Source organism: Jeongeupia sp. USM3, assembly GCF_001808185.1.
GTDB lineage: Bacteria > Pseudomonadota > Gammaproteobacteria > Burkholderiales > Chitinibacteraceae > Jeongeupia.
Genome location: NZ_CP017668.1, coordinates 337,640 through 395,018, shown reverse-complemented (window position 1 = coordinate 395,018; position 57,379 = coordinate 337,640). Strand labels below are relative to the sequence as shown.

Here is a 57,379-nt window from a genome sequence, read left to right as displayed (position 1 = left end):
GACCGCGAACGGCTCGTCGCCGACCACCGGCTCGGCGCACAGCACCGCGTGCCCCAGCCCCAGCGCTTCGGGCTGGCGGATATAGATGCACGTCACCGACTTCGGAATGATCGACTGGACGATGTCGAGCAGCTTCTGCTTGCCCTTGGCCTCGAGCTCGCTCTCGAGCTCGTACGCCTTGTCGAAATGGTCTTCGATATTGCGCTTGTTGCGGCCGGTGATGAACACCATTTCGGTAATCCCGGCATCGAGCGCCTCCTCGACCGCGTACTGGATCAGCGGCTTGTCGACGACCGGCATCATCTCCTTCGGGCTGGCCTTGGTGGCCGGCAGGAAGCGGGTGCCCATGCCGGCAACGGGGAATACGGCCTTGCGGATTTTCTGCATCGAAGTTGCTCCTTTGTAGTCTTGTGCTAGCAAACCCAGCCGCAGTGCTGCACCCATCGCCTGGTCGGACTGGCGCTGCGTCAGCACGTCGGGCCATTGCGAGACCGCAGACCGCCCCAGGCCGAGTGCATCGGCAAGGCGGGCCTGGTTGCCAAACAGGCTCAGGATGTCGGATTTGCGCATCGCGTCATTGTTCAACAATTTGAACCGCAAAGGCAAGCCTAGCGCACCTTCGTTACACGTTCATAAAAATAAACATTTAGCCAGCCAGCAACGCACGCAACCCCGCCTCATCCAGCACGGCAACGCCAAGCGACGCCGCCTTGGCAAGTTTCGATCCCGCCGCGTCGCCGGCGACGACGTAATCGGTCTTCTTCGACACACTGCCCGACACCTTGCCACCGGCAGCCTCGATCAGCGCCTGCGCCTGATCGCGACTCAAGGTCTGCAACGTTCCGGTCAGCACCAGCGTCTTGCCGGCGAGCACGCCGGCCGCTTCCGCCTGCGCCGGCAGACTCGCCAACAACACCTCGCGCTGCGCGTCGAGCTCGTTCAGCATGGCACGGCGGCCGTCGACCGCCAGCCAGGCCTGCAACGAGGCAAGCACATCCGCAGGCAGCCCACCCAAGCTTGCCACACCGGCCGCAGCCAGCACCGCGGGCGTCGGCGCCACTTCGGCCAGCTGGCGCGCGCGCAGCGGCGTCAGCTTCGGCACGCCCAGCACGGCATAGAGCTCGGCCACAGCCAGCCTGTCGCGCCATTCCGCACTCGGCGGATGGGTATCGGCCGCGGCAACACCGGCACCGAGCAAAGCGTCGAGCGCCTGCTGGTTTTTCGGTTCGGCAAAGAAATCGGCAATCGAATCGGCAACGGTCGCACCGACATCGGGCAGCACGCGCAACAGCGGCGCCGGCGCTTTGCGGATCAGCGCGAGATCGCCAAACCAGTCGGCCAGCGTCTTGGCGGTCGACTCGCCGACATGACGGATGCCGAGCGCGAACAGCAGCCGCGCAAGCGGCGGGCGCTTGCTCGCAGCGATACCGGCGATGAGGTTCTCGGCCCACTTGCTCGCAATCTGGCCGGCCTTGACCGTTTCCGGCACTACGCTGTCACGTTCGTCGGCGCGACGCTTCATCTCGAGCATGTCAGCCAGCGTCAGCCGGTACAAATCGGCAACGCCGTGCACGTAATCGAGATCGACCAGATTGTCGATATAGCGCTCGCCCAGACCGTCGATATCCATCATCCGCCGACCGGCGAAGTGACGGATCGCCTCCTTGCGCTGCGCCGAGCAGAACAGCCCGCCCGAGCAGCGCGCGATTGCCTCGCCCTCCTCGCGGACCACGTGCGAGCCGCAGACCGGGCAGGCTTTCGGCAGCTCGAACGGCGCATACTTCGGCTCTCGCACCGTATCGAACATATCGGCTCCGGGGCGCTCGACCATCGGCCGTTCGGCCTGCACCACACCAACCACTTCGGGAATCACGTCGCCGGCACGGCGGACGATGACCGTGTCGCCGACGCGCACGTCCTTGCGGCGCACCTCGTCCTCGTTGTGCAGCGTCGCATTGGTCACGGTCACGCCGCCGACGAAGACCGGCACCAGCCGCGCTACCGGCGTGATCGCACCGGTCCGGCCAACCTGGACGTCGATAGCCTCGACCGTCGTCAGCGCCTCCTGCGCCGGAAACTTGTGCGCGACCGCCCAGCGCGGTTCGCGCGAACGGAAGCCGAGCTCCTGCTGGAGCGCAAGCGAATCGACCTTGTAAACGACGCCGTCGATATCGAACGGCAAGTCGGCGCGCAGCGCGGCAACGCGGTCGTGAAACGCCACCAGCCCGGCCCCGCCCCGCGTCCGGACGCGCTCGGCACACACCGGCAGACCAAAGCCCTGCAGCGCATCGAGCAGATCCGAATGCGCCGCCGGCTGCCAGCCGTCGACCTCGCCAACACCGTAGGCGAAGAACGACAGCGGCCGCATCGCGGCAATCGCCGGATCGAGCTGGCGCACCGCGCCGGCGGCTGCGTTGCGCGGGTTGACGAAGGTCTTGGCGCCCGCGGCTTCCTGTTTTTCGTTCATCGCATCGAAATCGTCGCGACGCATGTAGACCTCACCGCGCACTTCGAGCAGCGGTGGTGCATCGCCGTGCAGCCGCAGCGGAATCTGGCCGATCGTGCGGATGTTCTGCGTGACGTCCTCGCCGGTCATGCCGTCGCCGCGTGTCGCCGCCCGGACGAGCACGCCCGCTTCGTATCGCAAACTGATCGCCAGACCGTCGAACTTCAGTTCGGCAACGTAATCGACCGGCGCATCACCATCACCGAGCGCCAGCTCCTTGCGTACGCTGGCATCGAAAGCCAGCGCACCGGCCGCACTCACGTCGGTCTCGGTCCGGATCGACAGCATCGGCACTGCATGGCGCACCGGCTCGAACTGCGGCAAGGGTTGTCCGCCGACACGCTGCGTCGGCGAATCGGCGGCTTTCAGCTCCGGATGCGCCAGCTCGATCGCCTCGAGCTCGCGGAACAACCGGTCGTACTCGGCATCGGGCACCGTTGGTGCATCAAGCACGTAGTACTCGTGGCCATAGCGGTGCAACAGTGCACGGAGTTCGGCCGCACGGGCGAGCACGGAATCGGAAATCGTCATGTCTTCGGTCCAAATGAAAACGCCGCTGACTGGCAGCGGCGCATTCAGAGCATTCGTTCGATCAGGCAAACAGCCGCAGCGCCGCCATCGAGCCCGGTGCAATGCCGCGGTCGTCCATCTGTGCGTAGATGCTCGACAACTGCGTGCGGATATTGGCAATGCTGCCCGGCGCCAGCGGACGCCCCGAGTCGTCGACCAGCTCGCCCGCGAGCAGGCCTGCCAGCTGTTGCGCAATCTCGCTCAGGTGATCGAACACCGGCAGGCCGCCGGCAACGCGCGGCACGTCGAACAGGAAGGTCAGCCCCTCGCTGGTATTGCCGAACGGGCTCTGGTCCTGATTGACCAGCGAGAACAGCGCCTTGCCCGACTCGCTACGGTAGTGGTAGAGGCCGTCGGCGCCGCGCACCAGGCCGGACTGCTCGGCGAACTGACGTACGCGCTCCATCGGGAAGGGCCGCCCCTGCGTGACGATGTTCATGCCGATCAGCACGTCGACCGAGGCGCAGAACTCGTCGAGCTCCTTGGCGGCCGTCAGCTTGCCCGAGCGCTGCGGGAAGGTCACCACCGCCTCGTGCGCATCGGCAAACTGCTGCACCGCCATGCAGAAGGCGTTGAGCTGCTCCTGGGTCAGCGACCCCTGGCGGTCGGCCAGCTGCAGACCGGCACGCAGTTCGGTGTAGTAGGCGGTGCTGCGCGCGCTGACGACCTCCCACTGGCCGGACTCGCTCAGCCCCAGCAGCATCACCCGCTTCGGCGCCGGCAACTGCGGCACCGACACGGCGGCAATCGGCTCGCCGGCGTGGACTTCGGCAATGAAATCGAGCGACGAATCGAGCTGGCTCGTTGCCAGCACTTCGACGTCCTGAAGTTCGACCTGCTTGGCGACCGGTTCCGGCGCGGGTGCAGGTGCCGGCGAGGCATCGACGTCGAACGCCGGCTGGTCGTCTTCGATGTCGACTTCGGGCACGTCGAGCTGCGGCTCGCGGCGAAGCACCGTCGCGGGAGCCGGTTCGATCATCGGCTCCAGTCGCTGGCCGCTGGCCGCTGGCCGTACCATGTTCTTCTGCGTATCGAGCAGCACGTCGGGCTGGTTCTGCGCGAACGCGCGCTGCGCCTGCTTGCGGTAGCGGTGTTCCTGCCACCAGTTGAAGGCATAGACCGCGGCGACAATGACGCCGCCGGCAATCAGCGATCCGAGTTGTAAGTCTGTCATGGTTTCTGCACGTCTTTCCCGTTGCACCTGCAACGGTAGGATTATTCCGGATTCGTTCGGTTCAACTCAAGGCTACGGTTCACCTTGCACTTCGCTCACGTCGCAAGTGCCGCATCGCGCATCGTCAGCGCTTGCTGGATATCGACCGCCACCACGCGCGACACGCCCTGCTCCTGCATCGTCACGCCGACGAGCTGCTCCGCCATTTCCATCGTCAGCCTGTTGTGACTGATATAGAGGAATTGCGTGCGCTCGGCCATGGTTTTGACCAGATTGCAGAAACGCAGCGTATTGGCATCGTCGAGCGGCGCATCGACCTCGTCGAGCAGGCAAAACGGCGCCGGATTGAGCCGGAACAGCGAGAATACCAGACTCAGCGCTGTCAGTGCCTTCTCGCCACCCGAAAGCAAATGGATGGTGCTGTTCTTTTTGCCGGGTGGCTGGGCCATGATCTGCAGGCCGGCATCGAGGATTTCATCACCAGTCAGGTGCAGCTCGGCGTGGCCACCGCCGAACAGCGCCGGAAACAGCGCCTGCAGGTTAGCGTTGACCGTGCCGTAGGTTTCCTGCAGCAACGAGCGCGTCTCGCGGTCGATCCGCCGGATCGCTGCCTCGAGCATTTCGACCGCCGACGCCAGGTCCTGGGCCTGTGCACCCAGATAGCCGGCACGCTCCTGCGCGCTTTCCAGTTCGGCCAGCGCGGCCAGGTTGACCGCACCGAGCGCCTCGAGCGCCTGCGTCATCCGCGTGATTTCGGCGGCGAGACGCTGCACTCTGGCGCCATTGCCCAGCTTCGCCAGCAAGGCCGCCTCGTCGGCGCCGGCTTCGACCAGTGCCTCGGCGTGGCGCTCGTACGCCAGTCTTGCTTCCTGCTCCTGCAACTTCAGGGCGGCGAGCGCCTCGCGCGCCGGGTCCAGTGCCGTGGCAATCGCCCGCCGGTCGGCGTCGCGCTCGTCCAGCGACTGCGTGACGCCATTCAGCGCGTCACGGGCCGCCGCCAGTCCAAGCTCATGTTCACGCCGCACATCGAGGGCGAGCTGCACCTCGCCGTCCAGTGTCGCACCGCCAGTCTCGTCGAGTTCGATCAGTTGCTGCTCGAGCTGATCGCCCACTTGCGCGACCTGTTCGGCCAGCGCCTCGCGGCGATGTGCGAGCTCTGTCAGGCGATCCCGCGCGCTTTGGGCCGCAAACCGCAGCGACTGCGCATGGTGCTCCGCCTTGCGCAGAAGCTCGCGCTGCGTCGCGGCAGCCGCCTCGAATGCCTTGCGCGCCTGCGCTGCGGCTTCGGCCTGCTGCTGCAGCGGCGGCAGCGTCGCCTCGGCCGCCTGCAGCTCGTCGGCCGCCGCTTGCCTTGCCTGCACGGCGTGCTCGTGCTGCCCGGTCACGTCAGCCCATGCCTGTGACGCCGCCTCGCGCCGCGTCCGCCGCTCGGTGGCCGCGGATTCGTGCTTCGCCAGCTCGCGCATCTGCGCCTGCAAGCGTTGCTGGGCCGCCGCTTGCTGTTGGCGTTGCGACTTCAGCGCAGCCTCGTGCCCGGCCGCGTCGTACTCCGCCTTTTCGCCGGCCAGCTCGGCCGCAGCCAGCGCCGGCGCCAAGGTCGCCAGCGCTAGCTCGGCATCCGACCGCGCCTGCCGACGTTGCACCATGCCCGCCGCATCGCCGCTGGCGGCGTGGTAGCGAACCCGCAGCGCATCGACCAGATGCCCCTCCGGCGTCACGAAGCACGCTCCTTCGGGTAGCTCGACGCGGCGCGCCAGGGCGACGGCAAGCTCGTCAACACAATACGCCGAACCGAGCAGCGCATCGGCCAGCCCCTTCAGGGCCGGGTCACGCAGGGCGACCCGCGCCGCGAGCGGCTGCAGCCCATCGAGCGACGGCCGCGACGCGCCCTGCGCCTGCCGTTGCAGCACGGTGGCCGCCACCGGTGCAGCCAGATCGGGTACGGACTCGGTCAGATGCCCCTTGAGCGCATCCCCCAGCACCGCCTCGAGCGCGGTTGCCCATTCGGCGTCGACGTCGAGCGAATCCAGCAAGAGCGGCGCCGCAGCCAGCCCTGTCTGTTCCAGCCAGTCGGCCACGTCGGCGCCCTCGTGCTCGATGCCGAGCGCTGCGAGCCGCGCCGCAGCATCTGCGCGGGCCAGCGCCAGCGCCTCGCGCTCGGCACGCCGCTGGGCCAGATCGGCGCGCGTCAGCGCCAGAGCCTCTTCGCGCTGCGAAATCGCCATACCGAGGTCGTCGTGAGTGCGACGCAGGTTTTCGGCTTCGTCCCTTTGCGCGACAAGCCCGGCCTCGTCATCATCGCCACCGGCCGCATCGGCGCTCAATCTGGCCAGGCGGATCGCCAGTGCCGTCTCTGCCTGCTCGTGGTGTTGCAGTTGCTGGCGAGCCAGGGCAACCCTGGCGTGTGCCGACGACAGCTGCTCGCGTGCAACCTGCTGCGCCTGCTCGCCGCCGGCAGCGTCATCGTCGACCTGCGGTTGCAGCAGCCGCACCTCCTCGAGCTCCAGCATCGCATCGTCGAGTTCGGCATCGGCGTCGTCGCGTCTCATCTGCCAGCCGGCGAGATCGTCCGTCAGCGTCGCGCCCTGCTGCTCGAGCCGGGCCAGTTGCTCACGGCTGGCGCCTGCCAGCTGCTGCAGCCGTTCGCGCGTCTGCCGCTGGTGCATCTGCCGCTGTTCGAGCTGCGCGACGACCGTATTGGCCTCATAGAGCGCGGTCTGCGCCAGCTGCACCTGATCGCCGGCAGCGTGGTGCTGCTCGCGCAGGGCGACAATGCTCGCCTCGTGCGCGCGCAGCGCCGCCAGTTGTGCTTCGAGCGCGTTCTGTGCCGCGCCGATGCTGCCGCGCACCTGCTCGAGCGACTGGCCGGCATCAAGCTTGCGCTGCAGCGCCAGCAGGTTCTGCTGCTCGACGATGCCCTGCTGCAGTCGCTGGTACTCGGCGGCGACTTCGGCCTGCGCCTGCAGCCGCTCGACCTGCGCACCGAGTTCTTGGCGAATGTCGTCGATTCGCGCGAGATTGTCGCGGGTATCGGCAAGGCGCGATTCGGTTTCGCGCCGTCGCTCCTTGTACTTGGAGACGCCCGCGGCCTCTTCGAGGAAATGGCGCAGCTCGTCGGGCTTGGCCTCGATGATGCGGCTGATCATCCCCTGCTCGATGATCGCGTAGCCGCCCTTGCCGACGCCGGTGCCGAGAAAGAGATCGGTGATGTCGCGGCGCCGCACCGCGAGGTTGTTGATGTAGTAGTCCGAGTCGCCCTGGCGGGTCAGCACGCGCTTGATCGAAATCTCGGCGTACTGCGACCACTGGCCTGCGGCCAGCCCTTCGCGGTTGTCGAACACCAGCTCGACCGACGCGCGGCTGACCGGCTTGCGGCTGGTCGAGCCGTTGAAGATCACGTCCTGCATCGACTCGCCGCGCAACTGCTTGGCCGATGACTCGCCGAGCACCCAGCGCACCGCGTCGATCACGTTCGACTTGCCGCACCCGTTCGGCCCGCAGACGGCGACGAGCTGCCCGGCGACGTGGATCGTCGTCGGGTCGACGAAGGATTTGAATCCGGCAAGCTTGATATGGCTGAGACGCACGCGGGGCTCCAGACGGAGCCCCGATTGTAGCGGCCTGCGCAAGGCAGGCACAGACCGCTGCCGCGATCAGATCCGCGGATTCGGGCTGACGCGGCCGATCGTCATGCCGGCCTCGGACAGCCAGCGCCGCGCGCCGTCACGCAGCGCCGCGGCGTCGGTCGCCTGCACCGCCTTGTACACGGCGTCGACCTGCGATACCGGCAGGCCGCCGGCATCGTTGGTCAGCAGGCGCTGACACAGCATCTCCGGCACATCGAGCTCGGCGCGCGCCTCGCGCAGCACGATGCGCCTGGCGGCGTCGAGCTCGGACCGGCCCACCGGCGTATCGCGCAGCGACGCGAACACGCTGCGCACCTGCCTGGCCGCCTCATCCTCATGTTTTGGGTCGATATCGAAACCGACGACGAGCTGGGCAAACTGCGCCGAGCTCGGCAGCAACTGGTAGTTGACGGTCGGCGAATAGCTCATGCCGCCGTCGTCGCGCAGCCGCAAGCGCAGCCTTTCCTCGAGCACCGTTTTCAGCAACCAGCCCTGCGCGATCGTTTCGGGCGACCACGGTTGGCGGGTGTTGAACTCGATCCGTACATAGCCACTGCGCCGGGTGGTGTCGGTTTCCTGAACATCGCCGCCGGCGACGGCTTTGACCGGCGCGATCACCGTCGGCACGACGTCATCGCGCCGCGGCAGGTTGGCCAACCACTTCTCGAGCAGCGGCTTGACCGCTGCCGGGTCGAAATCGCCGACGAGGCCGAGCGTGAATCGTGACGGGTCACCATAGAGCTGGCGCACGACCTGCTCGAGACTGCCGTTCTGGTACTCGTCGTACCAGCGCGGATTGGCGATCTGCAAACGGTAATCATCGGGGAATGCCGCGTCGCGCATGTCCTGGTAGATCAGCCGGGCAAAGCTGTTGATCTGCGCGTCCGGTTTGACCAACTCGTCCCGTCCCCAGCCGCCGAGGCGATCGTTTCGCGGGTCACGGTAAAAGCGGTGGTGCAACTCGGCGAACACCGTCGGCAAGCCCGACGGCTGGGCACTGCCGTAGAAGCCGAACCACTCCTGCTCGACCGACGTCGCGAGGCTGACGCCGTCGGCGAGACGGATACGTGCGACCTCCAGCTGCGGCAACAGCGCCACCGTCATGCCGGCAATCGCCGACGGGGCGATCAGCGCCGCCGGGTACTGCGACTCGCCGAACTGGAACAGGCCGCCCATCGCACCAAAGCGGAACTGCACCAGCCCGTCGCCGCCGGCCATCGGGCGCAGCAACACTTTCACGCCGTTGGACAACACCAGCGTCTCGATATCGCCGTCGCGCCGTGCGCTGGTGATCTTGCCCGGAGCGGCCTTCGGCCCGGGAAAGGCGAGCGTTGCGTAATCGCCGAAGGCGGCTGGTTGCGGCCCGGGCTTGAAACCCTTGTACCAGCCGAGCACCGTGTCACGGTCGGGCAGTTGCTTGATGTGTTTGGGCTGATAGGCGAACTGCAGGTAGCGCGGCCGGGCCAGCGCATCGGCCAGCAGCGCCGACAGCGTCTTGGCGTCGACCCCGTCGACCGCCTTGCGCAGCTCGGGTAGCTCGGCCCGGCTGTCGCTCCACGGGTGCTGGCCGAGCGCCGCCATCGCCAGCAGGTCGGCCTCGGCCTTGGCACGGCCGCGACCATTGGCTTGCCACTGCACGACCGTACCGATGAATTCGCGCTTGAGCTGCGCCAGCGTCTGGTCATCAAGCGGCTGCACGACGAAGGCAGTCAGTTGGCCTTCGAGATTCAGCAACTGCTGCCGCGTGTCCAGCTGGCCGCTGTGCTTGTTGAGCTCCGGCACCAGCCGGTAGCCGAAATTCAGAATCGGCTGCCCGTCGTCGCGCCAGCGCCAGTCGATCTGCGGCCTGATCGCGCGCTGCGCCAGCCTTTGCGTCAACGCATACTTCAGCAGCGCCACCACATAGGCCTTGCGGACACCTTCGGCACTCGCAAAGTCCGGGCGCGGGAACGAGAGCCCCAAATTCGCCCAGTCATTCATGCCGTCGTCGACAAGGCTGACGGTATACGCCAGCGTCGTCGACGGCGGCATCGGCGCACGCAGCTGCGCCGGCTTGCCGCCAGCCTCGGGCCACAGGCCGGCAAACTGCTTGCGCAGTTGCGATTCGACCTGGTCCGGGTCGACATCGCCGGCGACGACAAGCGTCATTCGGCCCGGCACATACAGTCGCCGATACAAACCGCTCAGCGCATCGGCCGGGATCTTGCCGATCGAGTCGGGCGTACCGTAGGACCAGGCACCGGCGCCGGTGCCCTGCTGGTACAGCGCATGTTGCTGCAGCCAGGCACGGAATGACGCGTCGTTCTGCCGCCCGCGCAACTCCTCGGCGACAACCTTGCTTTCAGCCGCCAGGGTCGCCGGATCGAAACGGATACCCGACGCGAAGCCAGCCAGCACCTTGAGCCCGGCGGCAACCCCGGCAGTATCGCCATGCGGCAGGGCCAGCTGGTAGACCGTTGCCGACGACGATGTCCAGCCGTTCAGGTGCTCGCCGAAGCGGAAGCCCTGGGTACGCAGATACGGCACCAGCGTGCCGTTCGGGTACGCATCGGTATCGCGGAACGCCATGTGCTCGATCAGGTGCATGCCGCCGTCGAGCGTGGCGTCGCCAACATCGACCTCGCCGGCGTTGACGACCAGGCGGAACTCGACCTCGCCGACCGGCCGGTCGGTATGCCGGATCGCGTACCCGAGGCCGTTATCGAGTACGCCGATCCGATCGGCGGCCTGCGCCAGACCGGCGCAGCACACGAGTATCCAGAACAACTTTCGCATCAGATGAATTCCCGCCATGAAACGGACAATCATACCAATCACGAAAGCAGCGAACCAAAACAACAGAAAGAATTGAATTGATTTAAAGCAAGAAATTGAATGTCATTTCTGGATGACGATTTTCGGAAATTTTGCAGAGAAGTCCTGCGCCCGCTCGGCGACCTTGACCGCGACCTTGCGGGCGATCTCCTTGTACAGTGCCGCGACCGTGCCGTCCGGGTCGGCGGCGACACTGGGCTTGCCGGCATCGACGCTGGTGCGGATGCCCAGATCCAGCGGCAGCTTGCCGAGCAGCGACACGCCGTAGTCCTCGCCCATCCTCTCGCCGCCGCCTTCGCCGAAAATCGGCTCGACATGGCCGCAGTTCGAGCACACGTGCGTACTCATGTTCTCGACGATGCCGAGAATCGGCACGCCGACCTTCTCGAACATCTTCAGCCCCTTGCGCGCGTCGAGCAGCGCGATGTCCTGCGGCGTGGTGACGATCACCGCACCGGTCAGCGGCACCTTCTGGCTCAGCGTCAGCTGGATATCGCCGGTGCCCGGCGGCAGGTCGATGACCAGGTAATCGAGGTCGTCCCACAGGGTATCGTTCAGCAGCTGCTGCAGGGCCTGCGTGACCATCGGGCCGCGCCAGACCATGGGCTGCTCGGGGTCGATCAGGAAACCGATCGACATCGTCTGCACGCCGTAAGCAACGATCGGCTCGATGTGCTTGTTGTCCGGCGACTGCGGCTTCTGGTCGGCAACCCCCATCATCAGCGGTTGCGACGGGCCATAGATATCGGCGTCGAGCAGCCCGACACGGGCCCCTTCGGCGGCCAGCGCCAGCGCCAGGTTCACCGACGTCGTCGATTTGCCGACGCCACCCTTGCCGCTGGCGACGGCGATGACGTTCTTGACGTTCTTGAGCAGCGGCACGCCGCGCTGCGCCGCGTGCGACACGATCTGGCTGCTCACCGTCACCTCGACCGCGCTGACGCCGCCGACCGATGCCAGCGCGGCCGTGAATTGCGCGCGGATCGCATCGAACTGGCTGTTCGCCGGGTAACCGAGCACGATCTCGGCACGGGCCCGGCCATCGATCAGATCGAGCCTTTTGATGCATTTGCCGGCGACATAGGTCTTGCCGGTGTTCGGATCGATAAGCGAGGCGATAGCGGCCTGCAGCAGGTCGGGCTGGGACATCGTGGGAGTTCCTTCACGCGCGGCGCCAAAGAGGCGGGAGATAAACGACATGGCGAAGCGATCAGCATGGTTGACTGGATTAGTCGGCTATTTTCGCGGATCGGCGGTCGAAAAACAAACGCCCCGCATTGCGGGGCGCCTGACACCGGCCCGGATGCTCAGTACGGGTTGCCGAGCATCACGTAAAAACGCGCCTTTTTGTTGTCGCCGTACGCGCCGGCGACGTAGAACGGCCCAAGGAAGGTATCCATGCCGACGAAAGCCGTCACCGAGGTGTGCAGACTGTCCTGGGACTCCTCGACCGCATCGAACAACTGCCCCACTTCGAGCGCACCGCCGACGTACACCTTGCTGTCCGGAACCAGGAACGACAGCGGGTGATACAGCGCGACACGGCCGTAGGCCATCGAATCGCCGATGATTTCCTGATAGCCGTAACTCGACAGGTTCATGAAGCCGCCCAGCCACTGGACGTCGTTGACGTCGTTGTCGCCCCCGCCGCGCTGCACGACGCCGTGCAGCTTCACGTGTCCGCCGAAATCGCCGAGTTTGAACCCCTTGACCAGCGTTGCACTGGCCTGGCTGTAGGTGTCGAAATCGCCCTGATCGGATTGCCCGCCAAACGACTGGTACATCTGCGCGTTGAACAGCACCCCCTCGGTCGGAAAAGCCAGGCTGTCGAGCTGGTCATAATAGATTCTCAGCCGGACGCCCCAGTCCTTCTGGCCGAAGTTCTCCAGTCCATTGCGAATGCCTGTATCTCCATCGGCAGGATCGCCACTGGAATCCTCCGGCACGAAGCCGATATCCCGCGCACCGCGGTAGTCGTTGAATGCGAAACCCAGGCGGACCTCGCCATATTTGCCGTAGCCGGAACCGACGTCAAGGCCGGCCCTTTCCTTGCGGTACCTGTACTGGGCAACCTTGCTGCCTTCGAGCCAGATGTCGACCGGCTGGTTCTCGATGCTGAAGTACGGCGCCACGAAGGCATAGCCGTCGAGCTGCAGCGGCTGGTAGAACTCGGTCGAAAACTGCGTGTGATCGCCCAGCCGCAACAGCGACGACCACTCGCCGCCCAGATCGTTGATCCAGGTGCGCCGGTAGCGTGCCGCCAGGCTGTAGCGGTTGTCGGTATCGAAGTCCGTACTCAGCGCCAGCCCGAGATTCAGGTAGTTCGGCCCCCAGCTTTTCTCGACCGGGGTCAGCCGGAACAGCTGGCCGTTGCTGGTATCGAGCAGTTCATAATCGAGCTGCGAGAAATCGCCGCGCGCGTAGGTCTTGGTCAGCCGGTCATTGAAGGCGGCATTGTCCAGCGGCTTGCCCGGCGCGATGTCCAGCGCGCCCTTGAGCACGTCGGGGTTCACGTAATCGAGCTGGGCCACCTGGATCTCGTTGATCGGCTTGGGCACGAGCTGTTTTGCCTGCCTGGCCAGTGACCATTTGCGGTATGCCGGCGCCGGCAGCGCATAGCGCTCGAGCTCGGGCAACTGCAGCTGCGCTGCGGCCTCGCCGCGCTCGATCAGTTGTTTGACCTTGGCAAAGTCCGAGCTCGACAGCTTGTCGAGGTCCGGCGTGATCAGAACGTCGCGCCCCGGCCTCAGGCTGGCGATCTGCGGCCGCTGGTTCTGCAGGATCATCAGCCGCGTGTACTGATCGGCCACCGAGAACAGGTTGTCGATCTCGGAACTCTTGAGCGGCGGCGATGCGACATCAACGGCGATGACGACGTCGGCGCACAGCTTGCGCGCCACGTCGACGCCCATATTGCGCGACAGCCCGCCGTCGACCAGCGTCTGGCCCTCGAGCGGCACCGGCGGAAACACGCCGGGCACCGCCATGCTGGCACGCATCGCGCTGACGATGTCGCCATCGTGCAGCACGACCATCTCCCCGGTCTCGAGGTCGGTCGCGATCGCGCGATACGGCGTCGCCAGCTGGTTGAAGTTGTTGACGGTGCCGCCATAGGTCAGCTCGCGCAGAAAATACTCGACCTTCTGCGTACCGATCGCCGCACGCGGGAAAGCGATGGTGCCGTCATCGCGCAAGCCAAGCTCGATGGGCACGTTCCCGACGCGATCGAGCTCCTTCTGGCGGAACGACAGGCTCTGCCTCGGCAGGTTGCTGCTCAGCAGATCATCCCAGTTGGCCTTCTCGCTCTCGGCGATCAGCTCTTCCGGCGTGCGCCCCGCGGCATAACCGCCCGCCACCAGCGCACCGATACTGGTCCCGACGATGCAGTCGATCGGCACCCGCGCGTCTTCCAGCGCCTTGAGCACGCCGATGTGCGCAAGCCCGCGCGCGCCGCCGCCGCCGAGCACCAGGCCAATTCTCGGGCGCGACGATTCGGCGGCCGGGAGCACTGCCGCCGCCAGGCCCATGACCACGCACACCACGAATCTGCACGAAGAACGCCGCATTCAATCCCTGCTAAATTGCTTGTATCGTCAATATTTTAGATGACCTGGCCATGCAACTCATTGCGCATCGCGGGCTGGCCCGCACGGTTCCGGAAAACACCCTGGCCGCCTTTGCCGCTGCATTATCCAGCGGGTTCGACGGCTTGGAAACCGACATCCGCCTCTGCGCCGATGGCGAGGCGGTATTGTTTCACGACCGCATCACCCCCGACGGCACGCCGGTTGCGGCGCTGAGCCGCAAGGCGCTGTCGCAGCAGGCCGGTTATCTGGTGCCGACGCTGGCCGAGGCGCTCGACACCTTTCCCGACGCCTTCTGGAACCTCGAAATCAAGTCCGGCGACGCGGCGCAGACCGCGTTCGAGATCATCGCGGCGTCGCGGCGACGGCACCGGCTGCTGCTGTCGTCATTCCGCCACGACATCGTGCTGGCGGCCGCCGAATCGCTGAAGATCGAATGTGCGCTGCTGCTTGCGCACCGGCCGCCGGCGCTCGCCCCGCTGCTCCACAGCGCGATGGCGCACGCGCAGTTGCGCGGCCTCGTCTGGGATTTCGAGATCCTCGACCTGTCCCTGCTCGAGCAGGCGGCCGATCTGGGCTTTCGCAGCTACGTCTACGGCGCACAGACCCAGTACGAGCACGCGCTGTGCCGCGACTACGACGTCCACGGCATCATCACCGACCACCCGGAGTTTGTCGGGCTGACACCAGCGCCGGCATTGCAATAATCACGTCGCACCGAGCGCCACCGGCCATTGCGTCCCGTTGCGGCATCGGTCAACATGCCGCCGCCTTCAATCGGGATTGCATATGTTATTGCTCGAATTCGCCGTCGTCATCGCGGCCATCCTCATCGGTGCCCGCATCGGCGGCATCGGCCTCGGCGTGATGGGCGGGCTCGGCCTGGCCGTACTGACCTTCGCCTTCGGACTCAAACCGGCCACCGCGCCGATCGACGTCATGCTGATGATCGTCGCCGTGATCACCGCCGCCGGCTGCCTGCAGGCGGCCGGCGGCATGGATTACCTGGTGCGCATCGCCGAAAACCTGCTGCGCCGCCATCCCAAGCGCATCACCTGGTTTGCGCCGCTGGTCACCTACACCTTCACGCTGTTCGCCGGCACCGGTCACGTCGCCTATTCGGTGCTGCCGGTCATCGCCGAAGTCGCCCGCGAATCGGGCGTCCGGCCCGAGCGGCCGCTGTCGATCAGCGTCATCTCGTCGCAGGCCGGCATCACCGCCAGTCCGATCTCGGCCGCCACCGTCGCGCTGCTGTCGCTGCTGTCGCCGGCCGGCGTACATCTGTCCGACATCCTGATGATCGCAATCCCGGCAACCCTGATCGGCACGATGGCCGGCGCCCTGGTCGCCAGCAGGCTGGGCGTCGAACTCGACCTCGACCCGGTCTACAAGGCCAGGCTGGCATCGGGCGAGCTGCAACCCATCGACAGCAGCGCCCGGCCGGCACTGCCGGCAGCGGCGAAGTGGTCGGTCTGGATATTCCTTGCCGCAGCGTTCTCGGTCGTGCTGCTCGGCTCGTTCCCGGCGCTGCGCCCGTCATGGGGAAGCGGCGACAGCCTGGTCAGGCTGGAGATGTCGCAGGCCATCGAAATCATCATGCTGTCGGCGGCGGCGCTGATCCTGCTGGTCAGCCGCGTTCACCCCGAGCAAGTGGTCCGCGACAGCGTGTTCCGCGCCGGCGCGGCGGCCGTCATCGGCATCTTCGGCGTTGCCTGGATGGGCGACACCTTCATCCAGGGCAATATGTCGTTCTTCTCGCACAACATCCAGTCCGCCGTGACCGCGGCGCCGTGGCTGTTTGCGCTCGCGCTGTTCGCCATGTCCATCCTGCTCTACTCGCAGGCGGCAACGATACGCGCGCTGATGCCGCTCGGCATCGCGCTCGGCATTCCGGCACCGGCGCTGATCGCGATGTTCCCGAGCGTAAACGGCTATTTCTTCATCCCGAACTACCCGACCGTGATCGCCGCGATCAACTTCGACCAGACCGGCACAACGCGCATCGGCCGCTGGCTGCTCAACCACAGCTTCATGCTGCCGGGCCTGACGTGCTCGGCGGCCAGCGTTTCCAGCGGCTTCGCTCTGGCCGGATGGTTGCTTTAACGAACATGACAACGGCTTGATATTACTGACAATTTCGTGAATTAATCACGAAAATCAGAGTAAATCGGGCATGGTCCGGTTTTGCGGCAAACCGGATCATCGGTGTATCAGCGGCACCCCGATCGCAGCGACTCACAAGCAATGGCCGCGACGGGCTGTCCGAATCACACCGCGAGGCCCGTCATGCTCCAGATCCCCGCACTCCAGTTTCGTGCCAGCCGGCAGTCCGCCACGCCATCCGTCCGGTACGCCCCGCGCCCGTCCGTGCCGGCTGACGACGCACCACACTTCGAAGACTGGCTGCAGCGGCGGCGCCAGCTCAGGCGGCGCCGGCTGATCGACACGCACCATGCAACTCCGTCTGAAAGCTGGTCGGACCGGCTGGTCTTTACATTGATGCACACCGAAACGCGCCAGCGCGGCGACGAAGCGCAACCGGCCTGCAAGCGCCAGCAGCTTCGTGACGCCTACACCGGCCAGACCGGCAAACCGCGCAGCCGGCTGGTACTGCTGGCCTAGATCTGGCGGCGATAACGCCGGACGGCCCCGGAAGCCGGTCCGTCGACCGGATCGCTGATCGCGATCCATTGCGGCTGCGGCGCGGCGGTTGCCAGCAGGTCGGCATGGCGCCAGCCGAGGGTGCTCGCTTCTTCGAGCAAGGCGTCGATCAGTCGTGGTGCCTGTGCCGCCGCCGCTGGAGCAAGTGCCAGCCGTAACGTCCCTCCGGGTTCCAGACAGCCCTGCCCCATGCAGCAACCGTCGGCCCGCCACAGGGCAAGACGCCGGCCGACCACGGCCAGACCCGATACAGGACTTTGCGGCCCGGCCACGCCGAATCCGACCAGACCGGCACCGATGTCGCGTTCGTACGGATAAACCACCCAGGCCGGATCACCGACGATATCGACCGTTACACCCACGTGCAGCAGCCCGAACAGCGCGACGACATCGCTGTTGCGCATGCGGATGCAGCCGTGCGATGCGGGCACCCCCATCGGCTCGCTGTCCGGCGTGCCGTGGATGTAGATGTAGCGGCGCATCGTGTCGACCGTGCCGAGCCGGTTGAACCCGGGCACGGTGCCGGACAGCCAGATGATCCGCGACAGGATCCAGTCCCGCCCCGGATGCGCGACAGCAAGCTCGGCCGAGTAGACCTCCCCGGTCGGGCGTCGCGCGCGGAACACCGCGTTGATCGGTTCGCTACCGCCGATCAAGGCCCTGACCACATGTCGCCCCCGCGGGGTCTGGAAGCTGCCGGCGCGTTCGCCCGCGCCCAGCGCAGCCGTTGATACCGGGTACTGGCGCAAGACCGAGCCGGATTCGTCGTGCAGCGTCAGCACTTGCGAGGGGATGTCGATTGAAATGCGCATAGGCTGTCGAGTGTACCCCCGCCTCCGGCGATGCGCGACCCGGCCCCCTTGCCGGACAAGCGCTGACCAAGGCCGCGCCGGCGTCCGGCGTTGCACTCCGTCCGGCCGGACCCGATATGCGACGCGGGCCCGACACCGCTACGGACATGCCGGACACGCTACCGGGCGTAGAACAGGTAATCCGCCTCATACGCCACCTGCTGTTTCTGGCCCAGACTGGCGCTGGTACACGGCGTGGCGGGGGCAACCCCGCCCTTGGTGTTCACGCGCTGGATGAAACTGATCCCGGCCATTTTGCCCGCACCGGACAGGGAATTGGCCTTGACCAGCTGCAACGGGATATTCCCCGCCGGCGCGGGGCTGACCGCGACCTGGCTTCCGGTCACTTTCGAGCCATCCACCGACTCCCAGGTCGGGCCGCCATAGTACTTGCCGACCACCTGGCGGCGCTGGTCGTAGAGCACTGCACTGGGGCCGGCAAACGCCCATTCGAACTGGCCCGCAGCGTCTTTCTTGGCACGGCACTCGTAAGTGATCTCGCCCACCCCGGTCGTGCTCATGACCAGTTTGTCCGGCGGATTCACCCGGATCGACTCGGGCAAGGTGGATTGCTGCATCGCCGGCGGCGATGCGCACGCGGCCAGCAGACACAGCGAAGGGGCAACGGCGTACAGGGCATTCATGACGACCTCCATCGGTTTTTCACGCGGCAGATTCCGGTCATTCATTCATATGCACGCGTCCTGCTGACGGATATGCACCATTCCGGACGCTCCGATGGGTGGTAGGCACCGTTCTGCCTGCTGTTTAGAATCGCGCTTTTGCGAACGGAGTCCGACATGAAGCTTTACGGCATCCCTAACTGCGACACCGTCAAGAAAGCACGCACCTGGCTTGCCGAGCATGGCCACGACTACGACTGGCACGATTTCAAAAAGCAGGGCGTCAGCGCCGAGCTGCTCGCCCACTGGGCCGACAAGGCAGGGTGGGAGACGCTGCTGAACCGGCAAGGCACGACCTGGCGCAAGCTCGACGACGCCAGCAAGGCCGCCGTAACCGACGCCGCCTCGGCCATCGCAGTCATGCTGGCGCAGCCGTCGGCGATCAAGCGGCCGGTACTTGACCACAATGGTACGATCACCGTTGGCTTCAAGCCCGATACCTACAACGCCCTTTTCAGCCGCTGAGACCATGAACGACGCCACGCTAGACCTGACCCTGCAACTGATCCGCCAAGCCTCGGTCACCCCCAACGACGCCGACTGCCAGCAACTGATGGCCAACCGGCTCGCAAAGCTCGGTTTCCATATCGAACCGATGCGCTTCGGCGACGTCGACAACCTGTGGGCGCGCTTCGGCAACGAAGGGCCGGTACTGGTGTTCGCCGGTCATACCGATGTGGTGCCGACCGGCCCGCTCGACCGCTGGCATTCGGACCCGTTCGCGCCGGATATCCGCGACGGCCACCTGTTCGGCCGTGGCGCCGCCGACATGAAGGCCTCGCTCGCGGCCTTCGTCACCGCCACCGAGACTTTCCTTGCCAGACACCCGAATCCCAAGGGCTCGATCGCTTTCCTGATCACCTCGGACGAGGAAGGCCCGGCGCACGACGGCACGGTCAAGGTCATTGAGGCTCTGAAGGCGCGTGGCGAGCGGATCGACTACTGCATCGTCGGCGAACCGACCAGCGCCGAAACCTTTGGCGACACGATCAAGAACGGCCGCCGCGGCTCGCTGTCGGGTCATCTGATCGTCCATGGCGTGCAGGGGCACATTGCCTACCCGCACCTGGCGAAAAACCCGATCCACCTGCTCGCACCAGCACTCGCCGAACTCGCCGCGACCGAGTGGGACCGGGGCAACGCCTACTTCCCGCCGACAACGTGGCAGGTCTCGAACATCCACAGCGGCACCGGCGCGACCAACGTCATTCCGGGAACGGCCGAAGTCCTGTTCAACTTCCGCTTCTCGACCGAGAACACCGCCGACACGCTGAAGCAGAAGGTCCATGCGATCCTCGACGCACACGGGCTCGAGTACGAATTGACGTGGAACCTGTCGGGCGAGCCGTTCCTGACCGACCATGGCGCGCTGATCGACGCGATCAAGGCCTCGGTTGCCGAGGTCACCGGCGTGGTGCCGCAACTCAACACCACCGGCGGCACGTCCGACGGGCGCTTCATCGCCAAGTATTGCCCCGAGGTCGTCGAATTCGGCCCGATCAACAAGACGATCCACAAGCTCAACGAGTGCGTCGCGGTCGAGGACGTCCCCAAGCTGTCGCAAGTCTACGCAGGCGTGCTCGAACGCCTGCTGGGCTAGGAAGCAGTCAGGCTGGTTGCCACAACGGCAGCCAGCCCTCCCCCTTGAATTCGATTGCAATACCGACCCCCGGCACTGCCGCCAGCGTCTCGTCGCAATAGAGCAGCGGCATTGCTTCACGCAACCACGGTGGCACTCCCGCCTCCTGATAGAGCTGCTTGAGCGGGCGAGTCGGCCCGTCGGCACGCAGGCGCAAGCGCTCGCCACCGGTGCGCGGCCGCAGCTGCCAGCGCCCCGCCGCCGATTCGGCAATGCCCTCACCCCTTACCCACGCCAGCCGCCCTAGCGGCGTTTCGACCGTCACGCCGGGCTCGACATCGATCACCAAGTCGAATCGCACCGCCGGTACCGGGTAGAGGCGCTGGCGGTAACGCCGCACCCGCCGGCTCCGCCAGCGCAGCTCGGGCTGCGCATCGGCTGCCGCGCCGAGCTGCAACACGAAGGCATCGAAAGCGCGGGCATCGGCGACAATGCCGACACCGGCCAGCCAGTGCCTGAGCGCATTGCGACGGCGGCGCTCGCTCAGACCGGCCGAGACGGCAAGATCGAACGCACCGTCGACCACGCAGGTGGCCAGATCGAGCTCGGCCAGATCGCACAACAGTGCATCGGCCTCGGCGGCCTGCCCGGCCAGCCGCGCGAGCGATGCAACCACGCCCGGATCGCGCTGCAAGAGCGGCGGCAGGATTTGGTGACGCAGGAAGTTGCGGGTAAACCGCGTATCGGCGTTGCTTTCGTCGTCGACCCACGTCAGCGCATGCAGATCGGCGTAGTCGCGCAGCACGCTGCGCGGCACATCGAGCAGCGGCCGAAGCAGTTGCAGCGCCGGAGTCAGGGCGCGGCACTCCGGCATCGCGGCCAGACCGCCCAGGCCGTTGCCGCGCAATGCGTTCATCAGCACCGTCTCGGCCTGATCGTCGCGATGATGCCCAAGGCAGAGCACCTCGGCGTCGAGCGACTCGAATGCCGCGTAACGCGCCGCGCGCGCCGCGGCCTCGATGCCCAGCACACGTGCATCGACCCGCACCCGCTCGACACGACAGGGCACGCCGAGTGCCGTGGCAAGGCCGCGCGCGGCCTCGCCCCAGGCATCGGCATTCGGCGACAGGCCGTGGTGGACATGAACGGCAGAGAGGAAGAAGCCGTGCGTGGCGCGCCATTGCGCCAGCAGGTGCAGCAGCACGACCGAATCGAGCCCGCCGGATAGGCCGACACAGACTCGCGTACCGCTGGAGACATGCAGGCGGGCGAGGCATTCGCCCACCCGCCCGGCAAGCTTACTGGAGGGGCACTTCCTTGAACTGGCCATAGCCCATCAGGCGCTCGAAGCGGGTATCGAGCAGTGCGTCGATCGACTTGTCGGTCACACCCTTGAGTGCGTCGGCAATCGCTTTCTTCATCGCCTGCATCATCTGCGCATGGTTCCGATGCGCACCGCCAACGGGTTCGGTCACGATCTTGTCGATCAGCCCCAGGGTTTTCAGCCGGCTGGCGGTAATGCCGAGCGCCTCGGCGGCATCCGGCGCCTTTTCTGCGGTTTTCCACAGAATGGACGCGCAGCCTTCGGGCGAAATCACCGAGTAGGTAGAGTACTGCAGCATCTGCACCACATCGCCGACGGCGATCGCCAGTGCGCCACCCGAGCCGCCCTCGCCGATGACCGTGCTGATGATCGGCACGCGCAGCTGCGCCATCTCGAACAGGTTGCGGCCGATCGCCTCGGACTGGCCGCGCTCCTCGGCGCCGATGCCCGGGTAGGCCCCCGGCGTATCGATGAAGGTGATCACCGGCAGGCCGAACTTCTCGGCCAGCTTCATCAGCCGCAGCGCCTTGCGGTAGCCCTCGGGACGCGGCATGCCGAAGTTGCGGAAAATCTTTTCCTTGGTGTCCCGGCCTTTCTGGTGGCCGATCACCATGACCGAATGGCCGTTGAACCGCGCCAGCCCGCCGACGATCGCGTGGTCGTCGGCAAAGGCACGGTCACCGTGCAGCTCTTCGAAATCGGTAAAGATCGCGCTCAGATAATCGAGCGTGTACGGCCGCTGCGGATGGCGTGCGACCTGGGAGATCTGCCAAGGCGTGAGCTTGGCGTAGATGCTTTTGGTCAGCTCCTGGCTTTTCTTTTCCAGATGGCCGATCTCGACCGAAATGTCGACGGCGGAATCGTCCTGGACGTAACGCAGCTCTTCGATCTTGTTTTCGAGCTCGGCAATGGGCTGCTCGAAATCGAGGAATGTGGTTTTCATGCTTGCTCGGTTCTCCCGCGGCGCGCACGCAGGCGCCGACCCTGGGCCGGGTCAAAATTGCGCAACTATACAGCAAGCCCCGGCCGCCATGAAGCGGTGGACGGTGCGCAACTGGACGGCCGTTTCATGTCCTCATGATATCGCCCCGGCATCGGGCATGTCGGCCGGCGCATCCGAAACGACCGTTCGGCAGCGACGACAGGCAGACGAATGCGCTAAAGTTTCCGACAACGATGCCGATACAAAGCATAATCGCCATCCAGGAATCGACCGCGGCGTGGCCCGCGAACGATAAGGAAACCAGCATGAAGATCGACTCGTCTACCCGGTCGCCGGCACCGCAAACGCCGCGCAACACCGAGCGAACCAGTCAGACCGGCAAGGCCGCACAGGCCGACGACCTCAGCGTCAGCATCAATCCGGCCGCAGCCGAGCTCGGCCAGGCCGACGCTGCCGGCGCGCCGTTCGATGCCGAGCGCGTCGCATCGCTGCGCCAGGCGATCGCCGAAGGCCGCTTCAGCGTTCGTGCCGACGCCATTGCCGACAAGCTGATCGACAGCGTCAAGGAACTGCTTGGCCGCTGATGCGGTCAAGTCACCATGAACGATACGCCAGACTGGGCCGCGCTGCTCGGCGCCGCCACCGACACCTACAGGCAGCTTGTCACGTTTTTGCACGACGAACAGCACTGCCTGACCCAGAACCAGCCGGATGCGCTGGCGACACTGCTGCAACAGAAGCAGCAGGCCGCCCTCTCCGCCGATGCCGCCGGCAACGCGCTCAATGGCGCGTTCGCATCGCTCGGCCTCGACAGCGGTGCGGCGATCGCCGACTGGCTGGGCGCCAATCGCCCGGGCCTGCTCGGCCCGTGGCAGCAACTGCTCGAGCAAGTCCGCCAGGCCGAACTGCTCAACCAGTGCAACGGCAGGCTGATCGAATCGCGCAAGCACGCGCTCGACACCCTTGTGTACACACTGGCCGCCGGTCAGGACGATGCGCTCGGCTACTCGGAGCAGGGCCAGTTGCAGGGCGGCATGGGCCGCCATATCGCCGACAAGGCCTAGCCCGGGCAGGCGCGGCCGGCCACATTCACTCGCCAGCCATGTCGCTCCCCGCGTTGACCGCTCGCCCTTCCTTCTGCACCGGCCGCGCCTGGCGGCTCAGTTGCCACGGGCAAACACCGTTCGCCCGCCTTCAAAGCGCGACGCAAAATACGGCAAGGCCATCGACTCGACCCTGATCTGACCCTTGCTCGACGGTGCGTGAACGAACTTGCCGTCGCCGAGATAGATGCCGACGTGCGAATACGGCCGGCCCTGGGTGTTGAAGAACACCAGATCTCCGGCCTGCAATTGCGACTCGGCCACCGGCCGGGTCCGCGCGGCGATATCGGCCGCAGTACGCGGCAGATCGACGTCGAGCGCGTTCTTGTAGATGAAGCGCACCATGCCGCTGCAGTCGAGCCCGGCTTCCGGATTGTTGCCGCCGAACTGGTAGCCGACGCCGAGCAGACCCAGCGAATACATCACCACCTCCCGTCCGTCGCCCTGCGCCTGGATGTGCGCGAGACTGCGATCGACCGGGTACGGCTTTACCGGTTTGCTTGGCGTGGTGCTGCATGCCGCGAGTACAAGCAGACTGGAGACCAGAACGAGACGGAGACTTTTGCGAAGCGGCATGGCGGCAACCAGACAGCGGGAGACCCGGCGATCATGCGATCGGCACGGCCATTTCGCAAGCCGACAATGTTACGTGTAACATCCATCGTTCGCCCACGGACAAGCCGATGAAGCCCGCCAAGCGCCCCACCCTGCAGGACGTTGCCGCCCTCGTCGGCGTCACCAAGATGACCGTCAGCCGCTACCTGCGCGACCCGAACCAGGTGTCGGTCGCTCTGCGCGATGCGATCCAGCAGGCGGTGGAAACGCTAGGCTACATTCCGAGCCGTGCGCCGGACATCCTGTCGAAGGCGCGCAGCCATGCGATCGGCGTGCTGCTGCCGTCGGTGTCCAACCAGGTGTTCTCGGCGCTGATCCGCGGTGTCGAATCGGTGACCGAGCCGGCCGGCTACCAGACGCTGTATGCGCACTTCGGCTACGACGAACGCATCGAGGAAGCACGGATCGCCACGCTGCTGTCGTTTCATGTCGACGGGTTGATCCTGTCCGAGACGCGGCATACCGAGCGCACGCTGCGGATGATCCGCACCGCCGGCATCCCGGTTGTCGAGGTAATGGAAACGCCGGCCGAGCCGATCGACCTCGCCGTCGGCCTCGACCACGTTGCCGCGGCACAGGCGATGACCGAGGCGATGATCGCCAGCGGCAAGCGCCGCATTGCCTACCTTGCCGCCCGGCTCGACAGCCGTACGCGCCAGCGTATTGCCGGCTACCGCCAGGCACTGGCCACGGCCGGACTGCCGGCACACATTGTCGAAACCGAGGCACCATCGACGTTCACGCTCGGCGCGGCGCTGGCCGAGCAGGCGCTGGCCGAGGTGCCCGGCCTCGACGGGCTGTTCTGCACCAACGACGACATCGCCGCCGGCGCACAGCTTGCCTGTCAGCGACGCGGCCTCGTCGTGCCGGGCGACGTCGCCGTCGCGGGCTACAACGCACTCGACATCGGCCAGGCACTGTCGCCACCGCTGGCCAGCGTGATCACGCCACGGGAGGCCATCGGCCGGGTCGCGGCCGAACGCCTGCTCGGCCGCCTCGGCGGCCGCGATTATCCGGACCGGGTGGTCGACCTCGGCTACACGCTGTCGCTCGGCGGCAGCGTCGCCCAAACCTAGAACCTGCTACTGACCGGCCTGCACCGCCGCCAGCGTGCGCGCCAGTACGGTGTCGAAGTCGCCGTCAACCGAGACGTGAATCACGTCCGGCTCGTCGTCACCGGGCGCTTCGAGCGCGTCGAACTGGCTCTGCAGCATGCCGGCCTTCTGGAAATGCCCCTGCCGCGCCTTCATGCGCTCGAGAATCAGCGCGTAGCTGCCCTCCATGAACACGAAGGTCAGCTTGTCGTTGTCCTTGCGGATGCGGTCGCGATAGGCCTTCTTCAGCGCCGAGCAGACGATCACGGCGGTTTCGTTCTTGCGATCGACACTGAACACCGCGTCGTTGATCCGCTCGAGCCACGGCGCACGGTCGTCGTCGTCCAGCGGCGTGCCGCCGCCCATCTTGACGATGTTGGCACGCGGATGCAGATCGTCGCCATCGATGAACTTGGCGCCCAGCCGCTGCGCCAGCGCGGCACCAATGCTCGACTTGCCGCTGCTCGACACCCCCATCACCACATAACTCTTCCCGGACATCGGTCGTACTCCTTGTTGTATTCGGAACGGCTCGCCCGTCACCGGCGAAATTTGCGCTAGCGCAGACCCGCATCACATTTCGGTTTACCGCAATAGGCATCGGTTCTGGCTTGTTGATACGATGTTACCGGTAACAAATCAAAAAACAAGCACGCAAGTCCAAAAACTCAAACGGAGTCGATCCATGTCAGATTTCACGCTGATATTCACCGCGGCGGGGTCCATCGTCCTGCTGCTGGTGCTGGTAATGAAAGTCAGGTTGCATGCACTGGTTGCGCTGATCCTCGTTTCGATGGTGGCCGGCATCGCTGCCGGCATGAACCCCGCCAAGATCGCCGACACCATCCAGAAAGGCATGGGCGGCACGCTCGGCTTCGTCGCCACCGTCGTCGCGCTCGGCGCGATGTTCGGCAAGATGATGGAAGCCACCGGCGCGCTCGACCGGATCGCGCTGACGCTGCTGGGCAAGTTTGGCGAGAAGCGCGCGCATTGGGCCGTCTCCGTCACCGGCCTCGTCTGCGCGCTGCCGCTGTTCTTCGACGTTGCCGTCGTGCTGCTGATCGGCGTGGTGTTCGCTCTGGTCCGCCGCGGCGGCGGCAGTGTCGTCAAACTGGGCGTCGCACTGTTCGCCGGCATCGCCGCCTGCCAGGCATTCCTGATCCCGGCGCCGCCGCCGATCCTGGTCGCCTCGCAACTCAACGCCGATTTCGGCTGGATGATCCTGCTCGGCCTTGCTGCGGCGATTCCAGCGATGATTCTGGCCGGCCCGATCTACGGCAGCTTCGTATCGAAGTACGTCGACGTGCCGCTGCCGGCGCATGCACAGGAAAGCCACCTCGGCGAGAACAAGGGCGAGCTGCCGTCGTTCGGCCTCGCACTGGGTCTGGTGGTTCTGCCGCTGCTGCTGGTCGGACTGAAGACGATCGCCGCGCGCTTTGTCGAAGTCGATTCAACGGCCTACAACTGGCTGCAGTTCGTCGGCCATCCGTTCACCGCGATCCTGCTCGCCTGCCTGTCGGCGTTCTACCTGCTCGGCGTCAAGCGGGGCATGAGCCGCGAGTCGATCATGAAGATCTGTTCGGCCGCGCTCGAACCGGCCGGCATCATCATCCTCGTGACCGGCGCCGGCGGCGTGTTCAAGCAGGTACTGGTCGACTCTGGCGTCGGCGGCGCACTCGGCAACATGCTTGCCGGCGCCGGCCTGCCGGTGACGATCCTGGCATTCACCCTTGCCGCCGCGGTCCGCGTGATCCAGGGCTCGGCCACCGTCGCCATGCTGACCGCCTGCGGCCTGATCCTGCCGATGATCGAACACATGAACCTGAACGGCGCGCAGCTCGCCGCGGTGACGATCGCCATTGGCGGCGGTGCGGTCGTGCTGTCGCACGTCAACGACTCGGGCTTCTGGCTCGCCAACCGCTACCTCGGCATGACCGAGAAGCAGACGCTGCAGACATGGACGGTGATGGAAACCATCATCGGCGTCACCGGCGGCGTGGTCGCCACGGCGGCGATGGCCTTCCTCTGAACCGGCAACGACCTTGATCCAGCCCCGCCCCGGCGGGGCTTTTTCATTGCCCGCGAGCGCGGCCGCGGCGACAATGCCAGCCTTCCGAGGAGAACGAAACATGAAGCCGACCGGTACCTACGACCCGCGCGTCCCCGTTCCGCTGGAGCGGCGCGTCTTTTCCGCCCGCGACGTGATGTCGCTGTGGTTTTCGCTGGCCATCGGCCTGATGGTGCTGCAGACCGGCGCACTGCTGGTACCCGGACTGGGCTTCGGCTCGGCATTGATCGCCATCACCATCGGCAGCGCGATCGGCGTGGCCTGCCTTGCTTCGGTGGCCGTGATTGGCGCAGATACCGGGCTGGCAACGATGTCGGCGCTGCGGCCGACACTGGGCCTGCGCGGCGCCAGCCTGCCGGCAATCTGCAACCTGATCCAGCTGATCGGCTGGGGTGCGTTCGAAATCGTCGTGATGCGCGACGCCGCCGGCGCACTGATCCAGCGTGCCGGTACCGGATCGGCGCTGTGGCAGAACCCCGTGCTGTGGACCCTGCTGTTCGGCGGCATCTCGACACTGATCGCCGTCTTCGGCCCGCTCGGCTTCGTCCGCCGGGTGCTGCGACGCTGGGGTATCTGGCTGCTGCTCGCAGCCGCCGCATGGCTGACCTGGCACCTGTTTGCCGCCTACGACGTCGCCGAACTGTTCAGCCGCCCGGGCACCGGCGCACTCGGCCTCGGCACCGGTATCGACCTCGTCATTGCGATGCCGCTGTCGTGGCTGCCGCTGGTCGCCGATTACACCCGCTTTGCACGGCAACCCGGCGCCGCCTTCCGCGGCACGCTGGCCGGCTATCTGATCGGCAACCTGTGGTTCTGCAGTCTGGGCGCGGCCTACACGCTTGCCTTCGCCCAACAGGGCGGCGACAACGCGCTGCTGTTCGCACTGGCCGCGTCCGGCGGCGGGCTCGCGCTGCTGCTGATCCTGCTCGACGAAAGCGAAAAGGCCTTTGCCGACATCCACTCGGCCGCCGTGTCGGCGTGCACGCTGGTACCGGCCCGGGTCGAGTACGCCGCACTTGCCTTTGGCGTGCTGTGCACGGCCATCGCCCTGTTCGTACCGTTCGCGCGCTTCGAGAGCTTCCTGCTGCTGATCGGCTCGCTGTTCGCACCGCTGTTTGGCGTCGTGCTCGTCGACCATTTCATCGTCCGGCGCCGGCAGATCGACCTCCCGGCCATTGCCCGGACCGGTGGCGCCTACTGGTACTGCGGTGGCTGGCACATCCGCGGCCTGCTCGCCTGGTCGCTCGGCATCGTCGCCTATCACCTGACCGTGCAGCTGCTGCCCGGCATGATGGCCTCGGTACCGGCGCTGCTGATCGGCGGCACCGGCTACTGGCTGCTCAACCTGAGCGCGGCAAAGCCGGCCAGCTCAACGGCGTAAAATGCACGGCACGCCTTGTCAGCAACGCTTCGCTTCGGTACTATTCGGCCTCCCATCGCGGAGAGATGGATGAGTGGTTTAAGTCGCACGCCTGGAAAGCGTGTATAGGTTAATAGCCTATCCGGGGTTCGAATCCCCGTCTCTCCGCCAAAATACTAAGCTAAGGCCCTGATTATTCAGGGCTTTTTCTTTGTCTATTATTCTTGGTATGCCATCCAGCATGCCACATAGAGGTGGCTGCACTCGGACTGTTCTGGACAATCCCGGACATCGTTCCGCTCCCCACGCCCCTGATCTCACTACCCCAGCTAGCGCAAATCGACGGATAAACAGCCCGCACTTCTGACCTAGCAATCTTCGTTGCGACAGTAACTCTAGAAAATTTCAGCCATATATCACCCAAGAAGAGCAACCAAGGACTCGCGATCAGCGAGCCTTGCCCTACCTGCAGTGGTGCTGATTGCCCTGCTCCCCTTCATCCAACCCCGGCCCTGTGCCGGGGTTTTTGCTTTCTGGAGCCCCTCATGTCCCATCTCGTCGAATCCATGGCTTTCGTTCGCGAAGCGCCGTGGCATGGTTTAGGCAATCAGTTGTCGGCCCATCAACCCATTGAGGTCTGGCAGCGCGAAGCCGGCATGGACTGGTCGATCGATCAGAGCGATGTGCTGTTCAACGTGGCCAGCGATGGCATGCACATCCGTACGCATGCCGATTCGAAGGTGTTGTACCGCTCGGACACGCTGGCGCCGCTGTCGGTGGTATCGAAGCGCTATCAGGTGGTGCAGCCGGCCGAGGTGCTGCACTTCTATAACGACCTGGTGGCCGCAGGCGGGTTCGAGCTCGAGACCGCTGGGGTACTGAAGGGCGGGCGCAAGCTGTGGGCCTTGGCCCGCACCGGTCAGGATGCATTGATCCGTGGTGGCGACAAGGTAAAGGCCTATCTGCTGCTGGCGACCAGCTGCGATGGCACCTTGTGCACGACGGCGCAGTTCACCTCGGTGCGGGTGGTCTGCAACAACACGCTGCAGATGGCCGTCGGCGATCGCTCCGGTGCGGTGAAGGTGCCGCACTCGACCAAGTTCGATCCGGCTTCGGTCAAGGAAGCCTTGGGGCTGGGGCTGTCGGGCTGGGAGGCCTTTATCGGCAACATCAAGCAACTGGCGCAACGGCCGGTGTCGGCGATCGAGGCGACGTCGTTCTTCGGCGAACTGCTGGATGAGCAAGTCCACGATGTTGCCGGGGTACCGGCGTCCAAGGCGATGCAGCAGCTCACCGCGCTCTACAGCGGTGCCGGCATGGGTTCGTTGTTGCCTGGATCACGCGGTACAGCCTGGGGCTTGCTCAATGCAGTGACCGAGTACGTCGACCACCAGCGGCGTGCCCGTTCGCAGGATCACCGACTCGATTCGGCCTGGTTCGGTCAGGGGGCACAGCTCAAGCAACGGGCGTTGGCGCAAGCGATGGGTCTGACGGCATGAGCACCTTCGACCATACCCCGGAGCCTTGGCATGTGAGCCAGTCTGACCATCCCGGCGTCGGCCTGCTGATCAAGCCGATTCCCGGCCAGGTCATCGCCGAAGTCGATCCCGGTGAATGCAATGGCGGCCGATGCCCGTCGCATCGTCGCCTGCGTCAATGCGTTCGAGGGGATTGCCACCGAGGTGATCGAGCGGATGGCGCCGAAGTAACGAGTGATCAGCGTCCCATAAGTCGACACGGAGGCCGATTTGCCCCAGTGCCGATCCAGGAAGCGAATAATCGGCCCGTTAGCCTTTCGGAGGGAAAGGGTCTTTACCGTGGCTGTCCTTGTCACGGATACGGCCATCCGGGCGGTGAATAACGAGTTCGGACTGCTGATTGCGAGCAATGCTCCGCCCCGCATCGATTGCCTGCTGCTGCGTGTCGTGCACGGAAGTCGCCTTCCCGTTTCCTTCTCCCTTAACGGCCCATCCGTCCGGATGCGGAACGACATGTTGGTTCTTTCCAGCCATGGTTAGTCCTTTCTACAAAGTTGCTCGATTTGCGGTACGGGCCCAACGCTCGCACCACAAAAAACACAATAGGTAGTAGGGAAATAAAAATCAACAACAACATGTAGTAAATAACCGTTTATCCAGACAACAAAGAACCCCTCAACCAGGTTGCTTCAGGTTGCTTCAGTTCTCTTCCCTTTTTCAACTGCAGATCCACAACGCCCGCTCGGCTTCTGCCGGGTGGGCGTTGTCGTTTCTGCCTTTATGACGTCCAGGAGGTGTCATGTGTCGTTCATCAGGCCAGGCCTTGCGGCTGGCATCGACGGTCGGGCTCGACCGGGAAGCGTGGTTGCAGTGGCGGTTGCGCGGGATCGGGTCTTCCGATGCCGCTGCAGCTGTCGGACTGTCGCCGTACAAGAGTGCGTTGTCCTTGTGGCTGGAGAAGACCCGGCGCAAGGCGCCGGACGATCTGTCTTTGAAGGAGGCGGTGATCTGGGGGCAGGTACTGGAACCGGTGTTGGCGAACGTTTATGCCGAGCGCACCGGGGCACGGGTGCGGCGGGTGAATGCGGTGCTGCAGCATCCGGAACACCGTTTCATGCTGGCCAATCTGGATCGGGCCGTGGTCGCCGGACCGGACGGCGCGGGGATTCTGGAGATCAAGACCGCCGGGTATCACAGTGCGCCGCAGTGGGAGGACGGCATTCCGGTGGCGTACCAGTGCCAGGTCTTGCATCAGTTGGCGGTGACCGGGCATGCCTGGGCCGATGTGGCGGTACTGATCGGCGGGCAGGATTTCCGGATTTATCGGGTGGAGCGGGATGAGGACCGGATTACCGATCTGATCCAGCGTGAAGCTTCGTTCTGGTCTTGCGTTGAATCGGATACCCAGCCTTCGCCCGATGGCTCGGCCGATGCGGGTTCGGCCTTGCAGTGGCTGTTCCCGCACGACGACGGCCAGGTGGTCGATCTGTCGGATTCTCCGGAATTCAACGACATGTTCGCGACGCTGTTGCAGTTGAAGCAACGCCGGGAGGATGTCGAGGCCAGTGAGGCGTTGATTCGACAGCGCATCCAGCATGTGCTGGGTTCGGCCACCGGGGCGTTGTTCAGTGCCGGCCGGGTGAGCTGGAAGCGCAGCAAGGATCGCGTTGCTGCAGACATCGAACGATTGTCTGCCGAGCATCCCGAGCTGTTACAGCAATACAGCAAACCGATCGCCGGAACCCGGCGTTTTCTGATCCAACCTACCCGGCCTTGAGCCGGGTTTTTCGTTTATGGAGATTGTGATGATCAAAGGGCTCGCGATTACCCCGCCGGTGATTGGCCGGATCAGCATCGGCCATCTGGTCGAGAAGAACGGCAAATGGCTGCCGGAGAAGGACGACGGTTTCACGCTGACGACGCAGGTGCAGACCCGCGAAGGCTGGGTGTTGCATCCGTTGCACCAGCCCTTGGCCGAGGCCAGTCCGAACCGGAAGCTGCGGGCGATTCCGGTGCGGCTGTTGTTCAACGACAGTGCGCTGAATCTGCGGGCGGAGTTCAGTGCGTTCGATCGCAGTAACGGTCGGCCGTTGTGCGTTGGCAATGGCGAAACTGCACGCCGGGTCACGGCGGACGGGATCGATGACGTCGCCTGCTCGACACCGGAGCACTGCCCGTTCGCCAAGGCGATGGGCTGCAAGCTGTATGGTCGGCTGAACGTCCAGGTCGAGGGACAGAATGATGCGCTGGGGAGTTTTATTTTCCGCACCACCGGCTACAACTCGGTGCGGACGCTCGCGGCACGGTTGCAGTATTTCGAGGCGGTCAGTGGTGGCAACACCAAGCATCTGCCGCTGATGTTGCGGCTGCGGGCCAAGAGCACGACCCAGTCGCATCGGGCGCCGGTGTTCTTCGTCGACCTGACCTTGCGCGATGACGACACCCTGGCCGAGGCGGTGTGCTTTGCCCGGGATGAAGCGTTGCGGCATCAGCAGGCCGGGGTCGATACGGCGCAGCTGGAAGCGACGGCACGGGCTTTGCTGCAGAACGGCCAGTTCGAGGACAGCGCCGAGGAGTTGCCGCAGGTGCTGGAGGAGTTTTATCCGGTGCAGGATGAAGGGACTTCGAACACAACTGGCACCGCTGTGGCCGATCAGTCCCTTGCTTCGGTACCGGTTGCGGCGAAGCCGACGGCGCCACGAACACGGGTGCGTTCTACCCGGCTCACCACCCAGCTCGGCAAGCCGGCCGAACCGACGGCGGGTGCAATGCCCGCCAATGGCTGACGTTATCGCGTTGTGCGCTGGCGCAGTCCTGTCGCCAGCCGTTCCACCAGATCGACCACCATCGCGCGGTCCTGTGCGGTGAGTCGATCGAGCAATCGGTCCAGGTGTTGCGCCTGATCCTGCGCCCGCGGGCTGACCTCGTGCAACAGGTCTGCGATGTCGCAGTCGAAGATCGCCGCCAGTTCGGCCAGTCGCGCCACGGTCGGCATGCCTTTGCCGCGCTCGATCCGCGACACGGCTTCGTTGCCGATCTTCAGCCGTTCGGCGACCTGTTCCTGGGTCAGTCCGGCCGCCTGCCGGCGCCGGGCAATGGCTTTGCCGATGGTCTGTTGCAGGGCCTTGACGTCGATCGCGTCCATCTCACCTCCTGATCAACCTGAATGGTTGACTTCCAACGCGTTGACAGGAAGGTGCTGCGAAGTTGAAATACAACCTATTAAGTCTAGTAACAACCTGTAAGGCCAGCATCATTCCTGGTCTTCACCCTGTCTTTGTCACCGCTACCCCACTTTCAAAAGGAGCTACCCCATGTCCGAATGGCATTACGAGCAACACGGTCGACGCCATGGCGCCGTCGCCGAGACCGCCATCCGCACGCTGATCGAACAAGGCCAGCTCGATGGCCACACCCTGGTGTGGTCGCCGGGCCTGAGCAGCTGGATGCCGCTGGCCGAGACCGAACTGGCTGGCCTGTTGCAGAACAGGCAGGTCCCACCGGCATTGCCCGGCGCACGGATCAGCCAGGCCGCCGTCTGGACCCTGGCGTTTGCGCCGCTGATTGGCGTGATGCTGGCGGCCATGATCGCCGGTGCCCGTGCTGCCAGCGAGTACACCGTCGATGCCGAAGTGGCCCAGGCCTTGCGTGACAACCAGTACTGGTACGTGACGCTGCTGCTCAATGTCGGCCTGAGCTGCTGGGACCTGCACCGCCTGAAACAGGCCGGGGTCGATACGGCCAGCTTCGGCAAGAAGGTGTTCATCGTGCCGGTTTATCTGTGGCAACGCGCCCGCGCGCTGAACCAGCGCCCGATCCACTTCTGGTGCTGGATCGCCACCTTCGTGTTCGCGCTGCTGGCCTAGCCCCCCATTTCGAATCCAAGGAACTTCAATGACGTCCCCTCCCAACCAGGACGAAACACCGTCCGAACCGGACATCGCCACCGAGGTCCTGGCGCTGTTGCATCACCCGCAGGCGCAGGTCAGTGCCGAGCAGTTGCAGGCGATCCGCGATCGCATCCATGAAGTCGTGCATTACCAGGCGGTCGTCGGTGTGCTCGGCAAGACCGGTGCCGGCAAGTCCAGTCTGTGTAATGCCCTGTTCGGTCAGGAAGAGACTGAAGTCAGCGCCATCGATGCCTGCACCCGCGCACCACAGGAAATTACCCTGGCGTATCGCCAGGGCAAGGGCATTGCACTGATCGACATGCCCGGTGTTGGCGAGAGCCAAGCCCGGGATGCCGAGTATGCGGCGATGTACGAGGACATGCTGCCCGAGCTCGATCTGATTCTCTGGGTCATCAAGGGAGACGACCGTGCCCTGAGCATCGACGAGCGTTTCTACAACGACGTGGTCAGGCCGTATGCGGCACGCGCCGGCATCCCGGTGCTGTTCGTGATCAATCAGGTCGACAAGATCGAACCCAGCCACGAATGGAGCTGGCAACAGCAGCAACCCGGACCGGTACAGGCCGGCAGCATCCGCGCCAAGGTGCTGCGGGTCAGCCAGCACTTCGATGTGACGGCCGAACAGGTCTGCGCGGTGTCGGCGACCTGGGGATTCGGTCTGGTCCAGTTGATCGAGACCATCATCCGCACCCTGCCGAAAGAACGGCGCTGGGGCTTGCTGCGCGAGGCCCGAACGGAGCACGTCTCAAAAAAAGCGCGTCAGGACGCCGAACAGGGCTTGTGGGACACGCTCAGGCACGCGGCGACCGAGATTCTCAAGGAGAGCGCCGGACTGATCGTCGACGGACTGACCGCGCTGGGCCGACGGCTGTTCAGTTGGTGGTGATGCGAATCGCACCGCGCCACCTTGCCTCCCCACAGCCATTTCATGTCCGGATCGTCCTTCGTCGCTCACAACGCCCGGATCCCGTCATCCGCACCGAGCGGGTTTTGCCCATCCCATCCACCAGAGGAAATCCATGAAACCTTATCTCTCATTGCTTGCGCTCGCAGGCGCCGTCGCCATCAGCAGCGGATGCAGCGCCAGCGAAGCGCCGTTTCAGGTCTCGCTGCAGACCGTCCAGGACGTGCCGGTGATTCAGCTCGAATCCGTCACCGACAAGGTCGTCCTCACCGGCTTCACGGTCAACCGTGGCAACTGCACCAGGACGAAGGTCGGCGGGATCTACCCGCTGCCGCTCACCTTCAAGTTCGGTGATGGCGTGAAGCTCTTTGCCTACCTGTGCAAGGTCAAGGAAGTCGCGCTGACCACCGACCAAGGCACGTTCACCTATTCCTTCCGCTGATCAAAACCCGCTGAGATGCGAAGCGGGCTCAGCCCGCTTCACGCATTGATCGACGGTTACTTGCGAGACCCCATGAATACCCCAACGCCTTCCCGCCGTCCCCCATTGGCAACCCTGTGCGCCCTGAGTCTCCTGACGCTGGGCCTGACCCACTTCGCGCACGCGCAGGAGCAGACCAGCGATTCGGTACTCAAACCCGTTCCCGGCGTCACGTTCAAGCATGACGAGCAGCGCAACAACTGGACCGTGGCCTGGAAGAACAAGCAGTACGTCCTGCCCAATGCCAGCTGGGACACGATGACCATCCACCAGATCAAGGACTACGGCGTGTCCAAGCTGGTGCTGACCTCGGGCAGTGCCGGCCGGGCTTGCGAGCAGGAATACCGGCTGTACCTGTTCGCGCCCAACGGCGAGGTGGATGAATGGCGGGACTTCAAAACCTGCTATGCGCAGAAGCAGTCGGTCCAGATCAAGGGGGACTACATCACGGTCAACCTGGACGGCAAGAAAACCGACCTCAACCCCAACGAGGACGCCGCAGCACGTCCCAACGCCCTGCGCTGATACAGCCACGCCCCCATCACGGGGGCGTGGCTGCACGGTCGTCCTGTGTTTACACCCGAGCGAGTGAAATGAAAGCCATCCCCGTCCTGTTTATTTTTTGGTTTGTTCTGTCCATCCTCGTCGGCCTGACCGCCAAAGCCTCCGGCCGCAGCTTCCTGGTCTGGTTCTTCCTCTCGATGTGCATCGATCCGATCCTGGGTTTCCTGCTGCTGCAGGTCACCAAGGGGAAGTAGGCCATGCTCTTCGTCGGACTCCTGGCGATCATCTACCTGCTGATGTTCGTGGTCATCGCCATTTACGCCAAGCGCACCGGTCGCAGTGCTTTGGGGTGGCTGCTCTTGTCGCTGATCCTCACCCCGTTCATTGCGCTCATCATCCTGCGCGGTAACGCGTTGCAAAAACAACGCGCCACCCGAGGGTGACGCGGTCTGAATGCCCTCACGGATAGGGGCTTTTTTTACTAACAAAGACAAGATCACGCGGGCCTTGTTTCGCCCCCGGCCTGCGAATGTAGTTTCACCTTGCCAATATCTACGATGACAAAGTCGTTCAGCCACACCGAAATGATAAACGTGGGTGCGACGAGCGTCATTGGGTTGATGCAACCCATAAGACAAAGGGACTACAAACCCCTCACTTCATGAACGTCGAGTTTTTCACTCAACCACTTCAGCACGACATACAGTGACAAATTTCGGATTGGCAATCCTGCCGCACACAGCTCTTGGGATGGCTCTTTATGTGGCGAGGAATGGATATCATGAATAGGGAAAATTGCGTCAACGCGAGAGGAAACCCTGCAGATTTTGACGTACGGATCTCTGGGATTCCTTATACTCTCCTCTCCCATTATCTTATCAATTTTTTCTTTATAGCAATCCACACTCTGGACTTTCGGACTTCGGCGCAAATTAACTACAACTCCCGGTGTTTTAGCACTTAGTTTCAGATGCGCCGCCACCGGCGAGCTCCCAAAAACCACCCAGCCGCCAACATCGGGCTTGCGGTGTGCTAACGCAAAGTGCGAAAAATCAAGTGGCAATCCAGATTTCTTTAACTGACTGTGCAGCCCGGACCAAGCGTAGATTGCTTCCTCGAGCAACAACTGCTCTCTCATAACCTGAGACAAACCGACCGGCGAGATCACGAACTCATCTAATGCGGAATTCCATTTATCGAGGCAACCTCTGCTACTTCTTGCCGTTAGCGGCAACGCCAACCAGCGAAACCCTCCATGCGTGTCATTGCCGCTAGTTTCATTCGTAAGCTGAAATGTACCGTAAATAGAAGTGATCAAATAATACTCAACTGCGTGCGCCACAGCATGCTGCAATTCCGCTTCCACCGACGGTGACATGAAAACAATACGGGATAAGGAGTCGCGAGAGTGTTGCCGAAGCAGCTCCGCAATTTTCTTTTCTTTCGACGTTCTCGGCGTCCTCGCCAACCTGGCGACCGCGCGAGCATGTTGAAGGTGGCGTTTGTTGACCCCCTTTCCGACGTAGAAAACCTCAGACTCTGTACGAGTTGGGTCACATAGCACATACACATACGGTTCTGTCTCCACAAGGCTTGCATGATCAGTTACTGGACTACATGCCAAGAAATGTGCCTGCTTTACCGCCTCAGCAATCACAGTCAACGAGCCCTCACATTCCCCCTTAGCAACAAATAGAACCCTCCCCGAATGGTCCGGGACTTCCGATGTAACCCGGATCAGCCCATCGCCAAAATCAACAACGAATCGCGTCACCATAGCGCATCCATTCACGCGACATTACCTAGGAATACACTCAGGGCCTTGGCGGATAACAAACTCTATTTTTTGCCTGCGAAACTCTGCAGATATACTTTCCCGTCCAAGTCGACGAATGTTATCCGCCAACACTTTGCATTTCGGCAGAGATGATCTCTCGAAATCTTCAGCAGCCAGATTGGCGAACACTGCCACCTGATCATCATTACTCTGACTTTGTTGGGGAGATTCTTTGTGTTGTATTTTTTTCTCTACGACTGGATCATCCGTATGTTCGCTCCGCTGATCTTGATCTGCCAACCCTGCATCATCACGGGACTCCGAATTATTTTGAGCCAATGGCACCGAAGATGCTTTCTTCAGATCGGACTGAGCTTGCAGTAATTCTGCAATACACAAACCCTCAACATGATCGCGAGCACTCTTGCCCGAAAGTCCGGAATCATTATTCACATATGTTTCAGCACGTTTATCGGCACAGATCTTCAGCTGTGCTGTTTGAGCCAAACATTTAGCATCCCACTGATCCAGCAGCTGCTGGGGGGGTGCTCCTTCACTTGGATCAGCATCACCGCGGTTAGCGTTTATATAGATGCACATATTGTGCAAAAAATACTTATTCGTATCCGGATCTTTTTTTGCAACATCTAAAACTTCCTTCCACTCACTCACCTCTTTTCTTTCACTTCTTTCTGCGACAGATGCGCTTGCAATTATGATTGCGGAAACAGTTACCGTACCAATCGCCACGACAATATTATTCAGCTTCATCACCACTCCTTTCTCTTACCGAACACTACAGATTAAGCTAGGCGTTTTGCTGCCACAATCCATCTGAGCGACATATTCGGCATTCACCTGCGAAATTAACGAAGCACGATAAAGTTTTTCAGCATTTCGCCGATAAGAAACATCGTTTGTCATCGTCAGAAATGTCACCGCAACGCGCTTACGATGTGTTGCATTTTCGAAGCTTTCAGACTGATATGCCTTATATGCTATCAAACCGAACGCCGCAGCAAATGAGAACCCAATAACTCCAAGCCCGATTTTTATATTCTTCTGCATGTATCCCCCGACCTCAATTTTGAGCAATAGCTAAGCTCAACCTGTTTCGACATCACCAGATGCAACGCCTTAACTGCATCTAACAAAGGATGGTTGATTCCCAGGTCATTGTCAAATTGACAATTATATCAGTGTTGTAGAACAGCAAGCTGGCCTCAGCAAGCGCCCAGCGACTGGCCAAGTACAGTCAAATGCAGCGCTTCAAACCACGGCTGCCAAGGAAAGTATCAACAGATACCTAGACTGGTGATTGCCCTGCTCAAAGTACCTTGGAATGCGGTGACAGTTGTGCAGCTGCCACCGTCATAGAGGAAGAGGGTAAGTGTACTTCGGTGAGTAGCGCATTCTATTACCGCTCCGTTTGGAAGAGCGGACTCTACGTGTCGCATCCCGGACGATAATTTAAGCCCCCGAAGCTGGCAGCTCTATCTGGCTCGCTCGGCTTTGGCTACGCTGATCACCTCGCTTTCCGAGTCCAACCGATGATCGTCCAGTTGCACCGCCGCGCCCGCACTACACCCGCCGTCCGCGCTGAAATCCAGGCCGCACCGGCCAGCATCACCGATGCCGAGCTGGCCCGGCGCTACAACGTCAGCTCGCCCACCATTGCCAAGTGGCGGCGGCGCGAGTCCGTGCAGGACCGCTCGCATACGGCGCACCGCTTGCAGACGACACTGACCCCAGCCCAGGAAGCCATCGCAGTCGAACTGCGCAAACTGCTCAAACTGGGACTGGATGATTTGCTGGTGGTCGTGCGCGAATTCCTCACGCCGACGGTTTCCCGCTCCGGACTCGACCGCTGCCTGCGCCGTCACGGCGTTGGCAGCTTGCGGGCGCTCGAACCGGCCGTACCGTCACCGCGCAGCAAACCCTTCAAGGATTATGCACCGGGCTTCATTCACGTCGACGTCAAATACCTGCCGCAAATGGCCGATGAAACGCGCCGGCGTTACCTGTTCGTCGCGATTGATCGCGCCACCCGCTGGGTGTTCGTGCAGGTCAAGCCGAACAAGACGGCGGCGGCAGCCAGAGCCTTCCTGGCGGCGCTGAGCAAAGCCGTCCCGTTCAAGCTGCAGACGCTGTTGACCGACAATGGCAGCGAATTCACCGATCGGCTATTCAACAAGCAAAAGCAGGCCAGCGGTGAGCATGAATTCGACCGGCTGTGCACCGCACTGGGCATCGAGCACCGCCTGACCAAGCCGCGGCACCCGCAAACCAACGGTATGGTCGAGCGTTTCAACGGCCGGATTGCCGACGTTCTGGCGACGCACCGCTTCGAGTCGGGCGAGGATCTGGCGCAGACGCTGGCGCGGTACGTCTGGCTGTACAACCAGCATTTGCCGCAATTGGCATTGCAACACCGCACGCCGATTCAGGCCATGAAGGATTGGGCGCGCGACCGGCCTGATCTATTTCATAAACGCGTGATCAATCGTCCGGGACTGGACATCTACGTCATCATCAGGTAATGGAGGGGAGAACAGGGGACGGCTAACGGGAACGTTTTTGAGCCCCCCACAGCCCGAGAAGCAGCCGAGCAGCGTAGAGCATCAAAAGAGTACCCAAGAAGTCCCCGATGATCATAGTGACGGCACTCTGGGCAAAATCACTGCTTATGCCACGCCAATAGAACCAGAGTTGGTGGAAAACCGCGCTCAATACCGCGAAGATACCTGCGATTTCAAGCAGGCTATGACCGGTCAGACCTTCGAGACCGATGGTCAGTTTGCGATACTGAAGGCAAATGAAACGGGCAAGCAACGGAGAGAAACCAGAAATCAGTCCGGCACCAAAAGCAGTGACCAGATCCCCTCGAAAATACGCGGCGTAACTGATAAAAATGGAGGCAATACAGATACCTATAGCACCTTCACCAACAAACAAAAGAATAAACAGTAAACGCAGGCCGCTGGGAAGGAAAATCCAGTCGGTACCTGTCGAGAACGAGTGATGGGCAACAATGAGCATATTCAAACGGAAAAATACCCAGTAAAGCAAAGCTACGCCAGTTACGACGATCACGGAATGCAGTATTTTCATTGGAAGGTTTGCCAAAGCCAATCAAACGATACCGGATTATTCACGTTGAGCCTTCTCCATGCAGGCTGCCAGCCTCTCAAAATAGGAGTCGGCAAGCGACGTAGGTTCTACATAGCGTGTCCTGCCATCATCGGCATCCGCAATCAGAGTTAGCATTCCTTTTGCGCGCAATGATTTCAGGCGGCGATGCACCGTGCTTTCAGACACATCTGGAAGTAAGCGCATGGCCTCCAGTACCGTGATTTTCCTGCGTTCCCCCCAAGCTACAGCAAACACATTCAGCAAGCGCTCCTCCACGACATCCAGCGCAGGGAACGATGGCAGATCACGAATCGCCTCAGCCATCCGCAGAAAACGTAGGTAAATTTGCTTGTCGGTCATGCAGAATAGTATCCCGCCGATACAGTAGCGTGGAAAAAGGACGCCATCACTGATGAGCAAGCAGCACATCCTTACCGTGGAAAATTAGCAGCAATGCGATCAGCCCCAGCTTGCACATCGGTATCGACTGGGCGAGCCCCCCCTGAAACACCGGCCAGCTGTTCCCACTTAAAACTAGGGATATGCATACGGTTGTGTTCATGACCGACAGTAACGACAGAACGGTCGAAGTCCTCGGCCACGAGCGCCGACGGCGCTGGTCCATCGACGAGAAGCTGAGCGTGGTGCGAGCGCTTCGAGCCCGGCCGCAGCATCTAGCTGGTCGCCCGAAATCACAATAGGATCGGCACCACACCGGCCTTGGGCCTACGCCGTCGCCCGCCACCGGCTCGCGCACATTCCGGGCACCATGACCCCCGCTTGACCAAGGATGGCCTTGCTTGCCAGTCGTGGCCATAGGCGCAGGACCAAGTCAGCTTGGTCTCGCTGTTGACATAGACGGCGCTCAGGCAATATCCGCCGCGCGATCGAGCCAAGGCTTGCATCTGCTCGATTGACAGACGCCGGCCGTTACAGATCTGGCACCAATGGCCGGCGATGATATTCCTGGGGCGATTCATCCACTCGTGTCCGTTGGCGCAGCGCCAATGCAACGGGGTCCAGACATCGACGTAAGCCGTCGATACGCACTCGCCCCCATGTTGGTGGGCAAGCTGCTGCATCCGGTCGAGTCCCAAGAGGTGGGCATCATGGCCGCACTGCGGACACCAGCGCCCCTGCCGGATCGAGCTGGGCACGGCGTGCCATTGATGACCTTGGGCACATTGCCATTTCAGCTTGGCCTGGCTACCGACGTAACGTCTGGACAGACAGTGGCCTTGCCTCTCTGCCGCCAGCGCTTGCATAGCAGCGAGCCCGAGCTGCCGCGACATGCGCGCGCAGGTCGGACACCAGGCACCTTGCAATATGGTGCTAGTCCTGGTGTGCCATTCGTGCCCCTCGCCGCAACGCCATAACAGCGGCGTGCGCTGATCGATGTAGGCCGACAAACACCATCCGCCCCGCTTCGCCGCCAAGGCGGAGACATCCGGTTTCCGAGCATCCCGCGCACACTGTGGACACCACTGCCCCGAACGGATGTTTCGGGGACGAGCAGGCCAAACATGGCCTTGCGCGCACTGCCATACGAGCGTGGTATCCGCATTGGTGTAAATCGACGACAAGCATCGGCCGCCTCGCGCCGCAGCCAAGGCAGTCAATCCAGCCAGTTGCTCGGCTCGGCGGAGCTCAGACACAAGCTCGTGCAACAAAGGCGCTGAGTTCAAAACTCGATGAATGCATCATTTTCAATGTAGTAATTTAGTGCCATTAAATAATCACTCAACTCAGCCACATCCAATTACTGATCTACATTGCCAACAATATCTTCAATATCCCCTCTTGAAATAGTGGATATCCAACCAAGATTTTTGGTCTCTTCGCACTCAGCAACCTCCTCCTCTGGGCTGAGTTCGAGATTGGCAACGTAAAACAAACATTCCGAATTCAACAGAGCAGGGATACCTTTAAGGCATAGCCATCCGTTATGTTTGCTTGGACTGGCTAAAACACCCCTCAGCACAAATAATTTACTCATAAAACCCTCTATCGACAGTTGAGTTTTTTGAATCTACCCTGCTGATTGAGGCGTAGGGTACCTTGTACTGGCCCCGCTGCTTGTGCTGCACCGCGGCATTAACTTAATTTTTGTTGGATCATAAGAATGACGACTCAAAGTCACAATGAAATTCTGAGTTTCTCTAAAATAAATATCGATTATTTTTTTGCAAAAATTTCAATGTTTACTTCAAAATTTTGCAATGACGCTCCAATTCTTAATACTCCTTTCTTGAAGGAAAAAACTGCAAAATTATATCCTTCTTCGACCAAGGAAAATAAGTTTGTTTTGCGGATGCGATTTTTTATGTGATTGGTATCGGAAAGTAGCTGCGCCTCAGTGGAATCGAATCCAAGCTTGGCACAACTACCGGATAACCATTTTAACCATATCGACGCTATCTCTCCCTTGTCAAACCTGCAACAGAGCAGGAACGGCTCTGAAAGAAACTCTACGTCGAGGTAATAATAAACATAATTTCCATTTACCATTTCCTTAGATCCAGCTCTCCGCAACTGTTCTTTCAGGAGACCTGAATCGACAACAGCAAGCCTCAGGCCATTGAGAGTAACTCCCAAGTCGTCAACCATGAAATTAGGCTTCATGATAATTTAACCATCTTTCCAGTATCAATTAAATTGCCCTTGTCGCCATTCTCGATGAAATATTGAACCCCGCCGCCGGCGCCCAAATGCGGATTCGCCCTCGCGGCCCCTACTGCCATGCAGGTATCTTCTTTTACCACGTATGCATGAACACTAGTTCGCATCGGTCGTGCTCCAGGTGTATTGCCTTCGTGAGAAAGTTGCAGTGCATCATTGTAATCTTTAGCATTTCCGTTTTTCAAGACTTCTGTTGATTTCACCAAGTAATTCCCTGGCGCATTTCCATGTGGGTAAAGTGTATGTAAAACCGTCCCCTTTTTTACCACCGTGTTTCTATATGAATCAACGCCACTATAGGGCGCGGTTCCTTGCCAGCTTTTCGCGGTTTTTGCTGGATCTTTCCCAGCGCATGGATCACATTTCTGGCACTTTTTACCTGCATTCGGTTTCGACGGAGCAAGGCCGCGCGGGTCCACCCATCCCACTGGATTTGGCGCATATGCATGCGTATTCAACCCACCCAGCAAACCAATCGGGTCCTTGCTCACAAACCGGCCGACTTCCGGATCGTAGTAGCGATGGCGGTTGTAGTGTAGCCCGGTCTCCTCGTCCGCATACTGGCCCTGGAAGCGCAGCGGGTTTTGCATCCCGGCAGCCTTGGCGGCATCGCTGATTGCTTCTTTTGCCTCACCCCAAGCCTTGTATTCGGCACTCCAGGCGATCTGGCCGGCGGCGTCGGTCAAGAGTTGCGGCGTGCCGAGGTGGTCAACGTGGTAGTAGCCAGTGTGTTTTTGCCCGTCCCGCTGCACCACCTGCGCCAGTGGCACGAATGAATTGGCTTCGAATAAGTAATGACGTTGCGTTGTGCCATCATCTTCGCTCGCCAGTACGTCACCATCCCACAGGAATAGCGTGGTGGCGCCGGCGGTTTGCTTGCCGATACGACGGCCGAACGCGTCGTAGGCATATTCAGCGCGGCCCTTTTCGGTTTCTGCCTTTGTCAGTCGGTTGAACTCGTCCCAGCTGAAGCGGCTGACCTCGCCACCGTTCTGCTTTCGGATCAGATTGCCGCGCGCGTCGTAGTCGAAGTGTGTGCCGGCATAGTCTTTGAGCAGGTTGCCCAATGCCTTGGGCACCTGCGGTGGGAGCGTGCTGCCGCTGGTCGCGGCGCTGCTGCGGGCTTGCTGCGGACGACCGGGGTCGACCACGTTGCTGGCCGGGTCGAAAGCGAAGCTTTCGCTATGCTGGGGACTGACCGCAGCCAATAGCCGACCGACCGGGTCGTAGCGGTAGCTGGTATCGCCGCTGCGGCTGTCGCTGATGCTGAGCAACTGGTCGACCAGGTCGTAACGGTAGCGGCGGTTGATCTGCGTGGCACCGCTGACCTGCTGCTGCAGGACGCGCCCCATGGCGTCGTACTCGGTGGTGGTGCTGAGCCGGTTGGCCAGCGTGCGCGCGGTTTCGCGGTGCAGGTCGTCACGCTCGAAGCTGGCAAGCTCCTTGCTATTCCACAACACGCCGTGGACATGGCCGCTGCCGTAGGTCAGCCAGTCGACCCGGCTGCCGTCCGGGCGCACGCTAGCAATGCGGTTGTCGAGTTCGTCGTATTCGTGCCGCCAGTCGAACTGGCGGGTTTGCCCGAACAGCCGGTAGTGATGGCTTTCCCGATCGAGGCTGCCGACTTCGTCAAACCAGAAATGCACGGTGCTGTAGCGATTGCGCGCTTCGGCCAGTCGCCCCAGCGGGTCGTAGCGGAAGCTTTCTTCGCTGGCGCCGCTACGGCGGCGCAGCAGCCGGCCCGAATGATCGTAGTCGAGATCGGTTTGCTGGCCGGCTTCGTTCACGCTCAGCAGCCGGTCACTGGCGGTTTCGTACTGGTAGGCGGTGCGCATGCCGTCGAAGGCGGTTTCTTCCAGCAGCCGGCCGACCGGATCATAGGCGAAGCGGTAGCTGTCGCCGTTTTCATTCACCAGCGTGGTCAGCCGGCCGAGCTTGTCGTAGCTGTAACCCAGCTGCTGATTCAGCGCATCGGTTCGGGCACTGATGCGGCCGGCCTTGTCATAGCCGTAGCGGGTGGCACGATCCAGCGTATCGGTGTGGGTAAGCAGCCGCCCCTCGGCGTCGTACTCCAGCTTGCTCCAACTGCCGTCCGGGTTTTGCACACTGGCGAGGTTGCCATCCTTGCCGTAGTGATATTGCGTGAGGCCACCGGCCGCATCGGTCGCGGTCTGCACGCGGCCGCGTGCATCATATTGCCAACTCGTGGCTTTGCCGGAGCAATCGGTATAGCTCAGCAGCTGGCCGCTGGCGTTGTAGGCCAATTGCTTGACGCCGCCCTTGGCATCCTTGATCTGCACCGGCAGGCCTTGCGCATTGTAGGCGTACTGGGTTTCGCGGCCTTTGGGGTCGATTTCCTTGGCCAGATTGCCCTTGTCGTCGTACTGCCGTCGCCAGCTGTATTCCAGCGGGTCGATGATCTCGATCAGCTGATCTTGCGCGTCGTAGACCATCCGCACCATGCTGCCGTCGGGGCGGATGTGCTCAACCAGGTTGTCGCGCTCGTCGTAGGCGTAACGGTCGTTGGTGCCGTCGGGATGGGTATGCTTGATCAGGTTTTTGTGATCATCTCGGAAGAACCATTCTTCGCTGAAGTCGGGGTAAATCACCCGATAGGTGAAACCCAGCAAATCGGCGTAGTACCAGGTTTCGCCACCGTACGCGTCGGTCACCACGGTGAGGCGGATATTGTCGTCCCAGCGCAGACGGATTTCATCGCTGCCGCCATCGGCATATTCGCGAATGGCCCGAGCAGAGGCGGTCACGCCGTCCCATTCCAGATTGATGCCACGCCCCGTACGATCGGTGTAGCGGGTAATCAGGTGGTGCTGATAGCGGTATTCACGGGTGTGGCCATTCTCGTCGGTTGCCGAAACCAGGTCGCCCTGGGCGTCGTAGACGTAACTGGCCAGCACCCGCGGGATCGGCGCATCGTCGGTGGGGAGCGACAGAATGCGGCTGATTCGGCCGGCATCATCACGCTCCAGTACCGCACCGCTACCGTCGCCCAAAACGATGCGTGTCAGCCGGCCCGTTGCGTCGTAGCTTTGCGCCAACGTGTTGCCGGCCCGGTCTTTCAGCAGCGCCAGTTGGAAGCGTTGACCATGCAGCTCATACACTTCGAGCAGCTCGTGACCGCGGGTGACCGTCAGCAGGTCTTCGGCTACGCGGCTGAGCATCAACCCTTCGGTGCGATCCTGGTGATGTGCACCGACTTCCAGCGCTGGGTACTCGAGCGTGCGACCCTCGGCGTCGTGGTAGACCAACTTGCCGCTGCCGTCTTCGACGACCAGGTCAAAGCGGGTGGTCTGTGCCGTAATCCAGCGTGCGCCCAACTCGCCATCGTCAAACATTGCCAAACGAGAATTGTAGGTGCGCAGCCAGACCAAGGGCATCACGCCAGGCAGTACGAAATCGGTATGCGAGAGCGTCTCGTCACCCAAGGCGTAGCCAATCGAGTGCTTGGATTTGTTGGCGCTGCTGGCACCGCCCGCGCAGGATTTGCAGCTATTGGCACTGCGTGCTGCGGCCTCCTGCTTGCTGGTGTACTCCATGGTTTTTTGGTCTTGTCGGTGCACGACCTTGCCGCGCTTGCCCGGTAGTGCGGCGCCTTGGGCCTTGGCTTTGCTAAAGCGCTTTTTAATGGCGGCCAGCAACAGCTTGAGCAGCGCCATCAGACTGTCTTTTGCAGTCTCGCTCGCCAGGGCCGTGATCTTGCCGGCGATCATGGGCTTGAGCGATTTGGTCAGGTAGTCGAGCAAGCCCAGGATGGTTTTCTTGGCCTTTTCGTTCAGCATCATCGAAGCGGCTTTGGACGCGACGGCGGTCGCCGCTTCGCGATAGAACGCACAAACCGCGCCAAACATGCTCTTGAGCTGCACTTGGGGGTTACGCACGAAACTGCCTTTGCCCGGCACCGCCCCCTTGGGCACCGCGCGATATTTGCCAACCTGACCGGTCACAATTTGCCGCAGAAAGCCGGCAAACTGGTCGATGACTTTGCTCACGAAATCGGCGACATCCTTTAGCACGCCGGGCAGCACGGTCATCATTTTCTGCACTGCGTCTTCCACTTTTTCAGCCAGTGCCTTGCTTGCCAAAATATGGGCAACGATCGTATCCACGAGCGCCGGGCCAATCACTTTGCCCGAGCGGATGAGTGCCATGCGTACACCACCCAAGACCGGACGCATGGTGACCCGCAGTGCAGCGGTACCAGGGGCTGGAATCAGACCAATGCCATTGATGCCGACGCCCATCCAATCGACGAAGTCCGCTTTGTCCCGCTTTTGCGAAATCTCGTACAAATCAACCAGCAGATCGCCAGCGGCGATCAGATTGCCCACAACCGGCAGCGCACCAGCAACATTTTGCAAATCGTCCAGCGTGACGTGATTGTCGGTGAGCTTGCGTAGCCAGGCATCAAAACCACCCACTGCAGCTCGCGTATCGGCAATGATTTCTTTGGAATAAGGGACGAAAGCGGCTTGCCGAGGGGCGGTCATGACGGGTCTATCTCCAGGCGTGAATCGCCTTTGTCGTTCGAATCAGTACGTTGCAATACGCGTTTATTTCTTCAACTTACGGGCGGAATTCAACAAGTCGCGCACCTGCGCAGCGGTATCGGCGATCTTGTCTGCTTGAGAAAGTGCCGCAGAGGCTTCTCCGGCGCTCGCTCCGTTCCTTGCTGCGCCAATGGCTTGCGCAGCTAACTGATCGGTGTTGTTTTGCCTGCCCGGCAAAAGCGCAGTCAGCTGTTGTGCAGCCTGTTGAGCGGTGGCGGCAGCCGGCGCCACATCATCCTTCAGCTCAGGAAACGGGAAAGTGCCCTTTGAAGCCTGGGTCTGCCGGGGATCGCTCAGAAAGCGAACACTCACAGCCCCCAATGGCACCCCTGACACCGCAGCGTAGCCTTGGTCATCCAGCATGCCTTCGTGCCGCTTGCCCTTCAGATCCGTCAGCACGTACTTGCCACCCTTGATCGCTTCCTTGTTCTCATACAGATGGAACAGCTCGATTTGACCAAGCCCCTCCTTATTCGGAAACATGGGAAGCGGCATGCTTTTACTTGCCGGTCCATCCAGGCTGTGGCTCGCGCCTTTGACATCAATCTTGCCCGGCGCATGAATCTCGATATTCCCGCCCTTGAGCCGGATATAGGCGCCGCCCGAGGTCAGCAGGATTTCCTGACCGGCGTTGATCGTGACCTTCTGGTTCGCCGACTGCTGAATATCCTTCGCCGCGTTGATCTCGACGTTGTCACTCTGCGCCTGCACCTGAACCTTGCCCTTGGCGGCGATCAGCTTCAGGGCGATCTGGTCTTTGACGCCTGAGACGAACAGGCTGATGTGTTCGCCGACGTTGTGCAGCCATCTGCGACCGGAAGTCTGCTGGGTGTCGCGCTGTGCGATCAGGTCGAGGTTGCTGCCGGCGGCGATGGCCTGGCTGTTCGGCGTGGTCTGGGCTAGGCCGGCCGGGGCGCTGACGACGATCAGCGGCTGTTGGCCGGCTTGCTCGCCTTTGCCGTCTTTGGCGCTGTTCGTGCCGTTGGCCCAGCTCTCCAGCGCCTCCTTCAGGTGATGCAAATGGCCCTGTTGGGTCTTGGCCGCCTTGGTGTTGTCCTTGATGGTCTCGGGGCCGGTTTCGATGGTGTCGGCGAGCTGGTGGGTGGCGACGTCGCCGAGGCTGCTGGCGAGTTCGAACGCGGCGTCGAGCTGGGATTGGGCTTGGGACCGGTCGAGCTGGTTGCCGCCGGCGCCGTTGGCGGCCTCAGAAGTGATCAGCAGGCCGTTGGCGGCGCGGATCGCGCCATTCCGGTCGGTGCGCAGTTCGAAGCCTTCGCCACGGGGCGTGCCCTTGCCATCGGATCTCGGGTGGATCAGGAAGCCCTGGTTGAGCTGGGTCTTGCCATGTTCGGAACTGAGCTTGGTGCGCACCTCCCCCTGGGTGTCGTCGAACAGCAGTTCGCCGTACTGACCGCCACCGTGTTCCTTGGTCTTGATGCCGGAGAGGGTCTTGTTGGCGGGCAATGAGCCGGCGCCGCTGAACGCCGGGACCGGGTGGCTGCCGTTGTAGACGACGCCGGTGACCAGCGGCCGGTCGATGTCGCCTTCGAGGAAGTCGACCAGCACTTCCTGACCGACGCGGGGAATGAACTGGTGGCCCCAGCCGGCACCGGCCGAGGGCATGGCGACGCGCAGCCAGCAGCTGCTCTTGTCGTCGAGATTGGCGCCGTACTCGGGGTGTTCGGCCTGGCGCTGCCAGTGGAACTGCACCTTGATGCGGCCGAGTTCGTCGGTGTGGACCTCGCCGTCACCGGGACCGACAACGGTCGCGGTTTGCTTGCCAAGGCTGGTCGGTTTGGCGGCGTCGGTATGGGCGTAGGCCGGTGTGAGCGGGATACCGCGACGCTGGGCGTCGAACTGGGCAGCGAATGGTGCTGGTTCTGCACTACCTGATTGCTTTGCGCTTTGCTGCGACGGCAGCAAACGGCTCAGGTCGGTCGGCAGGTTGTTGTTGGCGGTGAAACGCAAGCCGGTGACGGTGAATTCGCGGTCTTCCGGCGCATCGAAGTCGTGCGCCGGGTGATTGGTCAGCGTGAACCACTGGCCGGGTTCGAGTGAACGGACGGTGCCTTCGCCGCTGAAACCCTTCTTGTTCAGATCGTGCGCCTGTTGGCGCAGTTGGCTGTAGCGTTGCAGTTGCTCCGGATCGCCGTAATACAGGCCCGGCGCATCGTAGTCTTCCAAGCTGGCTTCAGCCTGTGAGCCGTTGCCTTGCTCGGTTCGGCTGCCGTCGCCGGCATCTTGTGTCCGGGTCGGCTTGTAGTCGAAGCTGGTCAGGCTGACCTTGTTGCTGCCGAGTTGGCGGCGGCTGTTCCACGCGGTGAGCGTGTCATCTTCTTCAGTGGCGTCGGCACGGTGAAAACGGATGCTGGCTTGCGCCAGTTGCGGCAAGGCGTAGGCATCGTCGAACACCCGCATCGTCACCGTTGGGGTATCACCGCCTTGGTGAACGAAGCGGTAGCTCAGTCCCTCTTCATTCAGTAATCGCTGGATCAGGTCGAGGTCGGACTCGCGGTACTGAAGACAATAACTCCGAGGTGCGTAGATCTGGCCGAGTTCGAACTCGACCGCGAAGTGCGACTGGAATACCGGGTTGCTGGCCGCGTGTTCGGTGATGATCGTTTTGACGATGTCGGGAACGCTCAAGTCCTGATGGGTCCGACTGGTACGTCGATGCTGCAGCAGGGCTAGTGGCGGCTCGATGATCAGACAGTAGCGGGCAAAGCCGCCATCCGAACCCAGGGATTTTGCTGCGGTGACGATACCTGTACGAACCACGCTGCCGCCGTCAGCGGTTTCAATGCCCAGTTCGGCAGGCTGGCCCAGCAGGGTCTTGAGCTCGATCTCTGCGTCGGGCGACAGGCACTCCAGCTCGTAGCGGTACGGCTTGGACAGCACTTCGTCGGCCCGCAGCGTTTGCGGCAGCAGCCGTTCGCCAAAACGGCCACCCTCCCCCAGTTGCAGCGTCAATAAACGCTGGTCCTGACTGAACGCACTGGCAAACGCAGCGAGCATCTGGTCGAGCTGCATGACAACCTGCACCGGCTAGGAAAAGCGCAGATTGTAGAGGGTAACTTTCTTTTGAGTAAGGAAAAGAAAGCAAGAAGAAATAAAATCACAACACTGTGCGCTGACATCACAGCACAACATACATCTCAGCCCGACGCGCGGTCAGCCCTTGTGGATCAGGGTTACGATGGCCGCAAACCACGGCAAGATAGCCAAGAAGGACCAGATCATGCCCAGCCGCACGTGCTTGAACTTCGCGCACGCGATCTGGGCATTGCGATGTATCTGGGCGGCCCAGTCGTCGAGCCACTCGTCGATCGAGGCTGCCTTGAAATCCTTGATGTAGTCGGCCTCCGCTCGCGGGCCGATGCGTCCGAAGAACAACAGCGATTTCGCGGGACCGGTGACGCGAGGCAGCACCGCCATGGCGGCGCAGATTAACCCGATCACCAGCAGGATGAATGCAGTCAGAGTGAACAGGACGGCCCAGGCGGTGCGCGCCTTGACGTCGGCCGCACTGAAGGCCGCGCCAAGGCCGCCCAGCATGGCCGTATCCAGCGCGACGATAACGCCGACCTTGACTTCGGCTGCGGCGATCCAACCGAGGTGACGTTCAAAGATCCATTGCGCCGTCTGTAGGCGGTCGGTGTTGCTGCTCACGTTTGTCTCCTTCGAAATCTTTGCTCAACCATCAAATCGTCGCCAGACGCGCATTGGGCCGGGCGCCGTGATCGGCGCTTCTTCACGCACGCTCACTCCAGCGCCCCCTTTCAGGTTGACCCGGACGGGACCGTGCTGACGACGGAATGCATGCGTGGATCCGATCAGCCCGCCACCGACGCCCAGCTTGACGATAAGCAGCACCAGAAACGTGGCGACCTGCTCCGGATTCTCGATTTCCGACAGCATGGCACGCGCGTCCGGACCACTGGGTAACGCCAGAAAACTAGGGTGCGAGTGCCACTCGCCCAGGTAGTTGAATCGCTCGGGCTGATTGCCGGTGAGCAGATGGAAACGCCGCATGAACTTGCGATGTAATGCGGGATCGCGCACAAACCTGGTAGGGCTGCCGTCCCGCTGGACCGACAAGTCCTTGACGAGGAAACGACCATTGCCCAGATGTTCGCCAGCCATCACGCCGCCAATCTCGTTGCGACCCGCTGCGCGCAGCTCCTTCTTGAGCTTTCGTGCACACCGGGCGCTGAGGATGATGTCGATCACGCCGGGTCTGCCGCTGCGGGTACAAGGGCTCGGGCCTCACCTTCAGGCGTAGAGTCCTTGCTTGTCGCCGTCGGCACCGCACCCTTGAGCAGTAGCGGAAAGGTCTGGAACGGCATCTTGAAGATCCACTCTGCCCGCAGGCCGATCAAGTAGACCGAATAGGGGTAGTCGGAGGCTTCAACCGGCCGCAGCATGTCCAAGGCCATACGCGCCAGATGTGCGGAGATCACCGACACGTCAGTATCGTCAGCGACCATGGCGGCTTGGTCGTCGGCTTCGGCACCGTAGTCCAGGGCGCTGTCGTCGGGCGGCTTCGGCCGCGATGGATCGGTCATCCATGCCCAGATCTCGTGACGGACGTCGAGGGGGGGCGCTTCGATACCGGGGCGGCACCGGGCGAGATAGCCGCCGAAACCGCCGCCGAAGACACGGCCCCACACCATGGGCACCTGATCCTGGGTCGCCACGGCGGCGGCGATGCCAAAACCCTGGCCGCTGCCGGTGGTCTCCACGATCAGGTCGCACGCGGTCAGATTGCGCAGGCAGGCCTCGAGGCTGGAGGTGGAATGCTGGCCGCCCAAGCGGCCGGTCCAGGATTGGACATCTACCGTGGGATTGATGGCGCGCAGCCGCGCAGTGACGCCGTCGACTTTGTGGGAGCCAACGGCGGTCCAGTCCAGGTCATTGCGCACCAGGTTGCCGGCCGTCAGCACATCGTCGTCGACGAGCATGAACTTCGTGACTCCGGAACGGGCCAGCGATGCAGCCACCTTGCTGCCCATCGACCCACACCCGATGATCGCCACGCGCTTGTCCCCGGCGGCCGCATTGCGCTCGGGCGTGCGCTGCTGTTTGTCCATAGGTACCTCGGCGATGGTATAGGCCTTCTCGCTGTCCAACCACTTCGCAAGCACGCAGTCTCCGAGCAACCCGACCACGATGCCGTTGCTGTCGAACGGAATCGATGAAAACTCGGCCCAGATCTCAGCAGCGGGGCGACGTGGGTCGATCAACGCCAGGTGTCGTGCATCACCATACTGAACCACGGCGATGCGCCCGACGCGGTTCGGGTTCTCGCGGAACTGGGCGGGAACGCTCATGTCAACCCAGCTCTCCTCGTCCGCAGAGGCCATCAAGCCCACGGCAGTAACGATCCACGCCGAGCTATGTGCCGACGTTAATAGGTCCAAAAACTGGACCTTTTCCGTGCGCCGGCGAACCTCGGCCTTCAATCCGTCGCTGATAATCAGACGGAGGAAGCTGCCCAGCAAGCGCTGGGCCTCCGTGAAGCGATGGTCAGACGGTACTTGCAGTTGCACGCCATTGCCGTCGATCTGCGATTCGGTGTCCAGCAGCTTTCGTGCGCTGATCAGCATGTCGCGCGCCGTGAAGTCGGGGTGCCAATTGTCAGCGCGGATTTCCAAGCACAGCTCCCCGCTGGGCCATTGATGGCCCGACCAGCGCTCGCCGGACGTGCGTGGACAGACGCGAAGCGGTACGAACGGATAGACGAATGGGTAAATCAGCTGCGCCTCGCGCAGCTGATCGCCAGCCTCGAAGTCGATGTCGGCCCGGATAATGCCTTCGCGGGCGTCAACATGCCAGTCGACGCGCTTGACCCAGCCCTCGGCCATGAGCTCCGCGACCGTCTGCTTTTCCAGCGCCAAGCGGTCGTCGAACCGCTGGAACCACATCATCAGGAAAAGCCTTGCTGGGTGCGAGAAGGCTGCGCGGGCGTCCTCGGGAACGAGAAATCACTGGAGGCAGAGGCAACCGTTGCGGTCTGCAGCAGGCCCAGCCCCAAGGAAGCCGTCTTGGCCTCTTTCTTGGGCTCCAAGGCCTCGATGGCCGTGGGATAGTCGAAGTCCGAGCGGCGACGGTTGGTGCCGAACAGGGTCTGGAAGGCCTCAGGCGCGTGCTTGTACAGAGTGGGACCGATGCCGGTCTGGCGACCGCTACACTGGCGCTGTTCTGCCTCGGAGGCCAGCACGGAGCGGCTGATGCAGCAGCGAGTTCGTTCGCCCTTCATGCCAAGCCGTGTGATCGACGTGATGCCGTGTTCCAGGCCGATGGCCAAACCCAGCTTCCCTACGTCGACGCCATCGGCCTCCAACTCGGCCAGCGCCAGCTTGAAGCTGCTGCGCATGGCGGCCGCGCAGAGCAAGGCGTTCTTGGCGGTTTCGGCATCGTCGGTGGTCTGTGCGGTGCCCTCGACGACGATGCCGTGGATGCAGTCGCCGATGAATCGGATCTTCTTCCCAGCGAAGTCGTCGTGCAGCACGCTGTCCAGCTCGCCGCGCAACACATGCAGGCACCGGACGGCATCCTTGGCGTCCTCGTCATCATCCACACGGTCGGCTACGTAGCGCGTGAAGTTGTCGATGTCGGCGTAGATCGACGCGCTTTCCTGTCGCCGCGAGTTGGCAGGAGTCAGGATCTCCAGATCGATGGTCTTGAATGGTGGCGTGTGACGCGTGAATTCGAACTTGGCGATCGGACTGCTGGCGAGTTCGTCCTTCCAGGTTTTGACGACATCATCCACGGTAACTTCCAGCTCAGCCTCGTCTTGGGCCTTTTCGATCTGAGTGGTCGTCAAGGCTGTGGCGTCGACATCGAGCACCTTGTCCCAACCTGCAGTGAGGCGTGCGACGTTGGTCATGTAGATACCCTCGTCGGTACCGCCGGCGCGCTTGGCGGCCTGGTTGGCTGGATTGCCGAGGAACAGAGGCTCGCGACTGGAACGGCGGCCGTTGTTGACGGCCAAAGCCTTGCCGGAGTCGATGCCAACGCGCGTCTTGGCCGCAGGCAGTGGGTCGTCACCATCTTCGCCGGTCTTGGTCAGTACGTCGCGAATCAGCTGGGCAGTGGCCACGGCCTTGAAAATCCGGGCCTGCTCGTCGTCGTAGGGTTTGGCAAACACCGCATGCAGGCGCTGGTTGTGGAAGTCGACCTCGATGGCCTCGACGTCCTTCAGAATGTTGCGCACAGCCCGGTAGTGCAGGTTCAGGAAGCGCAGCGTCCGTCGGTGAGCGGTCTCTCCTTCGAACGCCGTCACATTCAACATGTCACCGATGTTGAGGATGTCGATGTACAGATGAACGCCGTCTACCCGGTAGGCTACGCCGTTGGCGAGCCCTGTCAGATCGGTCGTGCGCACGTACTCCTTGATGGTCACCGTCTGAACCTCGCCGATTTTCGACTTGATCCGCTGCTTCGCCGTCTCTTCGTCCCAAACTCGTTTCGCCATCTCCGCCCCAGTCGCTAAAATTACAACATATGTCAGCGCAATTCACGGTGCCAATCCGCCTATTTCCGTAAGTCAGGCCGGTTTAGTGGACTTCAAGGCTGATCAGCAAGAAAGTTTGCTGTCATAAGCGCGTGGCCCTGTGACTGCGAATAACGTGCAAACGTGATGTCGCTTTCTGACGCTGGATGAGGAGCTACAGGACGCCTGCGGTGTCGACATGGGGTACAGACGAGGGCAGCGGAGCAGGACCGAAGGCGTTAGGCCATGATCTGGTTCACACCCCTAGTTTGGGACTATGCAGCGGGAAATACGCCTAGCGCTTGGGCGACGCCACTGCGATTGACCGGAAGCGACCAAAGACTGCAACACGACCGCACCTTTGCGGCAGCTCATCAGCACCGACTGGCACCAAATCCATGGGTACCATCTCCGAAGCGCTTGGTAGCCACCTTGCAGAGATAGCTCGCTCGGTAGAAGAAGTCCTCCACACTGGCGCCATCATCACGGCGCAAGCGATAACAGGCATTCTTCGGCACCTCGACCAGCCCTTCCACGCCCTCAACCGACAGATCCAGCGCTGACGCCCACGCCTCCTGCAGACGGTTGAACAGGTTGTCCCTGCCCATCTCGTACTTTCCCAAGGTGCAGAACGCATTCCCGTTCAGCATGAAGGCCACGTGGTAGTGCGGTCGACTTCGCTCCCCCACTTCTCGCGCCCAGACATAGCGCACGGATGAGTCATGCGAGTAACGACGCAGCTCACGTGCCCTCTTCCGGTTGTGTTCGACCTTGGCTCTGAAGGACGCCACGAAGCGTCCGATGACCCCGTTACCTTCGACCCAGGACGGCTCCAATCGACCAGAGGGGAAGCGAAGATCGATACGGAAGGCAAAAACACGAGGATGCTCGGCTAAGGCTCGTTCCACCGTCACCTGAAGTCGATTCAGATACTCAAGAACGAAAGGCCCCTTGCTCCGCTGAATAGGAAGACCAGCGTAGTGACTGTCGTCGTGCAATGTTTGATTGGTGTTAGCTGAATGGCGAAACATGATTTAACTCCCGTTGAAGTACATAACTTCAGACACGGAATTAAATAAATATTTTTCATCACCAAGCGAGATGAACGCCCAGCTTAACCAGACCCAAAGACACCTATCCAGCAAACACTTGACTTGCATTGAGATACGAGTAGAACACCCTACTAAAGAGGCACGGTAAGGATCATGCATTCATGATCAAACCAAAAGCCATCAAACAAGCACATACATGCTGTTAGCACCATGATACCGGAATACCAATCAATGGACATACTAGGTCAATCAGCATAACGCAAGCACACATGCAGTGCATGTATAGACGAATCATCCAATCAGAATAAAGTATAAGTATAAAGCATACTACCAATACCGAAAATGACACATCCAAAATCACCAACACACAATAACATCACCAAGAAAAACAGATCAAGAAATGCCAGCGGCCCGCAACAAAATCAACTCTGAGAAAATATCATCACCTCAAGAGTAATTTCGTCACACAGAGCAGAACACGGGAATAGCCCCACCTGACGATGCATCAGCTTAGACAACCAAGAATGTCGTCTTCGATCGATCCGAGGCATTGAAGATAGCAATAACGCGACATAAGACCAATCGAGAGGGAACCCCTCTCGATTGGTGCTTTGCTGTCAAATTACGAGGCGTCACGCGCCTTGATTTTTTCAACGACCCAGTCGTCGATCTCCGCATCTACCCAAGCCACGCGGCCACCGCCTATTGGTACAGGCCTCGGGAACGCGTTGACTGCGATGTACTTGTAGATGGTCGATCGACGCAAGCTGGTTTTTTGCATGACGTCGGCAAGGCGGATGAGGTGCATGGTGTCGCTCCTGTCTGGTGGGTCCAGACCATCCGGGG

Annotated in this window: 51 protein-coding genes and 1 tRNA gene (1 of these 52 only partly in view); 22 read left to right on the top strand and 30 right to left on the bottom strand. The window is 62.2% G+C overall.

The annotated features are described in order from the left end of the window. The 7 genes from galU to BJP62_RS01765 form a co-directional block, all read right to left on the bottom strand. On the bottom strand, positions 1-387 hold the beginning of the coding sequence (galU, locus tag BJP62_RS01795) for a UTP--glucose-1-phosphate uridylyltransferase GalU (RefSeq protein ID WP_070532166.1). 492 nt of this gene lie to the left of the window's left edge; 387 of the gene's 879 nt are visible here — the first part of the coding sequence; it begins with the start codon at positions 385-387; its stop codon lies off the left edge, out of view. 259 nt (positions 388-646) lie between these two features. After that, the gene (gene ligA, locus BJP62_RS01790; protein WP_070525903.1) at positions 647-3,037 is read right to left on the bottom strand and encodes an NAD-dependent DNA ligase LigA; all 2,391 of its coding nucleotides are present in this window, start codon (positions 3,035-3,037) and stop codon (positions 647-649) included. Positions 3,038-3,098: 61 nt separating this feature from the next. Beyond that, positions 3,099-4,250, bottom strand: a complete 1,152-nt coding sequence (locus BJP62_RS01785; protein ID WP_070525902.1) for a cell division protein ZipA C-terminal FtsZ-binding domain-containing protein — start codon at positions 4,248-4,250, stop codon at positions 3,099-3,101. 95 nt (positions 4,251-4,345) lie between these two features. Next, positions 4,346-7,837, bottom strand: a complete 3,492-nt coding sequence (gene smc / locus BJP62_RS01780; protein ID WP_070525900.1) for a chromosome segregation protein SMC — start codon at positions 7,835-7,837, stop codon at positions 4,346-4,348. A gap of 66 nt (positions 7,838-7,903) precedes the next feature. Further along, complete coding sequence (locus BJP62_RS01775; protein ID WP_070525898.1) at positions 7,904-10,651, bottom strand: pitrilysin family protein; 2,748 nt, start codon at positions 10,649-10,651, stop codon at positions 7,904-7,906. 102 nt (positions 10,652-10,753) lie between these two features. After that, complete coding sequence (gene apbC, locus BJP62_RS01770; protein ID WP_070525896.1) at positions 10,754-11,839, bottom strand: iron-sulfur cluster carrier protein ApbC; 1,086 nt, start codon at positions 11,837-11,839, stop codon at positions 10,754-10,756. 158 nt (positions 11,840-11,997) lie between these two features. Next, positions 11,998-14,256 carry a patatin-like phospholipase family protein gene (locus BJP62_RS01765; protein ID WP_083300635.1) on the bottom strand — a complete coding sequence of 753 codons (2,259 nt, stop codon included), beginning with the start codon at positions 14,254-14,256 and terminating at the stop codon, positions 11,998-12,000. 50 nt (positions 14,257-14,306) lie between these two features. On the opposite strand from BJP62_RS01765, the gene BJP62_RS01760 reads away from it, so the two are divergent. From BJP62_RS01760 to BJP62_RS01750, 3 genes are all read left to right on the top strand, one after another. Next, a complete protein-coding gene (locus tag BJP62_RS01760) occupies positions 14,307-14,981 on the top strand; it encodes a glycerophosphodiester phosphodiesterase (protein ID WP_070525893.1) in 675 nt (224 codons plus the stop codon). 82 nt (positions 14,982-15,063) lie between these two features. Then, on the top strand, positions 15,064-16,377 hold the full coding sequence (locus BJP62_RS01755) for an anaerobic C4-dicarboxylate transporter family protein (protein WP_070525891.1): 1,314 nt from the start codon (positions 15,064-15,066) through the stop codon (positions 16,375-16,377). A gap of 183 nt (positions 16,378-16,560) precedes the next feature. Next, complete coding sequence (locus BJP62_RS01750; RefSeq protein WP_070525889.1) at positions 16,561-16,896, top strand: hypothetical protein; 336 nt, start codon at positions 16,561-16,563, stop codon at positions 16,894-16,896. Here BJP62_RS01750 and BJP62_RS01745 read toward each other — a convergent pair. Beyond that, positions 16,893-17,747 (bottom strand): L,D-transpeptidase, encoded by an 855-nt coding sequence (locus BJP62_RS01745; RefSeq protein WP_070525888.1) that lies wholly within the window; start codon positions 17,745-17,747, stop codon positions 16,893-16,895. The two genes, BJP62_RS01750 and BJP62_RS01745, sit on opposite strands and share 4 nt — an antisense overlap. A gap of 158 nt (positions 17,748-17,905) precedes the next feature. Continuing rightward, a complete protein-coding gene (locus BJP62_RS01740) occupies positions 17,906-18,430 on the bottom strand; it encodes a DUF3455 domain-containing protein (RefSeq protein WP_070532163.1) in 525 nt (174 codons plus the stop codon). A gap of 156 nt (positions 18,431-18,586) precedes the next feature. Between BJP62_RS01740 and BJP62_RS01735 the strand changes: the two genes are divergently transcribed. Further along, positions 18,587-18,934: an ArsC family reductase gene (locus tag BJP62_RS01735; protein ID WP_070525886.1), complete on the top strand. Its 348-nt coding sequence runs from the start codon at positions 18,587-18,589 to the stop codon at positions 18,932-18,934. Between the two features lie 4 nt (positions 18,935-18,938). Continuing rightward, positions 18,939-20,069, top strand: coding sequence for a succinyl-diaminopimelate desuccinylase (gene dapE, locus BJP62_RS01730; protein ID WP_070525884.1), 1,131 nt, complete (start codon positions 18,939-18,941; stop codon positions 20,067-20,069). A 7-nt stretch (positions 20,070-20,076) separates the two neighbouring features. Here dapE and tilS read toward each other — a convergent pair whose 3' ends face one another. Both tilS and BJP62_RS01720 read right to left on the bottom strand, forming a co-directional pair. Continuing rightward, on the bottom strand, positions 20,077-21,333 hold the full coding sequence (gene tilS / locus BJP62_RS01725; RefSeq protein ID WP_168163774.1) for a tRNA lysidine(34) synthetase TilS: 1,257 nt from the start codon (positions 21,331-21,333) through the stop codon (positions 20,077-20,079). 13 nt (positions 21,334-21,346) lie between these two features. Further along, the gene (locus BJP62_RS01720; RefSeq protein ID WP_070525880.1) at positions 21,347-22,315 is read right to left on the bottom strand and encodes an acetyl-CoA carboxylase carboxyltransferase subunit alpha; all 969 of its coding nucleotides are present in this window, start codon (positions 22,313-22,315) and stop codon (positions 21,347-21,349) included. 88 nt (positions 22,316-22,403) lie between these two features. Between BJP62_RS01720 and BJP62_RS18600 the strand changes: the two genes are divergently transcribed. From BJP62_RS18600 to flgN, 3 genes are read left to right on the top strand one after another with little or no spacing between them, the layout of a single operon-like run. Then, the gene (locus tag BJP62_RS18600) at positions 22,404-22,610 is read left to right on the top strand and encodes a hypothetical protein (RefSeq protein WP_168163773.1); all 207 of its coding nucleotides are present in this window, start codon (positions 22,404-22,406) and stop codon (positions 22,608-22,610) included. Between the two features lie 10 nt (positions 22,611-22,620). Next, positions 22,621-22,899 (top strand): flagellar biosynthesis anti-sigma factor FlgM, encoded by a 279-nt coding sequence (gene flgM / locus BJP62_RS18595; protein ID WP_070525878.1) that lies wholly within the window; start codon positions 22,621-22,623, stop codon positions 22,897-22,899. Between the two features lie 15 nt (positions 22,900-22,914). Continuing rightward, positions 22,915-23,379: a flagellar export chaperone FlgN gene (flgN, locus tag BJP62_RS01710; protein WP_070525876.1), complete on the top strand. Its 465-nt coding sequence runs from the start codon at positions 22,915-22,917 to the stop codon at positions 23,377-23,379. A gap of 96 nt (positions 23,380-23,475) precedes the next feature. Here the strand turns inward: flgN and BJP62_RS01705 are convergent, their stop codons facing one another. Then, positions 23,476-23,994 carry a C40 family peptidase gene (locus BJP62_RS01705; RefSeq protein ID WP_070525874.1) on the bottom strand — a complete coding sequence of 173 codons (519 nt, stop codon included), beginning with the start codon at positions 23,992-23,994 and terminating at the stop codon, positions 23,476-23,478. 107 nt (positions 23,995-24,101) lie between these two features. Between BJP62_RS01705 and BJP62_RS01700 the strand changes: the two genes are divergently transcribed. Continuing rightward, entirely contained in the window at positions 24,102-25,109 is a 1,008-nt protein-coding gene (locus tag BJP62_RS01700; protein WP_070525872.1) for a substrate-binding domain-containing protein, read from the top strand. A 6-nt stretch (positions 25,110-25,115) separates the two neighbouring features. Here BJP62_RS01700 and BJP62_RS01695 read toward each other — a convergent pair whose 3' ends face one another. Beyond that, positions 25,116-25,628 (bottom strand): gluconokinase, encoded by a 513-nt coding sequence (locus BJP62_RS01695; protein ID WP_070525870.1) that lies wholly within the window; start codon positions 25,626-25,628, stop codon positions 25,116-25,118. 184 nt (positions 25,629-25,812) lie between these two features. On the opposite strand from BJP62_RS01695, the gene gntU reads away from it, so the two are divergent. The 4 genes from gntU (at position 25,813) to BJP62_RS01675 (ending at position 30,054) form a co-directional block, all read left to right on the top strand. Then, positions 25,813-27,156 carry a gluconate transporter gene (gntU, locus tag BJP62_RS01690; RefSeq protein ID WP_070525869.1) on the top strand — a complete coding sequence of 448 codons (1,344 nt, stop codon included), beginning with the start codon at positions 25,813-25,815 and terminating at the stop codon, positions 27,154-27,156. Positions 27,157-27,256: 100 nt separating this feature from the next. Continuing rightward, positions 27,257-28,576 carry a putative hydroxymethylpyrimidine transporter CytX gene (gene cytX, locus BJP62_RS01685; protein WP_070525867.1) on the top strand — a complete coding sequence of 440 codons (1,320 nt, stop codon included), beginning with the start codon at positions 27,257-27,259 and terminating at the stop codon, positions 28,574-28,576. A gap of 59 nt (positions 28,577-28,635) precedes the next feature. Beyond that, positions 28,636-28,726 (top strand) — tRNA-Ser (locus BJP62_RS01680). 374 nt (positions 28,727-29,100) lie between these two features. Beyond that, positions 29,101-30,054 carry a DUF932 domain-containing protein gene (locus BJP62_RS01675; protein ID WP_070525865.1) on the top strand — a complete coding sequence of 318 codons (954 nt, stop codon included), beginning with the start codon at positions 29,101-29,103 and terminating at the stop codon, positions 30,052-30,054. Positions 30,055-30,342: 288 nt separating this feature from the next. On the opposite strand, the gene BJP62_RS17805 is transcribed toward BJP62_RS01675, so the two are convergent. Continuing rightward, on the bottom strand, positions 30,343-30,567 hold the full coding sequence (locus tag BJP62_RS17805) for a DUF2188 domain-containing protein (RefSeq protein WP_083300633.1): 225 nt from the start codon (positions 30,565-30,567) through the stop codon (positions 30,343-30,345). Between the two features lie 265 nt (positions 30,568-30,832). Between BJP62_RS17805 and BJP62_RS01670 the strand changes: the two genes are divergently transcribed. Then, a complete protein-coding gene (locus BJP62_RS01670; protein WP_070525863.1) occupies positions 30,833-31,810 on the top strand; it encodes a YqaJ viral recombinase family protein in 978 nt (325 codons plus the stop codon). A gap of 28 nt (positions 31,811-31,838) precedes the next feature. Continuing rightward, positions 31,839-32,819 carry a hypothetical protein gene (locus BJP62_RS01665; protein WP_070525861.1) on the top strand — a complete coding sequence of 327 codons (981 nt, stop codon included), beginning with the start codon at positions 31,839-31,841 and terminating at the stop codon, positions 32,817-32,819. 2 nt (positions 32,820-32,821) lie between these two features. Here BJP62_RS01665 and BJP62_RS01660 read toward each other — a convergent pair whose 3' ends face one another. Continuing rightward, entirely contained in the window at positions 32,822-33,178 is a 357-nt protein-coding gene (locus BJP62_RS01660) for a helix-turn-helix domain-containing protein (RefSeq protein WP_070525859.1), read from the bottom strand. 169 nt (positions 33,179-33,347) lie between these two features. Here BJP62_RS01660 and BJP62_RS01655 point away from each other — a divergent pair, with 169 nt between their 5' ends. From BJP62_RS01655 to BJP62_RS01635, 6 genes are all read left to right on the top strand, one after another. Further along, entirely contained in the window at positions 33,348-33,899 is a 552-nt protein-coding gene (locus tag BJP62_RS01655; protein WP_070525857.1) for a DUF4339 domain-containing protein, read from the top strand. Positions 33,900-33,927: 28 nt separating this feature from the next. Beyond that, positions 33,928-34,830 carry a GTPase family protein gene (locus BJP62_RS01650; protein WP_083300632.1) on the top strand — a complete coding sequence of 301 codons (903 nt, stop codon included), beginning with the start codon at positions 33,928-33,930 and terminating at the stop codon, positions 34,828-34,830. A 133-nt stretch (positions 34,831-34,963) separates the two neighbouring features. Beyond that, positions 34,964-35,290 (top strand): hypothetical protein, encoded by a 327-nt coding sequence (locus BJP62_RS01645; RefSeq protein ID WP_145927068.1) that lies wholly within the window; start codon positions 34,964-34,966, stop codon positions 35,288-35,290. 105 nt (positions 35,291-35,395) lie between these two features. After that, positions 35,396-35,854, top strand: a complete 459-nt coding sequence (locus BJP62_RS01640) for a hypothetical protein (RefSeq protein WP_070525853.1) — start codon at positions 35,396-35,398, stop codon at positions 35,852-35,854. A gap of 68 nt (positions 35,855-35,922) precedes the next feature. Further along, complete coding sequence (locus BJP62_RS18590) at positions 35,923-36,087, top strand: hypothetical protein (RefSeq protein WP_168163761.1); 165 nt, start codon at positions 35,923-35,925, stop codon at positions 36,085-36,087. A 3-nt stretch (positions 36,088-36,090) separates the two neighbouring features. Next, a complete protein-coding gene (locus BJP62_RS01635; protein ID WP_070525851.1) occupies positions 36,091-36,276 on the top strand; it encodes a hypothetical protein in 186 nt (61 codons plus the stop codon). A 200-nt stretch (positions 36,277-36,476) separates the two neighbouring features. Here BJP62_RS01635 and BJP62_RS18240 read toward each other — a convergent pair whose 3' ends face one another. The 3 genes from BJP62_RS18240 to BJP62_RS18230 are packed head-to-tail and all read right to left on the bottom strand — an operon-like array spanning position 36,477 to position 38,678. Beyond that, positions 36,477-37,610, bottom strand: a complete 1,134-nt coding sequence (locus BJP62_RS18240) for a hypothetical protein (protein ID WP_145927067.1) — start codon at positions 37,608-37,610, stop codon at positions 36,477-36,479. A 21-nt stretch (positions 37,611-37,631) separates the two neighbouring features. Further along, entirely contained in the window at positions 37,632-38,381 is a 750-nt protein-coding gene (locus BJP62_RS18235; RefSeq protein ID WP_145927066.1) for a hypothetical protein, read from the bottom strand. A 15-nt stretch (positions 38,382-38,396) separates the two neighbouring features. Further along, entirely contained in the window at positions 38,397-38,678 is a 282-nt protein-coding gene (locus BJP62_RS18230; RefSeq protein WP_145927065.1) for a hypothetical protein, read from the bottom strand. Between the two features lie 482 nt (positions 38,679-39,160). Here BJP62_RS18230 and BJP62_RS01625 point away from each other — a divergent pair, with 482 nt between their 5' ends. Further along, a complete protein-coding gene (locus BJP62_RS01625) occupies positions 39,161-40,150 on the top strand; it encodes an IS481 family transposase (RefSeq protein WP_070525847.1) in 990 nt (329 codons plus the stop codon). Positions 40,151-40,172: 22 nt separating this feature from the next. Here the strand turns inward: BJP62_RS01625 and BJP62_RS01620 are convergent, their stop codons facing one another. The 12 genes from BJP62_RS01620 to BJP62_RS01575 form a co-directional block, all read right to left on the bottom strand. Continuing rightward, a complete protein-coding gene (locus BJP62_RS01620) occupies positions 40,173-40,721 on the bottom strand; it encodes a hypothetical protein (protein ID WP_070525845.1) in 549 nt (182 codons plus the stop codon). A gap of 36 nt (positions 40,722-40,757) precedes the next feature. Beyond that, on the bottom strand, positions 40,758-41,102 hold the full coding sequence (locus BJP62_RS01615; protein WP_070532158.1) for a hypothetical protein: 345 nt from the start codon (positions 41,100-41,102) through the stop codon (positions 40,758-40,760). Between the two features lie 1,399 nt (positions 41,103-42,501). Next, entirely contained in the window at positions 42,502-42,738 is a 237-nt protein-coding gene (locus tag BJP62_RS18225; RefSeq protein ID WP_145927064.1) for a hypothetical protein, read from the bottom strand. Between the two features lie 179 nt (positions 42,739-42,917). After that, a complete protein-coding gene (locus BJP62_RS18220; protein ID WP_145927063.1) occupies positions 42,918-43,364 on the bottom strand; it encodes a hypothetical protein in 447 nt (148 codons plus the stop codon). Further along, a complete protein-coding gene (locus BJP62_RS01610; protein ID WP_083300630.1) occupies positions 43,361-47,926 on the bottom strand; it encodes an RHS repeat-associated core domain-containing protein in 4,566 nt (1,521 codons plus the stop codon). Before BJP62_RS01610 ends, BJP62_RS18220 begins: the two co-directional genes overlap by 4 nt. 63 nt (positions 47,927-47,989) lie before the next feature. Continuing rightward, positions 47,990-51,016 (bottom strand): type VI secretion system Vgr family protein, encoded by a 3,027-nt coding sequence (locus tag BJP62_RS01605; protein ID WP_070525841.1) that lies wholly within the window; start codon positions 51,014-51,016, stop codon positions 47,990-47,992. 141 nt (positions 51,017-51,157) lie between these two features. Beyond that, positions 51,158-51,655: a Pycsar system effector family protein gene (locus tag BJP62_RS01600; RefSeq protein WP_070525839.1), complete on the bottom strand. Its 498-nt coding sequence runs from the start codon at positions 51,653-51,655 to the stop codon at positions 51,158-51,160. A gap of 24 nt (positions 51,656-51,679) precedes the next feature. Beyond that, positions 51,680-52,216, bottom strand: coding sequence for a Mov34/MPN/PAD-1 family protein (locus BJP62_RS01595; protein ID WP_070525838.1), 537 nt, complete (start codon positions 52,214-52,216; stop codon positions 51,680-51,682). Beyond that, entirely contained in the window at positions 52,213-53,913 is a 1,701-nt protein-coding gene (locus BJP62_RS01590; protein ID WP_070525837.1) for a ThiF family adenylyltransferase, read from the bottom strand. The genes BJP62_RS01595 and BJP62_RS01590 overlap by 4 nt, the downstream gene beginning before the upstream one ends. Continuing rightward, a complete protein-coding gene (locus BJP62_RS01585) occupies positions 53,913-55,463 on the bottom strand; it encodes an adenylate/guanylate cyclase domain-containing protein (protein ID WP_070525836.1) in 1,551 nt (516 codons plus the stop codon). Before BJP62_RS01585 ends, BJP62_RS01590 begins: the two co-directional genes overlap by 1 nt. A gap of 392 nt (positions 55,464-55,855) precedes the next feature. Further along, positions 55,856-56,512, bottom strand: a complete 657-nt coding sequence (locus tag BJP62_RS01580) for an inovirus Gp2 family protein (protein WP_070525834.1) — start codon at positions 56,510-56,512, stop codon at positions 55,856-55,858. A 643-nt stretch (positions 56,513-57,155) separates the two neighbouring features. Next, complete coding sequence (locus BJP62_RS01575) at positions 57,156-57,341, bottom strand: AlpA family transcriptional regulator (RefSeq protein ID WP_070525832.1); 186 nt, start codon at positions 57,339-57,341, stop codon at positions 57,156-57,158. Between the last annotated feature and the right edge of the window lie 38 nt (positions 57,342-57,379).

Bases quoted from the DNA above. Each gene is read 5' to 3' on its own strand.
- ligA (WP_070525903.1), bottom strand. From the start codon at position 3,037: ATGACGATTTCCGATTCCGTGCTCGCCCGTGCGGCCGAACTCCGTGCA.
- BJP62_RS01785 (WP_070525902.1), bottom strand. From the start codon at position 4,250: ATGACAGACTTACAACTCGGATCGCTGATTGCCGGCGGCGTCATTGTC.
- BJP62_RS01775 (WP_070525898.1), bottom strand. From the start codon at position 10,651: ATGCGAAAGTTGTTCTGGATACTCGTGTGCTGCGCCGGTCTGGCGCAG.
- apbC (WP_070525896.1), bottom strand. From the start codon at position 11,839: ATGTCCCAGCCCGACCTGCTGCAGGCCGCTATCGCCTCGCTTATCGAT.
- BJP62_RS01765 (WP_083300635.1), bottom strand. From the start codon at position 14,256: ATGCGGCGTTCTTCGTGCAGATTCGTGGTGTGCGTGGTCATGGGCCTG.
- BJP62_RS01760 (WP_070525893.1), top strand. From the start codon at position 14,307: ATGCAACTCATTGCGCATCGCGGGCTGGCCCGCACGGTTCCGGAAAAC.
- BJP62_RS01755 (WP_070525891.1), top strand. From the start codon at position 15,064: ATGTTATTGCTCGAATTCGCCGTCGTCATCGCGGCCATCCTCATCGGT.
- BJP62_RS01750 (WP_070525889.1), top strand. From the start codon at position 16,561: ATGCTCCAGATCCCCGCACTCCAGTTTCGTGCCAGCCGGCAGTCCGCC.
- BJP62_RS01745 (WP_070525888.1), bottom strand. From the start codon at position 17,747: ATGCGCATTTCAATCGACATCCCCTCGCAAGTGCTGACGCTGCACGAC.
- BJP62_RS01740 (WP_070532163.1), bottom strand. From the start codon at position 18,430: ATGAATGCCCTGTACGCCGTTGCCCCTTCGCTGTGTCTGCTGGCCGCG.
- BJP62_RS01735 (WP_070525886.1), top strand. From the start codon at position 18,587: ATGAAGCTTTACGGCATCCCTAACTGCGACACCGTCAAGAAAGCACGC.
- dapE (WP_070525884.1), top strand. From the start codon at position 18,939: ATGAACGACGCCACGCTAGACCTGACCCTGCAACTGATCCGCCAAGCC.
- BJP62_RS01720 (WP_070525880.1), bottom strand. From the start codon at position 22,315: ATGAAAACCACATTCCTCGATTTCGAGCAGCCCATTGCCGAGCTCGAA.
- BJP62_RS18600 (WP_168163773.1), top strand. From the start codon at position 22,404: ATGAAGCGGTGGACGGTGCGCAACTGGACGGCCGTTTCATGTCCTCAT.
- flgM (WP_070525878.1), top strand. From the start codon at position 22,621: ATGAAGATCGACTCGTCTACCCGGTCGCCGGCACCGCAAACGCCGCGC.
- flgN (WP_070525876.1), top strand. From the start codon at position 22,915: ATGAACGATACGCCAGACTGGGCCGCGCTGCTCGGCGCCGCCACCGAC.
- BJP62_RS01705 (WP_070525874.1), bottom strand. From the start codon at position 23,994: ATGCCGCTTCGCAAAAGTCTCCGTCTCGTTCTGGTCTCCAGTCTGCTT.
- BJP62_RS01700 (WP_070525872.1), top strand. From the start codon at position 24,102: ATGAAGCCCGCCAAGCGCCCCACCCTGCAGGACGTTGCCGCCCTCGTC.
- BJP62_RS01695 (WP_070525870.1), bottom strand. From the start codon at position 25,628: ATGTCCGGGAAGAGTTATGTGGTGATGGGGGTGTCGAGCAGCGGCAAG.
- gntU (WP_070525869.1), top strand. From the start codon at position 25,813: ATGTCAGATTTCACGCTGATATTCACCGCGGCGGGGTCCATCGTCCTG.
- cytX (WP_070525867.1), top strand. From the start codon at position 27,257: ATGAAGCCGACCGGTACCTACGACCCGCGCGTCCCCGTTCCGCTGGAG.
- BJP62_RS01675 (WP_070525865.1), top strand. From the start codon at position 29,101: ATGTCCCATCTCGTCGAATCCATGGCTTTCGTTCGCGAAGCGCCGTGG.
- BJP62_RS17805 (WP_083300633.1), bottom strand. From the start codon at position 30,567: ATGGCTGGAAAGAACCAACATGTCGTTCCGCATCCGGACGGATGGGCC.
- BJP62_RS01670 (WP_070525863.1), top strand. From the start codon at position 30,833: ATGTGTCGTTCATCAGGCCAGGCCTTGCGGCTGGCATCGACGGTCGGG.
- BJP62_RS01665 (WP_070525861.1), top strand. From the start codon at position 31,839: ATGATCAAAGGGCTCGCGATTACCCCGCCGGTGATTGGCCGGATCAGC.
- BJP62_RS01660 (WP_070525859.1), bottom strand. From the start codon at position 33,178: ATGGACGCGATCGACGTCAAGGCCCTGCAACAGACCATCGGCAAAGCC.
- BJP62_RS01655 (WP_070525857.1), top strand. From the start codon at position 33,348: ATGTCCGAATGGCATTACGAGCAACACGGTCGACGCCATGGCGCCGTC.
- BJP62_RS01650 (WP_083300632.1), top strand. From the start codon at position 33,928: ATGACGTCCCCTCCCAACCAGGACGAAACACCGTCCGAACCGGACATC.
- BJP62_RS01645 (WP_145927068.1), top strand. From the start codon at position 34,964: ATGAAACCTTATCTCTCATTGCTTGCGCTCGCAGGCGCCGTCGCCATC.
- BJP62_RS18590 (WP_168163761.1), top strand. From the start codon at position 35,923: ATGAAAGCCATCCCCGTCCTGTTTATTTTTTGGTTTGTTCTGTCCATC.
- BJP62_RS01635 (WP_070525851.1), top strand. From the start codon at position 36,091: ATGCTCTTCGTCGGACTCCTGGCGATCATCTACCTGCTGATGTTCGTG.
- BJP62_RS18240 (WP_145927067.1), bottom strand. From the start codon at position 37,610: ATGGTGACGCGATTCGTTGTTGATTTTGGCGATGGGCTGATCCGGGTT.
- BJP62_RS18235 (WP_145927066.1), bottom strand. From the start codon at position 38,381: ATGAAGCTGAATAATATTGTCGTGGCGATTGGTACGGTAACTGTTTCC.
- BJP62_RS18230 (WP_145927065.1), bottom strand. From the start codon at position 38,678: ATGCAGAAGAATATAAAAATCGGGCTTGGAGTTATTGGGTTCTCATTT.
- BJP62_RS01625 (WP_070525847.1), top strand. From the start codon at position 39,161: ATGATCGTCCAGTTGCACCGCCGCGCCCGCACTACACCCGCCGTCCGC.
- BJP62_RS01620 (WP_070525845.1), bottom strand. From the start codon at position 40,721: ATGAAAATACTGCATTCCGTGATCGTCGTAACTGGCGTAGCTTTGCTT.
- BJP62_RS01615 (WP_070532158.1), bottom strand. From the start codon at position 41,102: ATGACCGACAAGCAAATTTACCTACGTTTTCTGCGGATGGCTGAGGCG.
- BJP62_RS18225 (WP_145927064.1), bottom strand. From the start codon at position 42,738: ATGAGTAAATTATTTGTGCTGAGGGGTGTTTTAGCCAGTCCAAGCAAA.
- BJP62_RS18220 (WP_145927063.1), bottom strand. From the start codon at position 43,364: ATGAAGCCTAATTTCATGGTTGACGACTTGGGAGTTACTCTCAATGGC.
- BJP62_RS01610 (WP_083300630.1), bottom strand. From the start codon at position 47,926: ATGACCGCCCCTCGGCAAGCCGCTTTCGTCCCTTATTCCAAAGAAATC.
- BJP62_RS01605 (WP_070525841.1), bottom strand. From the start codon at position 51,016: ATGCAGCTCGACCAGATGCTCGCTGCGTTTGCCAGTGCGTTCAGTCAG.
- BJP62_RS01590 (WP_070525837.1), bottom strand. From the start codon at position 53,913: ATGATGTGGTTCCAGCGGTTCGACGACCGCTTGGCGCTGGAAAAGCAG.
- BJP62_RS01585 (WP_070525836.1), bottom strand. From the start codon at position 55,463: ATGGCGAAACGAGTTTGGGACGAAGAGACGGCGAAGCAGCGGATCAAG.
- BJP62_RS01580 (WP_070525834.1), bottom strand. From the start codon at position 56,512: ATGTTTCGCCATTCAGCTAACACCAATCAAACATTGCACGACGACAGT.
- BJP62_RS01575 (WP_070525832.1), bottom strand. From the start codon at position 57,341: ATGCACCTCATCCGCCTTGCCGACGTCATGCAAAAAACCAGCTTGCGT.